The 50,527-nt window shown below is 40.0% G+C and carries 74 protein-coding genes and 4 tRNA genes (2 of these 78 cut by a window edge); 37 read left to right on the top strand and 41 right to left on the bottom strand.

Annotated elements, in window-relative coordinates; translation table 11 throughout:
• A protein-coding gene (locus tag PNEUHYL_RS09915) for an NAD(P)/FAD-dependent oxidoreductase (protein ID WP_059367789.1) crosses the window boundary here: on the top strand, positions 1-705 show its 3' portion. 630 nt of this gene lie to the left of the window's left edge; the window shows 705 of its 1,335 coding nt (coding positions 631-1,335); the start codon falls outside the window, past its left edge; its stop codon occupies positions 703-705.
• A 48-nt stretch (positions 706-753) separates the two neighbouring features.
• Here PNEUHYL_RS09915 and folD read toward each other — a convergent pair whose 3' ends face one another.
• Positions 754-1,602: a bifunctional methylenetetrahydrofolate dehydrogenase/methenyltetrahydrofolate cyclohydrolase FolD gene (gene folD, locus PNEUHYL_RS09910; protein WP_059367785.1), complete on the bottom strand. Its 849-nt coding sequence runs from the start codon at positions 1,600-1,602 to the stop codon at positions 754-756.
• Positions 1,603-1,776: 174 nt separating this feature from the next.
• Between folD and PNEUHYL_RS09905 the strand changes: the two genes are divergently transcribed.
• A tRNA-Pro gene (locus PNEUHYL_RS09905) sits at positions 1,777-1,853 on the top strand.
• A 52-nt stretch (positions 1,854-1,905) separates the two neighbouring features.
• Positions 1,906-1,982: transfer RNA gene (locus tag PNEUHYL_RS09900), tRNA-Arg, on the top strand.
• 31 nt (positions 1,983-2,013) lie between these two features.
• Here the strand turns inward: PNEUHYL_RS09900 and PNEUHYL_RS09895 are convergent.
• From PNEUHYL_RS09895 to PNEUHYL_RS09785, 23 genes are all read right to left on the bottom strand, one after another.
• Positions 2,014-3,069, bottom strand: coding sequence for a tyrosine-type recombinase/integrase (locus PNEUHYL_RS09895; RefSeq protein WP_059367781.1), 1,056 nt, complete (start codon positions 3,067-3,069; stop codon positions 2,014-2,016).
• Complete coding sequence (locus PNEUHYL_RS09890; protein WP_059367778.1) at positions 2,973-3,272, bottom strand: helix-turn-helix domain-containing protein; 300 nt, start codon at positions 3,270-3,272, stop codon at positions 2,973-2,975. The genes PNEUHYL_RS09895 and PNEUHYL_RS09890 overlap by 97 nt, the downstream gene beginning before the upstream one ends.
• A gap of 290 nt (positions 3,273-3,562) precedes the next feature.
• Positions 3,563-4,960 (bottom strand): DNA cytosine methyltransferase, encoded by a 1,398-nt coding sequence (locus PNEUHYL_RS09880; protein WP_059367772.1) that lies wholly within the window; start codon positions 4,958-4,960, stop codon positions 3,563-3,565.
• A gap of 119 nt (positions 4,961-5,079) precedes the next feature.
• Entirely contained in the window at positions 5,080-5,754 is a 675-nt protein-coding gene (locus PNEUHYL_RS09875) for a hypothetical protein (protein ID WP_059367768.1), read from the bottom strand.
• 92 nt (positions 5,755-5,846) lie between these two features.
• Positions 5,847-5,999, bottom strand: coding sequence for a hypothetical protein (locus PNEUHYL_RS13470; RefSeq protein ID WP_158513615.1), 153 nt, complete (start codon positions 5,997-5,999; stop codon positions 5,847-5,849).
• 69 nt (positions 6,000-6,068) lie between these two features.
• Positions 6,069-6,332: a hypothetical protein gene (locus tag PNEUHYL_RS09870; protein ID WP_059367767.1), complete on the bottom strand. Its 264-nt coding sequence runs from the start codon at positions 6,330-6,332 to the stop codon at positions 6,069-6,071.
• 70 nt (positions 6,333-6,402) lie between these two features.
• On the bottom strand, positions 6,403-7,308 hold the full coding sequence (gene rdgC, locus PNEUHYL_RS09865) for a recombination-associated protein RdgC (protein ID WP_059367764.1): 906 nt from the start codon (positions 7,306-7,308) through the stop codon (positions 6,403-6,405).
• A gap of 29 nt (positions 7,309-7,337) precedes the next feature.
• On the bottom strand, positions 7,338-7,655 hold the full coding sequence (locus tag PNEUHYL_RS09860) for a DUF6378 domain-containing protein (protein ID WP_059367760.1): 318 nt from the start codon (positions 7,653-7,655) through the stop codon (positions 7,338-7,340).
• An 11-nt stretch (positions 7,656-7,666) separates the two neighbouring features.
• On the bottom strand, positions 7,667-8,323 hold the full coding sequence (locus PNEUHYL_RS09855; protein WP_059367758.1) for an LbetaH domain-containing protein: 657 nt from the start codon (positions 8,321-8,323) through the stop codon (positions 7,667-7,669).
• Between the two features lie 57 nt (positions 8,324-8,380).
• Complete coding sequence (locus PNEUHYL_RS09850) at positions 8,381-9,025, bottom strand: translocation protein TolB precursor (RefSeq protein ID WP_174435484.1); 645 nt, start codon at positions 9,023-9,025, stop codon at positions 8,381-8,383.
• Between the two features lie 205 nt (positions 9,026-9,230).
• Positions 9,231-9,923, bottom strand: a complete 693-nt coding sequence (locus PNEUHYL_RS13465; RefSeq protein ID WP_059367751.1) for a P22AR C-terminal domain-containing protein — start codon at positions 9,921-9,923, stop codon at positions 9,231-9,233.
• A gap of 248 nt (positions 9,924-10,171) precedes the next feature.
• A complete protein-coding gene (locus tag PNEUHYL_RS09840; protein WP_059367748.1) occupies positions 10,172-10,969 on the bottom strand; it encodes a hypothetical protein in 798 nt (265 codons plus the stop codon).
• 107 nt (positions 10,970-11,076) lie between these two features.
• Complete coding sequence (locus PNEUHYL_RS09835; protein WP_059366185.1) at positions 11,077-11,487, bottom strand: hypothetical protein; 411 nt, start codon at positions 11,485-11,487, stop codon at positions 11,077-11,079.
• A complete protein-coding gene (locus PNEUHYL_RS09830) occupies positions 11,487-12,044 on the bottom strand; it encodes a Panacea domain-containing protein (protein WP_059367746.1) in 558 nt (185 codons plus the stop codon). The genes PNEUHYL_RS09835 and PNEUHYL_RS09830 overlap by 1 nt, the downstream gene beginning before the upstream one ends.
• A gap of 75 nt (positions 12,045-12,119) precedes the next feature.
• A complete protein-coding gene (locus PNEUHYL_RS09825; RefSeq protein WP_059367744.1) occupies positions 12,120-13,058 on the bottom strand; it encodes a recombinase RecT in 939 nt (312 codons plus the stop codon).
• Positions 13,059-13,070: 12 nt separating this feature from the next.
• A complete protein-coding gene (locus PNEUHYL_RS09820) occupies positions 13,071-13,364 on the bottom strand; it encodes a hypothetical protein (RefSeq protein WP_059367742.1) in 294 nt (97 codons plus the stop codon).
• Complete coding sequence (locus PNEUHYL_RS09815; protein ID WP_059367740.1) at positions 13,361-13,846, bottom strand: hypothetical protein; 486 nt, start codon at positions 13,844-13,846, stop codon at positions 13,361-13,363. The genes PNEUHYL_RS09820 and PNEUHYL_RS09815 overlap by 4 nt, the downstream gene beginning before the upstream one ends.
• Complete coding sequence (locus PNEUHYL_RS13785; protein WP_255204593.1) at positions 13,843-14,250, bottom strand: hypothetical protein; 408 nt, start codon at positions 14,248-14,250, stop codon at positions 13,843-13,845. The genes PNEUHYL_RS09815 and PNEUHYL_RS13785 overlap by 4 nt, the downstream gene beginning before the upstream one ends.
• Before the next feature lie 9 nt (positions 14,251-14,259).
• Positions 14,260-14,514: a hypothetical protein gene (locus PNEUHYL_RS09805; protein WP_059367738.1), complete on the bottom strand. Its 255-nt coding sequence runs from the start codon at positions 14,512-14,514 to the stop codon at positions 14,260-14,262.
• A gap of 344 nt (positions 14,515-14,858) precedes the next feature.
• Positions 14,859-15,326, bottom strand: a complete 468-nt coding sequence (locus PNEUHYL_RS09800) for a hypothetical protein (RefSeq protein WP_059367736.1) — start codon at positions 15,324-15,326, stop codon at positions 14,859-14,861.
• A gap of 15 nt (positions 15,327-15,341) precedes the next feature.
• The gene (locus PNEUHYL_RS09795; RefSeq protein WP_059366195.1) at positions 15,342-15,590 is read right to left on the bottom strand and encodes a hypothetical protein; all 249 of its coding nucleotides are present in this window, start codon (positions 15,588-15,590) and stop codon (positions 15,342-15,344) included.
• Positions 15,591-15,964: 374 nt separating this feature from the next.
• On the bottom strand, positions 15,965-16,165 hold the full coding sequence (locus PNEUHYL_RS09790) for a hypothetical protein (protein WP_059367733.1): 201 nt from the start codon (positions 16,163-16,165) through the stop codon (positions 15,965-15,967).
• 224 nt (positions 16,166-16,389) lie between these two features.
• On the bottom strand, positions 16,390-16,998 hold the full coding sequence (locus PNEUHYL_RS09785) for a KilA-N domain-containing protein (RefSeq protein WP_059367732.1): 609 nt from the start codon (positions 16,996-16,998) through the stop codon (positions 16,390-16,392).
• Between the two features lie 401 nt (positions 16,999-17,399).
• On the opposite strand from PNEUHYL_RS09785, the gene PNEUHYL_RS09780 reads away from it, so the two are divergent.
• Positions 17,400-17,864 carry a hypothetical protein gene (locus tag PNEUHYL_RS09780; protein WP_059367730.1) on the top strand — a complete coding sequence of 155 codons (465 nt, stop codon included), beginning with the start codon at positions 17,400-17,402 and terminating at the stop codon, positions 17,862-17,864.
• A gap of 45 nt (positions 17,865-17,909) precedes the next feature.
• Here PNEUHYL_RS09780 and PNEUHYL_RS09775 read toward each other — a convergent pair whose 3' ends face one another.
• Genes PNEUHYL_RS09775 through PNEUHYL_RS13460 form a run of 9 tightly spaced genes read right to left on the bottom strand, consistent with a single transcriptional unit; the run spans position 17,910 to position 21,879 of the window.
• Positions 17,910-18,275, bottom strand: a complete 366-nt coding sequence (locus tag PNEUHYL_RS09775) for an antiterminator Q family protein (RefSeq protein WP_059367728.1) — start codon at positions 18,273-18,275, stop codon at positions 17,910-17,912.
• Positions 18,266-18,826 carry a recombination protein NinG gene (locus tag PNEUHYL_RS09770; protein ID WP_059367726.1) on the bottom strand — a complete coding sequence of 187 codons (561 nt, stop codon included), beginning with the start codon at positions 18,824-18,826 and terminating at the stop codon, positions 18,266-18,268. Before PNEUHYL_RS09770 ends, PNEUHYL_RS09775 begins: the two co-directional genes overlap by 10 nt.
• Entirely contained in the window at positions 18,823-19,251 is a 429-nt protein-coding gene (locus PNEUHYL_RS09765; protein WP_059367724.1) for a recombination protein NinB, read from the bottom strand. The genes PNEUHYL_RS09770 and PNEUHYL_RS09765 overlap by 4 nt, the downstream gene beginning before the upstream one ends.
• Positions 19,241-19,834, bottom strand: a complete 594-nt coding sequence (locus PNEUHYL_RS09760; RefSeq protein WP_059367721.1) for a DNA N-6-adenine-methyltransferase — start codon at positions 19,832-19,834, stop codon at positions 19,241-19,243. Before PNEUHYL_RS09760 ends, PNEUHYL_RS09765 begins: the two co-directional genes overlap by 11 nt.
• Entirely contained in the window at positions 19,831-20,466 is a 636-nt protein-coding gene (locus PNEUHYL_RS09755; protein WP_059367719.1) for a replication protein P, read from the bottom strand. Before PNEUHYL_RS09755 ends, PNEUHYL_RS09760 begins: the two co-directional genes overlap by 4 nt.
• Positions 20,454-21,212: a helix-turn-helix domain-containing protein gene (locus PNEUHYL_RS09750; protein WP_059367717.1), complete on the bottom strand. Its 759-nt coding sequence runs from the start codon at positions 21,210-21,212 to the stop codon at positions 20,454-20,456. Before PNEUHYL_RS09750 ends, PNEUHYL_RS09755 begins: the two co-directional genes overlap by 13 nt.
• Complete coding sequence (locus PNEUHYL_RS09745) at positions 21,209-21,424, bottom strand: hypothetical protein (protein WP_059367713.1); 216 nt, start codon at positions 21,422-21,424, stop codon at positions 21,209-21,211. Before PNEUHYL_RS09745 ends, PNEUHYL_RS09750 begins: the two co-directional genes overlap by 4 nt.
• Complete coding sequence (locus PNEUHYL_RS09740) at positions 21,421-21,657, bottom strand: helix-turn-helix domain-containing protein (protein ID WP_059367710.1); 237 nt, start codon at positions 21,655-21,657, stop codon at positions 21,421-21,423. The genes PNEUHYL_RS09745 and PNEUHYL_RS09740 overlap by 4 nt, the downstream gene beginning before the upstream one ends.
• Before the next feature lie 51 nt (positions 21,658-21,708).
• Positions 21,709-21,879, bottom strand: coding sequence for a hypothetical protein (locus tag PNEUHYL_RS13460; protein ID WP_164703643.1), 171 nt, complete (start codon positions 21,877-21,879; stop codon positions 21,709-21,711).
• Between PNEUHYL_RS13460 and PNEUHYL_RS09735 the strand changes: the two genes are divergently transcribed.
• Positions 21,855-22,064, top strand: a complete 210-nt coding sequence (locus PNEUHYL_RS09735; RefSeq protein ID WP_059367708.1) for a KTSC domain-containing protein — start codon at positions 21,855-21,857, stop codon at positions 22,062-22,064. The two genes, PNEUHYL_RS13460 and PNEUHYL_RS09735, sit on opposite strands and share 25 nt — an antisense overlap.
• Before the next feature lie 10 nt (positions 22,065-22,074).
• Here PNEUHYL_RS09735 and PNEUHYL_RS09730 read toward each other — a convergent pair whose 3' ends face one another.
• From PNEUHYL_RS09730 to PNEUHYL_RS09715, 4 genes are read right to left on the bottom strand one after another with little or no spacing between them, the layout of a single operon-like run.
• Positions 22,075-22,590 (bottom strand): HNH endonuclease signature motif containing protein, encoded by a 516-nt coding sequence (locus tag PNEUHYL_RS09730; RefSeq protein ID WP_059367705.1) that lies wholly within the window; start codon positions 22,588-22,590, stop codon positions 22,075-22,077.
• A gap of 2 nt (positions 22,591-22,592) precedes the next feature.
• Positions 22,593-22,820, bottom strand: coding sequence for a hypothetical protein (locus tag PNEUHYL_RS09725; protein ID WP_059367699.1), 228 nt, complete (start codon positions 22,818-22,820; stop codon positions 22,593-22,595).
• A 14-nt stretch (positions 22,821-22,834) separates the two neighbouring features.
• Positions 22,835-23,299, bottom strand: a complete 465-nt coding sequence (locus tag PNEUHYL_RS09720; protein WP_059367697.1) for a phage regulatory CII family protein — start codon at positions 23,297-23,299, stop codon at positions 22,835-22,837.
• Positions 23,300-23,350: 51 nt separating this feature from the next.
• The gene (locus PNEUHYL_RS09715; RefSeq protein ID WP_059367694.1) at positions 23,351-23,548 is read right to left on the bottom strand and encodes a YdaS family helix-turn-helix protein; all 198 of its coding nucleotides are present in this window, start codon (positions 23,546-23,548) and stop codon (positions 23,351-23,353) included.
• A gap of 134 nt (positions 23,549-23,682) precedes the next feature.
• On the opposite strand from PNEUHYL_RS09715, the gene PNEUHYL_RS09710 reads away from it, so the two are divergent.
• The gene (locus PNEUHYL_RS09710) at positions 23,683-24,435 is read left to right on the top strand and encodes a LexA family transcriptional regulator (protein ID WP_059367693.1); all 753 of its coding nucleotides are present in this window, start codon (positions 23,683-23,685) and stop codon (positions 24,433-24,435) included.
• A gap of 142 nt (positions 24,436-24,577) precedes the next feature.
• Positions 24,578-24,653, top strand: a tRNA-Arg gene (locus tag PNEUHYL_RS09705).
• 229 nt (positions 24,654-24,882) lie between these two features.
• Here PNEUHYL_RS09705 and PNEUHYL_RS09700 read toward each other — a convergent pair.
• Positions 24,883-25,425, bottom strand: coding sequence for a hypothetical protein (locus PNEUHYL_RS09700; RefSeq protein ID WP_059367687.1), 543 nt, complete (start codon positions 25,423-25,425; stop codon positions 24,883-24,885).
• 104 nt (positions 25,426-25,529) lie between these two features.
• Between PNEUHYL_RS09700 and PNEUHYL_RS09695 the strand changes: the two genes are divergently transcribed.
• From PNEUHYL_RS09695 to PNEUHYL_RS09600, 20 genes are all read left to right on the top strand, one after another.
• Positions 25,530-25,757 (top strand): HP1 family phage holin, encoded by a 228-nt coding sequence (locus tag PNEUHYL_RS09695; RefSeq protein WP_238327203.1) that lies wholly within the window; start codon positions 25,530-25,532, stop codon positions 25,755-25,757.
• Positions 25,754-26,287, top strand: coding sequence for a lysozyme (locus PNEUHYL_RS09690; RefSeq protein ID WP_059367686.1), 534 nt, complete (start codon positions 25,754-25,756; stop codon positions 26,285-26,287). The genes PNEUHYL_RS09695 and PNEUHYL_RS09690 overlap by 4 nt, the downstream gene beginning before the upstream one ends.
• The gene (locus PNEUHYL_RS09685; protein ID WP_059367683.1) at positions 26,260-26,598 is read left to right on the top strand and encodes a DUF2570 family protein; all 339 of its coding nucleotides are present in this window, start codon (positions 26,260-26,262) and stop codon (positions 26,596-26,598) included. The genes PNEUHYL_RS09690 and PNEUHYL_RS09685 overlap by 28 nt, the downstream gene beginning before the upstream one ends.
• The gene (gene lysC / locus PNEUHYL_RS09680; protein WP_255204592.1) at positions 26,543-26,785 is read left to right on the top strand and encodes an Rz1-like lysis system protein LysC; all 243 of its coding nucleotides are present in this window, start codon (positions 26,543-26,545) and stop codon (positions 26,783-26,785) included. Before PNEUHYL_RS09685 ends, lysC begins: the two co-directional genes overlap by 56 nt.
• Positions 26,786-26,802: 17 nt before the next feature.
• Complete coding sequence (locus PNEUHYL_RS09675; protein WP_059367679.1) at positions 26,803-27,429, top strand: ParB/Srx family N-terminal domain-containing protein; 627 nt, start codon at positions 26,803-26,805, stop codon at positions 27,427-27,429.
• Positions 27,416-28,129: a Mom family adenine methylcarbamoylation protein gene (locus PNEUHYL_RS09670; protein ID WP_059367675.1), complete on the top strand. Its 714-nt coding sequence runs from the start codon at positions 27,416-27,418 to the stop codon at positions 28,127-28,129. The genes PNEUHYL_RS09675 and PNEUHYL_RS09670 overlap by 14 nt, the downstream gene beginning before the upstream one ends.
• A gap of 90 nt (positions 28,130-28,219) precedes the next feature.
• A complete protein-coding gene (locus PNEUHYL_RS09665) occupies positions 28,220-28,612 on the top strand; it encodes a helix-turn-helix transcriptional regulator (protein ID WP_059367672.1) in 393 nt (130 codons plus the stop codon).
• Positions 28,602-30,056, top strand: a complete 1,455-nt coding sequence (locus PNEUHYL_RS09660) for a phage terminase large subunit family protein (protein WP_059367671.1) — start codon at positions 28,602-28,604, stop codon at positions 30,054-30,056. Before PNEUHYL_RS09665 ends, PNEUHYL_RS09660 begins: the two co-directional genes overlap by 11 nt.
• Before the next feature lie 3 nt (positions 30,057-30,059).
• Positions 30,060-31,403 carry a DUF1073 domain-containing protein gene (locus tag PNEUHYL_RS09655; RefSeq protein ID WP_059367669.1) on the top strand — a complete coding sequence of 448 codons (1,344 nt, stop codon included), beginning with the start codon at positions 30,060-30,062 and terminating at the stop codon, positions 31,401-31,403.
• Positions 31,381-32,322 carry a phage minor head protein gene (locus PNEUHYL_RS09650; RefSeq protein ID WP_255204591.1) on the top strand — a complete coding sequence of 314 codons (942 nt, stop codon included), beginning with the start codon at positions 31,381-31,383 and terminating at the stop codon, positions 32,320-32,322. The genes PNEUHYL_RS09655 and PNEUHYL_RS09650 overlap by 23 nt, the downstream gene beginning before the upstream one ends.
• Positions 32,319-33,686 (top strand): hypothetical protein, encoded by a 1,368-nt coding sequence (locus PNEUHYL_RS09645; protein WP_059367666.1) that lies wholly within the window; start codon positions 32,319-32,321, stop codon positions 33,684-33,686. The genes PNEUHYL_RS09650 and PNEUHYL_RS09645 overlap by 4 nt, the downstream gene beginning before the upstream one ends.
• On the top strand, positions 33,686-34,123 hold the full coding sequence (locus PNEUHYL_RS09640) for a hypothetical protein (protein ID WP_059367664.1): 438 nt from the start codon (positions 33,686-33,688) through the stop codon (positions 34,121-34,123). The genes PNEUHYL_RS09645 and PNEUHYL_RS09640 overlap by 1 nt, the downstream gene beginning before the upstream one ends.
• A gap of 9 nt (positions 34,124-34,132) precedes the next feature.
• Complete coding sequence (locus PNEUHYL_RS09635; protein WP_059367663.1) at positions 34,133-35,188, top strand: major capsid protein; 1,056 nt, start codon at positions 34,133-34,135, stop codon at positions 35,186-35,188.
• A gap of 42 nt (positions 35,189-35,230) precedes the next feature.
• Complete coding sequence (locus PNEUHYL_RS09630) at positions 35,231-35,437, top strand: hypothetical protein (RefSeq protein ID WP_059367661.1); 207 nt, start codon at positions 35,231-35,233, stop codon at positions 35,435-35,437.
• Between the two features lies 1 nt (position 35,438).
• Positions 35,439-35,822, top strand: coding sequence for a DUF7370 family protein (locus tag PNEUHYL_RS09625; protein WP_059367659.1), 384 nt, complete (start codon positions 35,439-35,441; stop codon positions 35,820-35,822).
• A complete protein-coding gene (locus PNEUHYL_RS09620; RefSeq protein ID WP_059367657.1) occupies positions 35,815-36,162 on the top strand; it encodes a hypothetical protein in 348 nt (115 codons plus the stop codon). The genes PNEUHYL_RS09625 and PNEUHYL_RS09620 overlap by 8 nt, the downstream gene beginning before the upstream one ends.
• Before the next feature lies 1 nt (position 36,163).
• Complete coding sequence (locus PNEUHYL_RS09615) at positions 36,164-36,532, top strand: hypothetical protein (protein ID WP_059367655.1); 369 nt, start codon at positions 36,164-36,166, stop codon at positions 36,530-36,532.
• Positions 36,529-36,906, top strand: a complete 378-nt coding sequence (locus PNEUHYL_RS09610) for a phage tail termination protein (RefSeq protein WP_059367653.1) — start codon at positions 36,529-36,531, stop codon at positions 36,904-36,906. Before PNEUHYL_RS09615 ends, PNEUHYL_RS09610 begins: the two co-directional genes overlap by 4 nt.
• Positions 36,907-36,917: 11 nt before the next feature.
• Positions 36,918-37,406, top strand: a complete 489-nt coding sequence (locus tag PNEUHYL_RS09605) for a phage tail tube protein (RefSeq protein WP_077665748.1) — start codon at positions 36,918-36,920, stop codon at positions 37,404-37,406.
• A gap of 2 nt (positions 37,407-37,408) precedes the next feature.
• Positions 37,409-38,068 (top strand): DUF6246 family protein, encoded by a 660-nt coding sequence (locus tag PNEUHYL_RS09600; protein ID WP_059367651.1) that lies wholly within the window; start codon positions 37,409-37,411, stop codon positions 38,066-38,068.
• On the opposite strand, the gene PNEUHYL_RS09595 is transcribed toward PNEUHYL_RS09600, so the two are convergent.
• Both PNEUHYL_RS09595 and PNEUHYL_RS09590 read right to left on the bottom strand, forming a co-directional pair.
• Positions 38,054-38,473, bottom strand: a complete 420-nt coding sequence (locus PNEUHYL_RS09595) for a type II toxin-antitoxin system HicB family antitoxin (RefSeq protein WP_077664595.1) — start codon at positions 38,471-38,473, stop codon at positions 38,054-38,056. The genes PNEUHYL_RS09600 and PNEUHYL_RS09595 overlap by 15 nt on opposite strands.
• Before the next feature lie 43 nt (positions 38,474-38,516).
• Positions 38,517-38,693, bottom strand: a complete 177-nt coding sequence (locus tag PNEUHYL_RS09590; RefSeq protein WP_059367647.1) for a type II toxin-antitoxin system HicA family toxin — start codon at positions 38,691-38,693, stop codon at positions 38,517-38,519.
• Between the two features lie 99 nt (positions 38,694-38,792).
• On the opposite strand from PNEUHYL_RS09590, the gene PNEUHYL_RS09585 reads away from it, so the two are divergent.
• The 9 genes from PNEUHYL_RS09585 to PNEUHYL_RS09545 all read left to right on the top strand — a co-directional run bounded on the left by PNEUHYL_RS09585 (position 38,793) and on the right by PNEUHYL_RS09545 (position 49,338).
• The gene (locus PNEUHYL_RS09585; protein ID WP_059367645.1) at positions 38,793-41,291 is read left to right on the top strand and encodes a hypothetical protein; all 2,499 of its coding nucleotides are present in this window, start codon (positions 38,793-38,795) and stop codon (positions 41,289-41,291) included.
• Positions 41,245-41,607 carry a phage tail protein gene (locus PNEUHYL_RS09580; RefSeq protein WP_077665747.1) on the top strand — a complete coding sequence of 121 codons (363 nt, stop codon included), beginning with the start codon at positions 41,245-41,247 and terminating at the stop codon, positions 41,605-41,607. The genes PNEUHYL_RS09585 and PNEUHYL_RS09580 overlap by 47 nt, the downstream gene beginning before the upstream one ends.
• Positions 41,607-42,311: a phage minor tail protein L gene (locus PNEUHYL_RS09575; RefSeq protein WP_059367642.1), complete on the top strand. Its 705-nt coding sequence runs from the start codon at positions 41,607-41,609 to the stop codon at positions 42,309-42,311. The genes PNEUHYL_RS09580 and PNEUHYL_RS09575 overlap by 1 nt, the downstream gene beginning before the upstream one ends.
• 2 nt (positions 42,312-42,313) lie before the next feature.
• A complete protein-coding gene (locus PNEUHYL_RS09570) occupies positions 42,314-43,060 on the top strand; it encodes a C40 family peptidase (RefSeq protein WP_059367638.1) in 747 nt (248 codons plus the stop codon).
• A complete protein-coding gene (locus tag PNEUHYL_RS09565; protein ID WP_110890462.1) occupies positions 43,003-43,638 on the top strand; it encodes a tail assembly protein in 636 nt (211 codons plus the stop codon). Before PNEUHYL_RS09570 ends, PNEUHYL_RS09565 begins: the two co-directional genes overlap by 58 nt.
• A gap of 1 nt (position 43,639) precedes the next feature.
• Positions 43,640-47,809, top strand: a complete 4,170-nt coding sequence (locus PNEUHYL_RS09560) for a TipJ family phage tail tip protein (protein WP_059367636.1) — start codon at positions 43,640-43,642, stop codon at positions 47,807-47,809.
• A gap of 105 nt (positions 47,810-47,914) precedes the next feature.
• Positions 47,915-48,208 carry a hypothetical protein gene (locus PNEUHYL_RS09555; protein ID WP_059367632.1) on the top strand — a complete coding sequence of 98 codons (294 nt, stop codon included), beginning with the start codon at positions 47,915-47,917 and terminating at the stop codon, positions 48,206-48,208.
• 39 nt (positions 48,209-48,247) lie between these two features.
• Positions 48,248-48,595: a hypothetical protein gene (locus tag PNEUHYL_RS09550; RefSeq protein WP_059367628.1), complete on the top strand. Its 348-nt coding sequence runs from the start codon at positions 48,248-48,250 to the stop codon at positions 48,593-48,595.
• A 125-nt stretch (positions 48,596-48,720) separates the two neighbouring features.
• A complete protein-coding gene (locus tag PNEUHYL_RS09545) occupies positions 48,721-49,338 on the top strand; it encodes a hypothetical protein (protein WP_059367626.1) in 618 nt (205 codons plus the stop codon).
• A 514-nt stretch (positions 49,339-49,852) separates the two neighbouring features.
• Here PNEUHYL_RS09545 and PNEUHYL_RS09540 read toward each other — a convergent pair.
• Positions 49,853-49,942: transfer RNA gene (locus tag PNEUHYL_RS09540), tRNA-Ser, on the bottom strand.
• Between the two features lie 125 nt (positions 49,943-50,067).
• Here PNEUHYL_RS09540 and dauA point away from each other — a divergent pair.
• Positions 50,068-50,527, top strand: the 5' end (the start) of a protein-coding gene (gene dauA, locus PNEUHYL_RS09535; RefSeq protein WP_059368858.1) for a C4-dicarboxylic acid transporter DauA. Its footprint extends 1,283 nt past the window's final position; 460 of the gene's 1,743 nt are visible here — the first part of the coding sequence; it begins with the start codon at positions 50,068-50,070; its stop codon lies off the right edge, out of view.

The following is a 50,527-nucleotide window of genomic DNA, read 5'->3' as shown; positions in this document are numbered from 1 at the left end:
TATGGCAAAATTGATAATTCTTGTTTGCAGGTAACCTTAGTTGAAGCCGGCCCTCGTTTATTACCGGCATTACCGGAAGATTTGTCTGTGGCCGTTTTAGACGAATTAAAGGATATGGGGGCGAATGTCAAACTCGGCACGATGATCACTGAAGCGCGACCTAATACTTTAATTACAAAAGACGGCGAGGAAATCAAAGCCGATTTAATTGTTTGGGCGGCAGGGGTGCGTACTTCAAAAGTAACCCACAATTTTGACGGTTTAGAGATTAACCGCACTAATCAATTAGTGGTGAAAGATACGCTACAAACCACAGTGGACGAGAGTATTTTTGCTATTGGAGACTGTGCGGCATTGACTCAGAGCAACGGCACGTTAGTTCCCCCACGTGCTCAAGCCGCCCACCAAATGGCAAAGGCTTGTGCAAAAAATATTTTTGCCATCTTTGATAATAAACCGATGAAAGCGTTTAAATACAATGATAAAGGCACTTTAGTATCGCTTTCCAGTTTTACGGCGTTGGGGAGTTTAACCAATAAATTTGGTAAGAATCCATTAACCGTGCACGGTAAATTTGCCCAATTTGCTTATGTATCACTTTATCGTATGCACCAACACGCATTACATGGCTGTACTAAAATTGGATTGATTATTTTGGTGGATAAAATTAATCGCTATTTAAAACCGAGATTGAAATTACATTGATCCCAAAGCAAAAGTGCGGTCAAAAATAACCGCACTTTTTTATTACACTCAATTATTATGCTCGTAAGCGTATAGTGTGTTATACATCAACATTGCGACTGTCATTGGACCTACGCCCCCGGGAACCGGTGTAATGTAGCTTGCCTTTTGGGCTGCGGCTTCAAATCCAATATCACCCACTAATTTTCCTTCAATTCGGTTAATACCGACATCAATGACAACAGCCCCTTCTTTTACCCATTCACCCGGTACAAGGTTAGGTTTACCAACCGCGACAACCAAAATATCGGCTTGGCGTACATGGCTTTCCAGATCTTTTGTAAAACGGTGAGTAACCGTAACCGTTGCACCGGCAAGTAATAATTCCAAAGACATTGGGCGACCCACAATATTTGAGGCACCAACGATAACCGCATGTTTACCGTGTAAATCAACGCCGGTTGTTTCTAACAATTTCATTACGCCATAGGGTGTACAAGCACGTAGGGTTGGGATTCGCTGGCATAAACGCCCGACATTATAAGGATGAAAACCATCCACATCTTTTCTCGGATCAATACGTTCAATAATGGCTTCTGGATTGATTTGTTTTGGAAGGGGAAGCTGTACCAAAATACCATCAATGGTTTCATCGGTATTTAATTGGTCGATTAAATCAAGCAAATCCTGTTCGGTTGTGGTTTCCGGCAAATCATAAGATTTAGAATTAATCCCGACTTCCTCACAACTGCGACGTTTACTTTCCACATAAACTTGAGAGGCGGGATCTGAGCCAACGAGAATAACGGCAAGTCCGGGAACGCGTTTATCTTCATTGCGATAGTGGGTAATTTTTTTTGAAATTTCAGATTTTATCTGCTTAGAAAGCTGAGTTCCCGAGATAATTTGTGCTGTCATTAAAAGTCCTTAATAATGGAAACGTAAACGTTTGCTATTTTATCTAACAATGGGAAATTTACAAAATCAAATATGCTGCATGGGGAAATTGAAATAATTTTGAGCAGTCAAATACAAAAATAATAAAAATTGATTGACTGAATAAGAAACCTCACTATAATTAGGCACACTTATCGGCGAGTAGCGCAGCTTGGTAGCGCAACTGGTTTGGGACCAGTGGGTCGTAGGTTCAAATCCTATCTCGCCGACCATTTCTTTTATATTTCTCTTGGAACTTCATAAAAAAGATACCATCCTTAACATGCGCCCTTAGCTCAGCTGGATAGAGCAACGCCCTTCTAAGGCGTGGGTCAAAGGTTCGAATCCTTTAGGGCGTGCCATTAAAAGTCTTATTTTTCAAAAAGTTATATGTTACGCAACAAGTTTTAAATGTGTCTTAGGCTTTGGGTGTGTCGTAAATGTGCCGTGAAATTCTACTTTGTTTGCGTGTTCCAACAAATGATCCGCATTCAAATGAGCATATTTCTTGACCATTTCGAGAGTTTCCCAACCGCCTAATTCTTTGAGCGTGAATAGCGGTGTACCTGCTTGAACGTGCCAGCTTGCCCAAGTATGCCGCAAATCGTGGAAATGGAAATCAACTAGAAAGCATTTTTTCGTTGCTAGCGTGAAAGACTTTCGGTTGATATCCGTTAGCGGATTACTGTTTCTACCGACAAACACATATTTGGAATGCCTGTTACGAATGGATTTAAGTAAGGTGATGGCTTCATCATTGAGTAATAATGAGCGAGCTTTTCCAGACTTAGCGACATCGTTAGTAACCAATGCTACTTTACGCACGAAGTCGATTTTATCCCATGTTAAAGTGAGGATTTCGGTACGCCTTGCTCCTGTCATTAAAGCAAATGAGCATATTGCTCGCATCCAATCTTGGCTAAGTTTGCCAATTAATTCTCGTGCTTGTTCTTTAGTGATCCAACGCACTCGGATTGGCGGCTCTTTTTTCTTAGGGATATAGGGCACTTTGTCTAGTATCCCCGCTTTATGTGCAAGATTCAAGATCAAAGAAATAGATTTGATATATTTGTTTTGGGTAGCATTAGCAAGAGGTTTTTTAGTGTTCATATTCTTGGTGGGAATATGTTGTAAAATTTCCTGTGTTGTTAAAGAGCTTAATACTCGTCCTGAGAATTTGCTACGCCAGTAGATGGCGTGCCGTTTTTTAGTTGCAGTATCTTTTTGACCTTCAGCAGAGCGCACATAATGCAGTAATGCTTCTTCAAAAATATACTCTGGCGGAGCATCAAGTTTATCAATTTTCCACATTTCAGCTTTAAGCCTATCGTGATATTGTTGCGCTTCCTTTTTTATAGTCGTGCCAGTTGAGCGTCTAATTCTTTTACCGCTTGGGGTTGCGAGATCAACCCACCACGGACCATTTTCGTTTCTTTTGTAGATCGACATAGTTGTACCTCTTCGACCGACAAAGCTAATCTATCAGCATTATCAGATCGTTTTTTGAGTAGATCAAGATCGGACTTATGAATACGCCAAACGCGAGAACCTGTCATTTTGAAAAATCCCCAATCATAAATATGGTTTCGAACGGTTCTTTCTTTAAGGTTTAAGTATTTTGCAACCTGTTTGATTGTTAGGGTTTCTTCCATACTCTCTCCCTAAAAATACTTTGATTTCATCAGCCGTAATAATACTTTTTCAAACTTTCGAGCGTGTTGTGCTTCAAATCTCAACCACTTAAGGCGGATATGTTTAGGCTTCCAACGATTTGTTAGCCACTGATTTTGATTTGCCATTTCAGCGAAAGCTCGTTTATAAATCTTCTTCATTTGCCGGAAATTCCACGATTTTTTATGACCCTTGAAACATAAAATTTCAGTTTCGTGAAATTTGATATTGTTCGCTTTGAGGTTTATCATTTTCTGCTCCAATAAAAAACCTAGCTTTCGCTAGGCTTGTTTAAGTAATTAATCATCTTTTCTCCAATCCACCGCATTACCGGCACGGCCATTGAGTTTCCAATCGCTTTATAGCGTGGACTATCAGGACAGTCTTCCGCAGGTTTATTGCGATACGGGATTTTCGTCCAGTTATCCGGAAAGCCTTGTAGCCGTTCACATTCAATTGGAGTAAGTTTTCTAATAACTGTAGCTGTAGTCACGGCATGAACATCGGTGCTTGTTAAGGTATAGCTTACCCCGCTTTCATCAAAACCATTGCCGTTACCGCCGTTTTCAGGTTTTTGCCCAATCGTATTGCCTGCAAGAGCAACACAAGGAACATTATTACCGCCTGTTCCCATTCTTGCTGTCAGTGTGGGGGTTGTGTCGCATTCCTGTAATCTCACAACATCGGAACGATGTGCAATATCAAACACGATATTTTCCTGCCCGCCATTTCGTCCCAAACAATGTGCGGTCGTATTGCTAATAATCGGGTCTTGCGTACCGTGAACAATAAAAGTTTCACTCCCGCCACCACAATCTCCACCACTAGAACGCAATTTTCCACTGATGGTTTCCTGAGAAAATGAAGAAAAACCATTTTTAACGATAAAGAAGTCGCCACTAAAGGCCTCTTGATTTCCAAGCCATTTAGTACCGCAGTTTGCGAGTAGTGTGCCTGTTACTGATTCACCGCTTGCAAGAGAGCCTTTTCTAAAATCAATGGTAGCGTTTTGTTGCGTAATTTTGCTCGGTTCAATATCCCCTGACACGCTTTTTTGCTCAATGAGTATTTCTGCGATACTTCGTCTTCGAGCACTTGCCACAACAAACACTCTTTTACGTCGTTGGGCAAGTCCGAAGTATTGAGCATCGAAGGTTCGCCACGCGACAGTTCTTCTTGAATGCACATAACCAGAGTTTGTCCATCGTTTCCCTGTTGGTTGTAATGGCTGACTTTCTTGAACCAGCCCAGCCAAAAAGTATCCGAATGCGTTGTCCGAAGTGGATAAGACACCCGGTACGTTTTCCCACACGAGGATGCAAGGTGGTTGTCCGTCTTGGTTTCTGACATAATCAATAGCCTCTAAAATATGAATTAAAGCAAGGGTTAAATTCCCTCTGTCATCGTTTAAACTTTCCCGTTTGCCTGCAACTGAAAAGGCTTGGCAAGGAGTGCCACCAACTAGAACATCCGGTGCCGGCACTTCACGATTAAGGATTTTTTCAGGTAAGGCGGTCATATCGCCAAGATTTGGAATATCAGGAAAGTGGTGAGCAAGTACAGCGCAAGGGAACGGTTCAATTTCAGAAAACCATAATGGCTTTCCCAATCCTTTCCACGCTACACTTGCCGCCTCAATGCCCGAACAGATTGAGCCGTAGGTAAACATTTTCTCTCCATAAAATAAAACCGCTCACATTTCTGTAAGCGGTCGGTTAGTCTCTCATTGTTGATAAACAAACTCCGTTGTTAATCAAAAACAACGGAATTTGATTGGCAAATCAGGGATTAATCAACGATGGCGACTTTGAGTTTGCCACTCAAAGCATCGCACCAAAGTTGAGCGTGTTGTTCTGTTGCAAATAACTGCTTATTTTGTAAACGTAATTTAACATCTAAATCATTAAAATTTTTTGAAGAATAATAAGCTGGGAAAAGACAGCTAGGCATAGATCCAACAAACCAAGCCTTTTCTAAATCCCCGAACTCCGTAATTGGTTTCGGCAATTCTTTATATTGAGCCTGTGATTTTTCAGGCTCTTTCCACATTACATAATTTTTTTGTAAATCATTTAAAGTAATACTTACACATTCACCTTCTGAAATTTCTAAATAATACTCATCTGTAATATATGATTTGCCAACAATATGAGAAGGATAGTCCGTATCACCTTCTTTGTATTGAATACCTTGTCCTGTTAATGCTCGTTCTAAGTTGAAAGGTTCTGGTTTATCTTGCCATAAACCTACAATATCATGTACAAATTCTGAATCTAAACAATAGGTAAAATTTTTTGTATAACAGATTGTATTTTCATAATCACCATTCTTGTTATATGTTGCAAATACTAAAGGATATTTTGTATTCCCCATTAATTTACCAATATACTTAACTTTAGTACCATTTTTAGTAACACCATAAGCACCATTTAATAATTTTTGTTTAATTTCTTCTGTTAGCATAATTTATACCTCTTTCAGTTAAATCTATTGTATGTATTACAGCCTCTATTACATTTGGGTGAAATACAGCTTTCATTTTTTCTTTATCAAATTTAGATATTCGCCGCATAGATAATCGTGCAAGACAGTGCAATAGTGTTCGGATCGGCGAAGTGAAAAACTTTGGTGTGTTCGGTGTTTTCTATTACTGTCAGTTTGTGCCGTTTAATACTTTCAAGAAAGCATTCATCAAAGTTACCTTTCATTTTCTCCCTCTCTTTTTACTTTTCCGCATTTACTCCCTGAAAAAAGACCGCCCATTGAAAGTAGGCGGTCTAATATTCATTATTTCCTGAAATACTTTCATTCAGATTTTTAATAAGAGCCTCAAATCTTTTTGGGGTTTTGTTTCGACATAGAAGTAAAAACTGAATAGTTTCATCATCAAATAATTCTTCTAGCAACTCGTATTTCTCAATAACATTATTCTCTATTATGCGAACAACTTTAAAGCCATCTTGTTTATTTATGTGTAAATTCGTCAAATACCGCACACTTTTATTATCTTCAAAATGAAATTCTGCAATCATCTTTCTCATAATTCACCTCTTAAAAACAAAACCGCCCCTAAGAGCGGTTTAGTTAAACTCAAAATATTTTAGCAAGTTGCTATTCTTCGTCTGATTGTTTAAGCCCACAAAACTCGGTCGTCAAATTATCGAAAAGCTGTCCTAGCTCTGATGTCATCAAGAAGAAATCCGCGTCAAAGCGTTGAGCTACATCTTCTTTGAGAATGTCGTCATTTTTCTCCCGAATAACATCAGCGAACTTAATTTTAGAAAGCGAGCCGGTTTCACTTAGTGCAAAACTGATGTGATCTTCCCAATCTAGTGCTAATTTCGTGACAACATTTTTAGCTCGCAGCAATCCATAAACCTCTTCGCTTTCTAAGTCCTGATGTTTAAATATCACTTGCCCGTCAGCATAGATCGACCTTAATTTGCATTCTTCCTGCAACATCAACCAGTCCGGCATTCGACCACCGATCCAGCTTGTCATTGTTTCTGCCGGGTTACACACAAAGCTAACCGGAACAGCAGGTAATGAACCGAGAGATTTACGCAACAAAGCCAACACATCTTCGGCGCGCTTCGCTGAGGCTGTATCAACATAAATAAGTTGACGTGCAACATCAATTAGAAGTGCCATATGCTGATATTTACTGAATGCACGGGGAAGTAATGTTGCAACGACATCATCTTTGATTATCTGCTTCTCTGTTTTCTTGAGTTTCCGCTGTTCTTTTTCCTCTAAGGCGGAAATGCGAGAATCAGTTTCTTTTTGAATAACGCTTGTCGGCAAGATTTTCTCTTCTTTTTGAGCAACAAGTAAAATATATCCGTTGCCGTTAAAAAACAGCTGTTCGCTTGTTGCAAGCGGATTTGTCCAACCAAATTTACTCGCCTCATTTGCGCTACATTCAACGAATTTACATTCTTGTAATGCGTGTTCAAGATTTGAAAAATCTAATGCTTTTGTTAAGCGATAGATAATGGCATTTTTAAACCAAAACATAATTTATTCCTCATAAAAAATGCTCTTAATTAAGAGCGAGTTTGACTAACTACCGGCAACTCAACAAACGCATTGAGCGGTTGCGGTGATAACGATTCTTCCGGTATATCTAATCGTCCGCCTAGCGTTGCATAACCTGCAATATCACGCCAGTGATCGACTTCGTGCGGATTGCCGTTTAATATTCGGGCCAGTTTTGTCGCAATCATCGTGATGGCATATTTGTGCGTGCTATCAAGATTTTTGGATTTTTCGATATGCTTTAAAATATCGCTGAAGATAAGTGCACCGGTATGGAAATTCCCGTGCGTTTCTTCACGCTCTTGTAGCGTTTCATTTATGTTCATTTTTCTTATCCTTATCCTTGTCCTAAAATTCTGCTCTTCGCCACTTCGATCAATAGTTGATACTCGCGTTTGGTTTTCTCGTCATGTACTTTCGCCGATTTTGCTAAAAACTCATCGACTGTGCCGGTAAAACAACCTCTTGTAACGATTAAGTCATCCTTGCCATTAAACACTGTGAGTGTACCGTTCTCGGTACCGACATTACTCGCCCAGAAAATCATTTTTCGCTCGGAAACAATGGCGCAAGAACTAACCCGAGCGTTGCCATATACCCGAGCGTTGCCATATACCCGAGCGTTGCCATATACCCGAGCGTTGCCAAATACCCGAGCGTTGCCACATACCCAAGCGTTGCCATATACCCAAGCGTTGCCATATACCTCAGCGTTGCCATATACCTCAGCGTTGCCATATACCTCAGCGTTGCCAAATACCCGAGCGTTGCCATATACCCGAGCGTTGCCATATACCTCAGCGTTGCCAAATACCCGAGCGTTGCCACATACCCAAGCGTTGCCAGATTGATCTAAATTTTTCTCTGCTTCGATATAGCCGCCAAGTTCGCCGGCAACTACTGCACCAAAAGAGATTAGGGCTTTAATGCGATATAGCGTTCTGCCCAAATATTCTTTGGTGTCATCTTTCAACAGTTCGTATTTCTTTTGCATTTTGTTTGTCCTATAAAAAAGCCCACGGTTAAGTGGGCGGTGTGGTTCAGAATGGGATTAGCTCATTTCCTGAATGAGCTGTTGATAATATTCTTGGGCAGCACTAACACGTTCTTTGATTTTGTCGATGATGGCGTTATCACGTTTGACGGTCACGGTAGTGATCCGTTTGTCTTGCGGAATTTGTTCGACTAAATCAATGTAGCGTTCGGGGCTATCATAACTACTGAGCATTTCGTAAGGAGTAGGGAAGAGGACAAAATCAATTTGTGCTTCTTCACAATCCCATAGCCACATATAGCCTTGCATTTGAATGTCATAACCGGCTTTTTTCGCTTTATCTTCGGCTTCGTCTGTAAAGAACGGGTGAGTGCCAATATCCCACGAGCATTTTGTATCAATAATGAGCTTGCGAGAGGGAACGTAAATATCACACTCTCCCGTGATCCATTCATTCTCTCGGCGTTCAGTGTTTTTCTTGAGGGGCAAGCCTCGTTTTCTGCCACTTAATTTAATGGCTTGTTCTTCCAGAAGATTCCCTTTTTCGGTGTATTTGTTGCCTTCAAAATCTTGATAACCGAACAGATCGAATTTAGCGATCTTTCTGACCGCACTTTTGGCGGTGTCGGAAAGTCCTTCTCCGCCTCTCTTCTGTGGCATTAAGTCAGCAAGACCTGAACATCTGGCTTTGAATTGGTACATCGTTATTCCTTATTGTTGAATGTGAGAAATTTTCCCATCGTAGTCGTGGGTGAGATCCAGTTGATATGCGCTGATAATCACAAACACGGCAAGCACAATTTTTAAACCTTTCTTGAACATTTTTTCTTCCTTTTGCTGAAATTTGGGTGCAAGAAACCGCCACACGATTTTCACGGGGAAAAGTGCGGTCGGTTTTGATTAAGTTTTAGATTACTTGGTAGTTATTAGATTTCGGGTTGTAATTCTCGAGGTGTTTTAGCACTCGCCAGTTACTCTCATAGTCGTATTTGAAATCGGCTGTAAGGCGTTTCAGTAGCTTATGAACTTCCCGAATAGTGTGCTTATATTCGTAGGCTTGTCCGTAGATTGCACCGGAATATTTTGAACCGATAGTTTCCATTGCCGGATAAATCATTCGGCAAGTTTCTGTGCCTCGTAAGGCGATAAACCATATCCACGGCAGTAGTTGAAGTTCGTACTCGGTAAATTCAAACTTGAATTTCTTTTCCGGCTCGGGCAAGGCGAGTTGTTTTGGCTGATTTTTCTCAATTAGAATTTTTTCAATTTGTTCATCACACCAAATAGCAAATTCAACATTTAACCAACGAGCAAATGGAACAGCAAGACGACGGTGTAGCCAAGTGCCTTGTTGAGATAAATCTTTACCACCTTTGATTGTTTTTACGAAGTGGGATTTCCCTACTTTGGCAGCGTTACCAGATTTTCTGGTTTCGGTCTTTTTGCAAAGGGTTTCAATATATTCTTGAGTTGTCGGTAACGTTAGCCAGTCATTAGGACGTTTATTAAAATGTTTTGCAATAGCCGTTGCATTAAGATATGCGTCATCTTGGAAGAAAACTTGAGTGCCGTTGTAATCGGCGGTGATGATATTTGTCATTTTGACTCTCCACTTGATATTTTCGATAATTCACCATTTTTCGACAAATGGTGCCGAGAGGTTCGAAAGCCTTCAAGTGGTTAGGCTGGACGTATTTCCCTTGCGGGTATTGTATTAGTCGCCCTCTCGACTTAACGAGATTTCGGCATAAAAAAGACCGCACTTTGGCGATCCGTTTACTACCGCCACTTGAAAAAGGTTTCGACACCTTGGGGCGGATAGTAGTATAAAGTGTTGGGGTTGTCAAATTAGACTTCATTTTTATCTAAAATATCAATTAAATTTTTGATGTGGTAAAGCACGATTTTGTCGTCTACCGTGTGAACCATTACATCAACAATAAAGAGTTTGTGGTAGGGGTGTTCTCGCATTACCATCGTCTGTTTAAGCTCGTTTGTTTCAAAACTCACTTTAATCGCTTTTTTAGTAAAGGCTTCGATAATAGCTTTGTCGATCTGTTTATCTGCAGCTGTAACGGCTAATTGCATTACACAACCTTTTTGCAATCCGACAATCGGTTCTTTCATTTCATCCATTTTCTTGCCGATTAGATGCTGTAATGCATTCGCTTTCATATTGTCGGCTTCAAAGTGAATATGAATACCACCATCAACTTTGATTGAGCCGATAGAAATGCTTGCTTTTGGGTCATTTGCAACAGGTTCTAAGGCGTGGCTTAGATGGCGCAATTCGCTTACATTTATATTGTCGGGCTGTGGTCGCTTTCCTTGTAGCCAGCCGTATGTTTGAGCAAGACGTTCTCCAAACTCAAAAATAGCATTGCTATGTTCAATAAGTGTGTAAGTTGCGGCAACATAAGTTCCTAACTCGACAATAATGCTACCTTTGGTAATTTGTGTAACGTAGATGTTACTATCACAAGGTTGTAAATTTTGTTCTGGTGTAGAGTTTTGAATAAAGCGTGAATATTCTTTTGAAATGCCATCTAAACTTTGACATAAGGTGGATAACTCCACTGGTTTATCATTATGTAAGTAAATTTGTAATTTCATATTCTCATCGATTACTGTAAATGGTTCTGTCATAACACGCCTCAAAATTCAGATACAAAAAAAGCCACTTAATTGTGGCTTGCCGACTTTCTGTTGAAAGTAGGCATAGTCTAGAATAAAGGGCGGTGGGTGTCAAATGTTTAGATTAGTGATTGTCGAATAATTAGCTCTTGGTGTGCTGAAATATCGTCTGATTGCAATGCACATTGTTGAATATATTTTAGATGTTCATTAACTAATATTCCACAATGAAATAATTCAGAATTACCTATTCGATTGCCCAATTCATTTTTATCAAGTTCATAAAATTCATCAAAACAAATCCAAGTATTTTTACTCAGTATAGGGTTACTATTTTGTGGCAAAAAGAATGCTTGATGCGTATTTAACTGACAACCATATTCAAGGGTATATCTCCACCCCTTTGAAGTGGTTTTAGCTACAATCAATTTTTGTGATGTCATACCCAAAATAATTAGGTATTTATCACGCTCTCCGCCATCATTAAACTTGAATTTAGGATGAAATAAGATTGAACCCAACTGAAGCATTACTTTAACACCTCAAGCAGTGCTAGACGTTCAATACTGTCCTTGTGCATTGACTCCCTATTTTGGCTTGGTAATGCTAACTCATAAGGAATTATTTCTTTCTTTTTGCCTTCAACTTCATAGATTTGATGCCACGGTAAACGTTCAAGGTGGGTTGCTTCGATCATATCATCAGCAAATGCATTTTTATATTGCTGTGCTAATGTATTAAGTATTTTTAATTCTCGTTTAGAAAAATGGGTTTGATCAAATTCAGACAAGGCATTAAATTTCAGCATTTCTTGTCTTCCTTTACGGATGGGAATTTGTTCAATTTTGATTTTAGCTAGAAAATCGGCTTCTGGCTGTTTAATTTCTTCATGTAAATCGACAGGTACAGGTCCCATTTTCCAAGCAGAATAATCAAGCCCTGTTACGGAACGCCCTACTTGTTTGTAATGCTCAAAATCAAGGAAATAAAGCAACTTAAAGAGCTTTATTTTCCCTAACTTTTCAACATTTTGAGAAAAAAAAGTAATTACTTGTAACAATTTTTCTCTATTGTGAGTGATGAGCATTGATTTTCCTCTTTTGACTAGTGTGGTTATAGTACTTAATTTTTAATTTTAAATAAAGAATAAGAATTTCTGACGTTATAGTTTCTCCAACTTCTCCAATTCGTCATACTGTTCTTTGCTGAACTCATACATCCCACTATCACACAATTCTTGTAGTGTGGTTTCACCGTTGATGATGTTTTGTTTGCATTGTTCAAAGGTTTCCTCATCAACAACTGTAATGATGTTATCCTCTTCTTTTTTGCCGCCCTCTTGCTTGTCCATTTCATCAATGCGGTATTTGTCGTTTCCATTTTCAATTTCAACCGCTCTTGCGATTTGTTCCTGACGTTCTTCCATTGGCATTTTACTGAGAACATATTTAATGGCTTTCCCAATGTACATTTCCAAATTCCACAAGGTGTAAGGCGAATAGCTGCCATTTTTCTTGCTTGGGCTGACTCCGGCAATTTGTAGGATTTTGCCAAAACTCACAAAGCGGTGAGAAATTTCATTGTTTTCTTTTGTGGAAACCAAAACGCCACGGAGATGACCTTCAACCCAAGCCGGTTCATAATCTTTTTGGTTATCAACATCAGGGATATGTTTGACGACAGTGTCAAATCCATCGCTTACCATTTCAAATTGATCGCAGTCAAAAATAGGTGTCGCACGTAAATTAATGCCGGCACGTTTGGCTAATAATTGCCATCCTTTGTAGCCAATCTGAAATTCGGCATCTTTTTTGTACTTAACGATATAAGCAAGCCCCATATTTTTATTGAGTGGCAAGTCTAATTCTGCCGCTTGTAAACCGGACTTCACAATGCTTTCAGGGGTACAATAGACAAGCGAATCATCAAGCGCCACATTGAGTAATGTGGCTGCAAATTTCTCTTTCTTGTTTGGATCTGAGAGCAAACTTTTAATTCGGCTTTGGATACCTGCACTACCAATATAATGTTTGATATCGACTTTTCGTTGTTCTATCGGCGTTAGTTTTTTTTCTTTGCTTTCTGTTTTGTTATCTGTCATTTTTCACCTCACTTAATCAGGGGCATACTCATTCATTCGTTTATCTAGACGTTGCTTTGCTACATAAGCAATAGCTCGCTCTCGCACTTCGGTGAGCTTATAAAAAGCACCGGAACCGATAGCTAAATCGTGCAATGCTAACTCTTCATCGTTGTAGGCAATGTATTCATTAATCGCATAAATAACGTTTTCATCTTCATTTTCAGCATCGGCTTTGATGGCTTCTATTTCTTGTTCGAGGGCAATTTCATAGCCGGCGAGGTTGTCTAGGTGTTCTTGATGGGCTGTGGCGAGAAAAGGTTTCATTTTGCTTGCTCCTGTGTGGCTTTTACCATTTCTGCCAACATTGCGAACATTGCCGGTTCAAGTACAATGGTGCGTGCGCTTGCACGGCGGTCTAAATGTAGGCGGATGTTGCCGTGTTTATCCACTAAATAACCGGTTAATCCATAAGGCGTGAAAGGCTTGCGATGTGGTTTTCGTGCCGGTTTTTGCAGCGTGGCTGGCTTCGGTGTTGTTCCTGTTAATTCAATTTTGGGTGATTCGGGTTTAACAGGTTTTGGTTCAATTTTTTTCATATTCGTCTTTCCTTTTTCATAATGCGGAATTTTTGTACTATTTAATAAATTGAATGAATCAATTCGTTTGTTTAAGGCGTTAATCGCAACCATTTCGTTCATAAGAGGATAAGTGCGAATTTCCCGTTTATTATTTACCCAGAGTTCACCGTGATATTTTTTCGAATCAGCATTAAAAAGAACGTGCATTTTGTAACTTTCAACTTTCATTTTTTAGCCCTCAAAGTGCGGTCAATTTCCGCTTGTTTTTGAGCGGTATAAATTCGCAGTTCTTGTTCTGCTTGTGGGGTTAAATTAGGCGGTAAGCAAAGCCCGTTTTCATACACACCGCCTTTCAGTTCGCAACGGGTTTCAAGGCTGATTTGTTCGCTGACTTCGTTATTGTGCCAGTCGGTTGGGTTGCCCCACGCTTGTGAGACACTAAAAACGACAATCAATACGGCTGCGGTAGTGAGTAGAATAAGGAGACATTTGCCAAGAAAGGCGAGAAATTCAAGAATGGATTTGTGCATAGTGGTGTCCTTTTTTGGTGGTTCGTTGAGAAATATGGTGCGGGAACGCATAGCAGGTTGTTCCGGTTTCTTTTTTCCGGTTCGTTTTTGTCGTTTGTTCATGTTGTTTCCTTACTCATATTTATTGCCACAAAATGGACAATAGTCGTTGATAACTTTTGTTTTACGTTTTACTTCACGAACGTTTCCGTTTCTTGCAGTTTTTTTCTCAAAATATTGAACTTCTACTACAGTTCTTTCTCCAATAACTTTCCAATTTCTAGTCGGAAATACGGTGTTAAGAGATACACCTCCAACCAATTCAATGCCTTGTTTTCTCAAATGTTCGGCTAGTTTTAATTTGTAATCATTAATACATTCGCACATAGTTTTTCCTTTACTGAATTTTGGGTATAAAAAAGCCCACCTGTTACAGTGGGCAAATAACCTAAGGAACGATGGTTAAACCATCAAAAACCGCTCTCGGTTTAGAGGTTTCAAGAAGATTGGGCGAATTGCTTCGCACAGGGTTTTGAGAGCGGTTTTTGATGATTGCCTTTTTTACAGAAAGGCTAACTGGGTTTATATGCTTTTCCTTGCGAGGATCGGCTTAAAGCACGCAGTATCTCCGATTAAAGTAGTGCAAGTACCTGAATCTGCTTTAGTTTATAGCTTACCTTAGCTCTTTATCTATAAACCATAGAGTTAGGCTTGTAAGGCTCAAGCAAAAGTTAGTTATATGCGGTTAATATTAATTCAGGGAACACGACAATTTCATTTATTAATTTGCTAATCGTTGTTAGCTTTTTAATACCTGTTTCACTATCAGTTACAGTCATTTTAAGACTTAAATCAACTGGGCCATACCACCCTTCCCTTAAGACTTCCTCTCGTTCTTTTTCATCAAAGAGCTCAATAAGAATTTCTTCAACAGTGCGACCGGCAAAGATTTCGCTTTCTTCTCCAATCCAGAAGGCTTTTTGCATTTCTTGAATATCTTCAATTGCTTTATCAATGCATTCAATCCCTTTTCCATACCGTAATGTGTCAATAATTCCATTTTCGTGTACAGTAACTGAATATTCTCCGGTATCTATATCTTGAGCAAGTGTAGGGCGGTAATGTTCAATGAATTTCATTCGCTTAGATTGTCGGATTAGCTCGTCATATTCCGACTTTGAAATTGTGATTGTTTCCATTTGTAGTTTCCTCTTTTAAACTCTCACTAACTCCCGACAACCCATTTGTCGGCGTTCTTTGGCTCTGACTTGACCGGATTTGATTTTGCCTTTTACATAGTTATAGTTGGCAATATCAATTAGCTTTTTGTCTCTGCCGGCAAGATTTATCGCTTTTTCAACCTTGTTGCCGATTGGTTTAGCAATTAAAGCTTTTTGCTTTTGAGCGATACGTTTAGCCCGCTTAAAGTTTTTTGCCGGATTAACCGATTTTGTGATGTTCATACTCTTTCTCCTCTCTTATTTCAAACCGCACTTACAATGTGATAAATCCGATACTCTGTCATTTCAGTGTAACCTTGTTACCGTCAAATTCATTTCTCGTTATTTAAGAGAGTAATCGCGGTTTGAAATAAGCCTTGTTTTACTGCCGTTCAGCGTGGGGGTCATTAAACAAGTTAACCCGATTCCACTTAACTAAATTGTGTCGCAACCGTAGATAACAGATTAAGTACAACAATCTCTTAACCTCTTACGGTATATAGATTTTTAAAGAACATTCAAACCACCGTCTCTGCTTATCTCTCAACTTTCGCCTGCTCGGGTGGTAAAGGCAGAACCTTTATTCAAGCCCTCCTCAAAGAGCTTGGTAAAAATTCTTAAGCGAGGGCTTGAGCGGTGATTTCAGCACAGGCTTTGATATTTTTCGTTAGCTCGTCCATAAATCCACTCTCTTGTTTTTGATATAGACTATATAACTCTTGAGGGCTTTTGCCGCTTTTCTGCGCCATTAGCTTGATGCTTTCTACTAATGCCATTAAAAAGAAATCTTTGTTTTCGAGGAGTTGTTTAGCTGTCATGTTATTTCCTTAGTGGGTGTTTTGTTTTTATGGGAGTATTGTATAGTTTTTTCTATAATATGTAAATAGAAAAAACTATATAAAATAGATTTTTTGTTTGGTTGGTTGATTTTTAATCATGGATTGGGTGCAGAAAGCCCTTGTTGATAGATTTGACTTTTGTGGGAAAAGAAATTGATTTAAGTCAAATTTAAAAAGAAAACCCGCACTATGGCGGGTTGGGATTATTGGTTTTTTACTAATCGCATTAATAGCTCGCCTGCTTGCTGTACATCTCTTTCAACATTTGGGCTAAAGATAAAAAGATAGCCATCATTATCTCCACAATGCGAGCATAATGTCGCAATTTCTTGTTTTAATACATCATTTGAGGTTTCACCACAGTTGCCTATCGCTTGCTGAAATTCTTTCCAACGATTAGCATATTGATAGATTTTTAATAATGTTTTTAATTCATTCGGATCAATTTGAGGCTTAAGCAAAGCAAGTTGTTGCGTTTTTTGCAACTGCTCATTTTTGTGCATATTTAGAAAAGCACGTAATACGACTAAGTGGAATTTCGGGCTGATCCAAGTTGCATAGGCTAAAACAAGTTCTTCGCAGGCATAGGTTCCTGAATTTGGTCCTCCGTGAATCACTTTTACCGAGTTACAGATCTGCAACTCGGTATTTACTTCAATTTCAGCAATAAGATCCTTAGTTTGATCTAGACGTAAGAAAAACGTTGGTTTATGTTTATTTTCACCGCCACTTGCTTTATGTAAGTCTGTTAAAGAAAATAAATTTTCAAAAGTACGGATAGAATTGTTAAGAATTGATAATTGAGTAGTCATGGGACTGTCCTTACTGTTTTATTTGAGATTAGCCACTTTTGAGAGTGGCGCCGAGAGGCTCAAAAACCGCAGTAAGTCGGCTGGAGTTATTCCCCTTTCGGGTATTGTATTCCTCGCCCTCTCGGCATAGATAAATTTTAGGTATGCACAATCAAAATTCGTAGGAAGAGAGAAAAGAGATCACTAATTTTAGGCATAAAAAAACCGCTATGCTATCGGGCGCGGATTTCCGCTTACTGTATTAGGTTTTGAGACCTTAACAGAGATACTAAAATAAAAATCCCACCTTGTAAAGGTGGAATTAAAAAAGTTATTGTATAAATGTGATTTAGATCACTATCAAAAAAAATTTAATTTTGTAAAATGATGTTACCTAAGTAATAAGTAAACAGGAGATTTCTATGAAAAAACTATTCCTTATCAGTGCTGTATCTTTGCTATTAGCTGGTTGTATCCAATCGCCTTATAACTCGCAAGTTTTTCAAGATATACAAAAAGCATCAACGAACGTTCAAACAAATGAGTTTGGAAATGACTTTAACGAAAACCTAGTGCCAAAAATCATCAAAGGTAAAACTACTGAGCAACAGTTAATCGCTATGTTCGGTGAACCAAATATGAAACTTGTGTTAAATGAAAAAGATACAAAATGGAATTACTTCCATACTAAAATGCAGTTTGAATCTCCTACCTATATGACTGGCTCTCTCTCTGATTTTCAGAATAATATTAAACAAAGCTCAATGACTAAAACTTTAGATATTCTTGTCAGAAATGGAAAAGTATTAAACTATGCTTTACAAAAAGCTGATCCGACAATTAAAACTAATACGAAAACCAAAATAGATCCACAAAAACTAAACTAATATGGCTCAAATAGCCTATCTAGCTTTGTCTGATAGGCTTATTTGTTAAGCAAGAAAAATACATTTATTTTCAGTGAGCAGTAACTTTAAAGATTGCAATGCAGCATAAATATAGCATTTATATGTTTTTGAACCGATTTTCATTTCTTTGCACACTTGAGCAGGCTCTAGCCCTGAGACATATCGATGCATAAAGACATTATAGAGGTCTGGAGTAACGGCACGCATTTTTAATGTGCAATCGTGAACAATCATTGCTGCATCATCACTAAGAGGCTCCCCCTGATGGCGGTTAGAATAACCAACTTCACGCATAAATGGTTGAATAGATGGATATTCGGTACCGGTTCGGGTGTTCGCCCATATTCCATATCGTTTTGCTATCGTTTTAATATCACCCGCTATACGCATTGTTCCAACTCCTTAACCTTTTCTTTGTAATACTTGATAATTTCTTTACAGTCTTCGATGGTGTATTTTTTCGGGTCGTGATCTTGGCGTTCTAGCCACTCGACTTTCTCTACACCGATTTTTTTCACGAGATGAATCCGATACTCAATGGCATTGCCGCTTTTGTGGTTATTACAGGGTTGGCATTGCTTATGGACGTTCAACTCACAAAATCTTAATTCAGGTGCTGCGCCAACACTTCGATAATGCCCTGCGTGCCATTGCCCTTGATGGTATCGACCGCAACTGATACAAGGTTCGTCTTTATCTCGTAGGCGGATAAATTTATTAAATACCGATTGCGCCTCTTTCAACCATTCTGAGCGGCTTTTTAATTTCGCCTTACGTTCCTTTAGTTTTTGTTTTTCGGCTTTATGTCGTGCTTTCTGTGCGTTATTTCTGACTAACTCAATAGCACATTTAGGTGAACAAGCCTTTTGTAGTGAGTTAAACGGGGTAAACGATTTGCCACAGGATTTACACTTCTTTGGTTTGAGTGATTTAGTTCTCATCTTCCCCAAAATCCCCATCTGTCGTTAAATTTCACACCGTTTTGAACGCCCCAAGCGGTCGTATATTCAATAAGGCTTGCCATACGCTTCACCCCCATTTTAGATGTTTGCTCTCGTACATTGACCAACTCCCCCTCAATACCAACAACCAATTTATAAGGAAGTTTAGTCGCTATCGTATGCCCGCTTACTAAAAGGTTTTTCCAGCCGTATAAATCGTACTTATCACCCTGCCATAACGCCTGTTTTGATATATCACCCAACATGGCATGAAACTTATCGTTTTGTTCCATTGAACGGGTTTTAACTTTAATTTCCACTACAAGCGGATCTGAGTCGTTAATCGGTAACTGGCGGATAGTCTCAATCACTCTATTTCTTACCGATTCATTGACTAAATACATTGGAGGATAATTATGCTCCATACCCACCGACCTTTTTCACAAAATCCAAACTCACTGAACGAGTCACAAAATCTTCCATACTTGGATCGAACACGATTACCATTTGACCTTTGCTGTTTCCCTTCGCTTCTTTGCCTGTAACTGGATGCAAGAAATTAATTCGTCCACCGGCAATATCAATCACTTCGTTTGCCACACCATGAATATGGTTTTGATACCATTTGGTAGATTTATCATTGTTGAGTAACATCACCACCATATAGCCGGCATCTCTTAATTCTTTTGCACGTTGAAGATAAGGCGTAACATTTGAGTAAGGCGGATTAACATAAATTCGCAATGGGAAATAACAACGCTCGGCTACTTCATCAAGTAGCTTGTCAAATAAATCATCCGCCAAAAAATCAGGGGCAATCGAAATATTGTCCGGAAACGGAATATCATCGTTGCCATATCCTTCCGGTGCAGGCTCACCGATGTAGCGATAGCACAATGCGTTTTGGTAATCCGCACAACCATCAAGATCGAACGAGCCAAATTTATTTTGTAACCAGTTAAAAAAATACTTCGGCGTGCGATAGTGGTCTTTGTTAAATTCGGTCATTGCATTGCTCCTCGTACTTCAGCCATTAAACGGTCTCTTGCTTGATTTGCTCGGTCCTTGTCGTAAAAACTTGGTTGCTCCGGAATCCCTTTTGGAATCTCCTCAAAAGGGAAATTTGACCGCACTTTTTCCGCCGCTTCCGTGAGTAATTTCGGAATGGCTTTCAACGTGTCCTCTTCCGATTTTTTCTTGCACTTTTCGTAGAGATTTTTCAGCAACCAATACTCCACTTTTGAGCGATATTGAAATTCGTCCAGATTGAATCTGGCATAGCCTAAGAAAGTTTGGTAGCGTTGGTATAATTCCGTTTCGTTTGGTAAGCCTAGCGCGTGATAGTCAAGTGCTTTGCACCAAGAAACGAACAACCCTACGCTTGGCAAAAATTTATCCTTGGATTTCTCTGCGGCATTTAGCCCATCCTGCAACTGGGATTTTGTGATTTTTTCTTGCACCAACACACGCAACCAAGTTTGTTTTGCCGAAAGATAATCCGCTTCGGTCTCAAATGCAGTACGCCAGCCGGGGAAAATACCTTTCAACTCCTGAAAGAGCCAATTAATCATCGCTTCGGCACGTTGCGCACGCTCCGGCGAAATTTGATTTAATTGAGATTGTGTCGCTAAAGTTCCCATTGTTGCCCATCCACGGTGATTTTCATTCCGGCAGACCAACCCGTCTGCGTATCGTCAAATTTTGGCTTGTTTGATGGTATAACCTCTCGCAGTTTTTCATCTCGCCAATCCCACGAAGCGTTAAAGCCTTGCCAGTTTCGATCAATCATAATTTCAACCACTTCGCAAATTGAAATGCCCGCCTTGTCCGCTTGTTTCTGCAAGCGATTCATCTGCGTTTCGCTAATCACGCCCTTTTTGGCTTTACGGTGCGCAATAAAATCTTTAGCAAGCTGACCAGTTACGCCAAACTTCTCAAGCAAAATTTCAGCCTCGCTTTTTTGCGTAGTTTTTTTATTAGGGTTAATTGATGGTTCAATTGACGGTTCTGGGTTAAGCTCGTTTACTAGGGGTGGTAAAGCAGATTTACTAGGGGGGTTAAGCTCGTTTACTAGGGGTGGTAAAGCAGATTTACTAGTTAAAGACGGTAATTCCTCCCATTTTTCAGGGTGTAAAATATATAAATTTGAGCTATTTCCCTTTGGCGTTTTTCGTTCCTGAATCGTTAAATATCCCATCTCAACCAATTTTTTAGCGTGGCTGATTGCTGTTGGACGAGACATTTCACATTGCTGTGCAATTTTTTTGTAGCTTGGATAACAAATTCCCTCATCATTGGCATTGTCTGCCAACTTGATAAGCAATAATTTTGTGAGAGGATTGCCCACTTTGGCATTAAATGCCCGATCCATTAGTTTTATGCTCATAACAAACCTCTTGCCTTTAATGCGGAAATCGTTCTGTGATAGCGGTCTTGCAACCCATTTTTAAAAATCACCTCTCTTGGCGGTTCTATGCCAAGTTCTGCGTAACGAAAATAAAGCAATAGACTTTTAAATTCTGAACCACTCAATTCCGCCATCATTTCATCAATAATGGCGTTGGGTACTTGAAAAGAGTTGGGAATAAATTGACTCATACACCCGCCTCAATAAAATACTGTTTAACCCGCTTACCGCTTGGCATGGTGATAAATTCATCAGTGGTGGTATAACCCAGATCACGTAAATCTTTAATGCGTGCCGATAATCGCATGCACTGAAAATCATCAAAGGCTGAAAGTGCGGTAACTTTTCCGCCTGATTGCAAATGCTTTAAAATCCTCGCATTCTGCGATTGACTTGATTTTTCGTTTGGATTAATATTTTCCATGTTTACAAAATCTCCTTTGAGTACTGCCCACGCGCCAACGTGGGCTTTTTACTAAGCTTTTTTCGCTACGATTTCGACTAATCGCACAAAATCATCACACTGCTCTAATTTATGCTGTTCTTGATCGACAAACTGATAACGGGCAAAATGTGCCATAATCTCATTTACCGACATCTCATTAAATTTAGGGGGCGAATATGCACCACATACCTGTTCACTCATCAAATGTTCTCTCCATTGCTTATGATGAAAATTTTCAAATTCTTGAAGTTAAATTTCGTAGTGGCGGAACTTATCAATATCTCAATGTTCCGCTATCCCGTTATACCGGGCTTATGTCGGCAGGCTCAAAAGGCGGTTACATTGCCGATTACATCAAGCCCTACTACCGTTACCGTCGTGTTTAATTAATCCTAATTAGCCACGGTTGCCGCCGTGTTTTTTTCTAGTTCTTGTTAAGTGGATTAACTTTGCAGCCAATTCGCAGCTTACTTTTAATTCACCAGGACAATCTCGATAATTAAATCCTTTTAATATTCCGATTTCAGCGGAAGAAACCGGAACTAAGTTTTCCAGTTTGTCATCGTATTTATCTCCGTTTCGATGAATAACATAGACCCCATCAGGCAATTTCCCATGGTGTTGTTCATAAACATATCTAGCATGTGAAATACATTTGCCATTTAATCGAATAAAATTACCGTCTCTCGCTCGTCTAATGTCTCCCTCTTCTGCAACGCCATATTGATTTACTGTTTTTCCCAAATGCCAGCCTTTTTTACAACACAACATTACTAAAGAACGTCTTGTAACTTGGCGCTCAAACGCTTCATTAAATAACTTAGCCAATTTATCTCTTGGCAGCTCTTTTCTGGCGTAGATAAAATCAAGTTGCTCTTGTGTAAAGTGAGTGTGACCAATTCGCAGTGTCATATTTAATCTCCAAAATATTCGGGCAACTTAGCTTTTCCTGTATGCTCTGCTTCAAAATCAGATGCCTTTAAACTTAATCGAGCATTTTCAATAACTTGCTTACCTAAATTAGATAATGCTTCAGAACGAGCAATTTCCTCTTGTAATTTTTCGCCGGTTATTTCATCATCAAGAATCTTTTCTATTTGAAAAAATAGATATTCATTTAAATTTTTAGATTTCACTTTCATTGTTACCTCTCTCTTTATTGCCCTAAAACCTGTTTTAAACACACCAGCTGAGAAAGAAGGTGTTCAACAGATTCCATTAATTTATCCCTCTCTTTTGCAGAAACCTCATAGCCCAAATCAGAATCCGCTGAAACGGCTTCTGCGGTATCGCCACACAGTTTTCCAACCGTGGCAGAAAGTCTTGCTACATCACGCAATAAATCGGTGGAATTGCTACCGCACTTTGGTTTTGGCATAAGTGTGCAATCCACGCTTTGTGCAATCATTTCCACAATATTCACTGACCCCGTTAGAGAAATAAGATGAATAGCGTCAATGAATCCTAATTTATTGCGTGGGTAATCAGGATTAAGTTCTTGTGCTAATTGAGATTCAGCTTTGCCAAGTGTCGGTGCAAAATTAGAAATATTGCGAGAACTAGCCAATTGAACGTGCAGAGCCTGTTGAACATAAGCGAATGGCGATTCATTTTCTTTCATAAAAAAATCCTGTCTTTTTATGGTTATTTTTTTCTTACCTTGCGTTATCTTTTATTCAGAAAGTGAACGAAGAATGTCAGTTTCTGTCACTTTTCCATTGGAGGCTTTGGCGATTAAGTGGATATATTTGCCATTGATCCCGCCCCCTTTTAACCAACGATGCACTGTCGGTTGTTTAACTTTGCAAAAATTAGCTAATTTTTTTTGTCCTCCGCATTCATCAAGAACACGTTTAATAATTTCATTCATATACATACCATTTTGAATAGTTTTATGCATATTTTATAGTTGATTCTATGTTTAGTAAATAGTTTATTCTATTTTGAACAATATAAAAAAAAGTATAAAATTGAAAAATTTGGTGAGAAAAAAGGAAGAGATAAATGGGTACGCTTGCCACAAGATTAAATAAACTGTTAAAAGAAAAGGATATAAATCAAACGGAGTTTGCAGAAATGGTAGGAATTAAGCAGCCGTCAATGCAAAGAATTCTTTCGGGAGAAACAAAAAACCCCAGAAAAATAATAAAAATGGCTTCAGTTCTTGGAGTTGATCCAAACTGGCTACTTTATGGCGATAGAGGGGCTATAAACATTGGTGGAAATGCTGAAAACTCCCCTATTACAACCACTACTAATAATTTTTTTAGCTCTGATAAATTGGCAAAAGATGAGTTAAGATCACAGAGGGAAAAACAGAAAACAGGTCTAGAACATTCTACTGTTAATAATTTACCGATTCATCAAGGTGTGATTAATGACGATTTCCACAATTTATTTGAAAGCCTTGTGTTTTCCGATGACGGATTAATTGAGATCGCTAAATTACGTAACACTAACGGAATCTCGATGATTACGATGTTTAATGACTCTATGCAACCTGCTATCAATAAAGGCGATATTGTTTTAGTTAATACGACCTTAGACAAATATTCCGGCGAGGGTGTTTATCTTTTTATTATGAATAATGAGGTTTATGTCAGACGGTTATTCCAGTCTCCTGACGGCATATTGAGAGCCAAAGCAATGAATGAAGATGCCGGATCAAGTTTTGATATTGCTGAAAATAACTTAGTTCGGGTAACTTTTTTAGGTAAGTGCATTCGGGTTATTGAGATGAAAAGCCATGATTTGTAAATTTTTAATAAAAAATACTTGAAAAGGGTACCCTTTAGGTTTATTATTTCCCGTACAGTGAGGTTTTTTGCAAGTAAGCAACGCACAAGTGAATTTTGGTAGCCCTGATTTAGAAATAGTCGGGGCTTTTTATTATATATTTACTCTGTTAGCTCAACAGGATAGAGCAATGACCTCCTAAGTCATCGATACTGGTTCGATTCCGGTACAGAGTGCCATAAATCTGATATAGCCCTGAGCTGGAATGCTTGGGGCTTTTTTGTTGGTGGTAAAAAATGGAAGACAATAAACTTGTTCAGCCTTTCGCATTTTTAGGTGTTGAAGTTTGGTTAGATGAAAAAGATCGCTTAATGCTCTCTATTCCTAATTCTTCCCGAAAACAAGAAATTGAGCAATTTTCACTACCTATTCGCAATCAAACCGGAAAGCTAATTGGGAGCCTTATTTTTAAGAAACAGATTTCTGTAAAGACTCAAACGCTATTTTCAGCAGAGGAATGGCTTGATCCGCATTCTCAAAGCCGAGATCAACCAATTTCGTTATTACCTGCTCTAGGGCTTTTCCGCTTAGATTCTTCAATGCAGAAAGTAAAGTAGATTTTTCTGACTCTGGAATATTTGCTGATTGAATTTTGCTTGTAAGTAATGCTTTTAATGTGTCTTCGTGAAATTTTACGGTGATTGTTCCTAATATTGACGATAGTCCGCCATCATCAAGCAAAAAGTCAGCACCTTTATTAGTTAATCTTGCACTATAAAAATTCTCTACGGAACCTCCCCCCAATGCATATTTTATTGAAAAACCATCAACAAGTTGATGTTCTTGTAGGTAAAATAGATTAGCAACAATATGATCGTAGGGGTAGTTGTTAAAACCAGTGTATCCGATTCCCTTATTAGCATAGTAAACCAATTCTTCACCATTAGGATGGGGATAGGTTTCAGCAAGTTTTAGTAAGATTTCTTTTTGCAATGTACGATTTAATTTCATTTTAAACCTCTGTTATTTTATTGTGTGGGAACTTTATCTTAACAGAACTATGGCTCGCTTTAATAGGCGAGCTTTTTTATTGCCTCAAAGAAAGGGGGCGGAGCATGAACAGAATGAAAGAAACATTAAAAGACATTCCGATTGAATCTCAAGTCTATGGTTGGCTCACTTCATTTTTTGGTGTGTTGACCTTAAGCGAATGGGCAATATTAATCGGTATTGTTGTGACTATTTGCGGCTATATTCGCGAATCACGTCATAAAAAGCGAATGATAGAGTTAGAAGAAATTCGAATTGGCATTCGTGATAAGAAAGGGAAGTTAATTGAATGAAACATAAAAAGAAAATCATTGCAGCTTGTTCAATCTCAGTAATTATCGGGCTACTTCAATTGAATCACCCTGACTTACGTACCAGTCAAGTCGGAATGGAAATTATCGGTAATGCGGAAGGTTGCCGCCGTGACCCTTATCAATGCCCGTCTGATGTATTAACGGTGGGTATTGGTTCGACAGAAGTAAGCGGAGGTGCTATCAATCCCAATAAACGTTACACGGATAAAGAAATTGCTGACCGTTGGGCGAATGACTTACGTATAGCAGAACGCTGCGTTAATCAATACGGCAACGGTAAGAATCTATCTCAAGGCACATTTGATGCAATGACTTCAATTGTATTTAACGTTGGCTGTGGTGCAATGCGTAAATCAACAATGTTCCGCAAAGCTAACGCAGGTGATTATATCGGAGCGTGTAATGAATTACCGAAGTGGGTTTATGCCGGCGGTAAGAAATTACGTGGGCTTGAGATACGGCGAGAAAAGGAAAAAGCATTATGTTTAAGAGAGTTGAAAGTGAGATAAAACTTACCGCACTTTTTCTTATTTTGGGCTTGTGCTTTTGGTTAAGGGTTCAGCACAACACAATCTCTAGCTTAAGAGCCAAGAATCAAACGCAAGCCCAAACTATTACACAACAAAGTGCGGTCATTTCTAAGCTTGAATTACAAGCCAAGGAAAATGAACGATTGACACTAGAACTCAGTAAGCAAGAAACCGAATCAAGGAATAAAGCCAATGACGTTATTAAATCAATTTCTCAGCAAGAGAAAAGCAGTGATGCCTATAACAGCAATGCTCCTCGCTCTGTTATCGACTTCTTGCGCCAAGAATGAACCGGTAATTACCGCTTGTCCTACGCTCCCTGCAGCTTTCATCTCTCATTTAGACAAAACCCCATTCAGTGGTAGCACCTACGGCGATGTGACACAGTATGCTGTCATTCTCAAGCGTGAGCGTGATATGTGTCTGAATCGGGTTGATAAGATTCGAGAGTGGCGAGTAGAACAAGCACAGAAATAAAAAAGGTGAACCAGCCAATGACTACTAAACAAGATCTTGAAATTGAGTATTTAAATATTCGGGATTTGATCCCCTATGTAAATAACAGCCGCACACATTCTGACAATCAAGTAAATCAAATTGTAGCAAGCATTAAAGAATTTGGTTTTTGTAATCCTATTCTAATTGATGAAGATAATGGGATTATTGCCGGACACGGACGATTATTAGCCGCCCAAAAGCTAAATTTAGAATCTGTGCCGGCAGTACGTTTAGTTGGTTTAACGAAAGCACAACGAAAAGCCTATATTATTGCGGATAACCAACTTGCTTTAAATGCCGGCTGGGATCTTGATATGCTTCGGGTTGAAGTTGAGCAATTATCGGAACTTGACTTTAATTTATCTCTGATTGGTTTTGAAAATGATGTGCTAGATAAGCTATTGGATATTGGAGCCGAAATGCCTGTTCTACCTGATGGAGGGAAAGATCCTTTTCAGCGCAAGACATTTACATTACATGATGAGCAGGCTCAAGTTGTTGATGATGCTATTTTAAAAGCAAAAACATCCCCGTTAATTGATACGGGATTAAATGAAAATTCAAATGGTAATGCTATCGCCTATATTTGCGAACAATGGTTAAAACAAAATGGAAACAGTTAGTGCCAAAAATATTATTGTAAAACCGATAAAATCATCGGCTGCGAATGCTCTTGTTCGTAAAGTTCATTACAGCGGGAAAGTGGTCAATAATAGCGTTTTACATTTTGGTGTTTTCTTAAATGGTAAGTTAGAAGGTGTAATGTCCTTCGGGTCACCAATGGATAAGCGCAAAGTTTTACCTTTAGTCAAAGATACCGCTTGGAATGGCATGTTAGAACTAAATAGAATGGCATTTAGCGATGTACTACCCCGCAATAGCGAAAGCCGAGCATTATCCATAGCCTTTAAATTAATCAAAAAACATTATCCGCATATCGAATGGATTCTGAGCTTTAGCGATGGTTCACAATGTGGAGATGGCACAATTTATCGTGCCAGCGGATTTGTTTTAACCCAAATCAATCCTAATAAAACCTTGATTGAGTTCCCCGATGGAACAAGAATTGCCAATATGACATTAACGGCAAACTGGAATATTGATACAGTCGCTCAATTATGCAAACGACTAGGTGTTGAAGTAAAGCCAAGAAACATCTCTGAATGGCGAGCGCTAGGCGGTAAAGAATTAGATGGTTATCAGTTACGTTATATTTATTTTTTAAATCCGGAAGCCAAAGGACGCTTAACTTGTCCAATACTACCATTTAGTGAAATCCAAAAACGAGGAGCCGGAATGTATAAAGGAGAAAAAAGAACGTAATTTATTGCGTATGAAGTAGGCGATGACGTAGTCCATACGAACAGCGACGGTGCAACACCGATCCATACGCTCCAACTTTTAGGTGGAAATATGAAAAAACAAACAAAACCTAAAATAGAAATCGATTTAAAGCAAGTTGAGGCTTTGGCTGCTAATGGATTAACACAGCAGCAAATAGCAGATAGTTTGGGAATTAGCGAAAGAACCCTGCGAAATAGAAAAGGAGATTTTGCCGATTTTGCCGATGCTATAAAAAGAGGAAAAGCGAAAGGTATTGCCATCGTTACAAATAAATTAATGGAGAAAATCAAAAGTGGTAACACTACCGCAATGATTTTCTTTTTGAAGTCACAAGCGGGTTGGAAAGAAACGCAAATTACCGAACACGCTGGGATAAATGGTGCGCCGATTGAAATTAAACAAATGAATAAAGAGGATTATGCTGAAGTAAGGCGGCAAATGCTGAAAGAAGATGATTGCTGATAATATTTCACAAGCCCGTAAACTTGAATGCGAATTAGACGGACTTTATTTTGCCCGTTATTTTTTTAAACATCGAACGGGTGGAAAGATGATTATTAATGCTCATCATAGGGTTATTATTCAAACATTGCAGAAAGTAATCGATGGTGAAATTAATCGTTTAATTATCAATGTGCCACCGGGCTACACCAAAACAGAATTAGCCTCTATCAATTTTATTGCGAGAGGGCTTGCGTTAAACCCCCGTGCACGTTTTTTACATTTATCTTATTCGCATAATTTAGCGCTACTTAACTCTGCTACGGCTCGTTCAATGATTAAATCTGCCGCATTTCAGTCTATGTGGCCAATGTCTCTTCGTGATGATAGCGATAGTAAATCAATGTGGTGGACAGAACAAAACGGCGGTGTTTATGCTTCATCTGCCGGGGGGCAGGTGACGGGGTTTCGCGCCGGGCATATGGAGAGTGGTTGGCAAGGAGCATTGATCATTGATGATCCTGTTAAGCCTGATGAGGCTTATTCTGATGTGGTTCGTAACGACGTAAATAATCGCTTTAATGAAACGATTAAATCTCGCCTAGCGTTAGAAACCACGCCAATTATTGTGATTATGCAACGTATCCATTATCACGATTTAAGTGGTTATCTATTGCGGGGCGGAAGTGGTGAAAAATGGCATCACTTAAATCTTCCGGTTTTAATTGATAATTCACTTCCATATCCGGAAGAAAATACTCATGGCATTCAGATTGAACACGGCTTACCCGATGGCTGGTTATGGGAAAAGAAACATAATGAAACTCATCGAATCTCTTTGTTTTCGCATCGCAGAACCGCTGAAGCACAGTATATGCAAGCGCCAAGACGATTTAATGCGGAAGGTGCATTATGGACCGAATCAATGATTGTAGCTGCGCGAGAGCTTGTCATAGCATTCGAATTAACTCGCACTGTTGTTGCTATCGATCCGCAAGCAACAAATTCTGATGAAAGCGATGAAACCGGAATTGTTGTGGCAAGCGGCTATGGTTACGGACGTGATCAATTTTATTCTGTTGATGCAGATTATTCAGGCAAATACTCGCCAAGTGATTGGGCAACTAAAGCAATACTCGCCTATCAAGAACACAATGCCGATTGTATTGTGATTGAAACAAATCAAGGGGGCGATATGGCAGAAGAAACTTTAAAGAATGCTGGTTTCAGAGGTCGAATTATTCGAATTCATGCTAATAAAAGTAAATTTGCCCGGGCAGAGCCAATCTCAGCTTTATATACACAGGGCAAGGTTCGGCACGCCGGCTCACTATACAAACTAGAAAATCAGCTTATGGAATATGTACCGGTAACAGCAAAAAAATCTCCTGACCGATTAGATGCGATGGTTTATGCGTTGACGGAACTTTATCAGCCGGTAGCTGTTGGGATTCTATTGGGGTAATTTATGGATTTTGAACAACAACGACAAGCCTTTTTAAGTGCGCTTTTTGGGACAGGGAATGCCAAACGGCGGACATTGTGGGCTGAATTTGGTTATCCAAGTAAACTTGATTTTCGTAACTTCTATCGTGCTTATAAACGCAATGCAGTTGCATTTGCGGCAGTAACTCGTCTTTTAGATGGCTCTTGGGCTGATTTACCTATCATTGTAGAGGGCGGAACAGAAAATGAGTCAAAAGAAACCAGTGAGTGGGAAGCGCTTATTGAATCTCTAATGAAAAAACATTGGCGATCAGTAAAGGAGGCGGATCTACGTAATTTAGTCGGGCGTTATTCCGGTTTACTATTGCAAGTGAGAGATGGAAAAGACTGGAAAGAGGAAATTGAACCTCAATCTCTTTCATCTCTTGGTATGCTTGGGCTAGTTAAACTTATTCCTGTATGGGAAGAACAATTAAAAGTCGCCAGTACGCAAGATGACCCGCTTTCCGAAGATTACGGTGAGCCATTAACTTATCAATTTAATGAATCTTCTTTCACTAAGGGTAAAAAAGGACGATCTTTAATTATTCATCGTAGCCGTGTCATTTTGTTTAATGAGGGTGGAGAAACGAATAATCCTGAAAGTGGTATATCACTATTAGAACCCGGCTATAACAAACTGCTGGATCTAGAAAAAACATCAGGAGGAAGTGCGGAAGGATTCTTGAAAAATGCCAGTCGTCAATTGGGCATTAAGGTTTCTAAAGAAGTAAATCTCTCGGAATTAGAAAATGCCTCAAAACGACTTGGATTTAAGAATTTCAATGAGGCGTTAAATAGCCAAATTCAAAAACTCAACAGCGGTACAGATTCCGCACTGGTAACACAAGAAGGTGATGCGCAGGTATTATCCGTATCACCGGCAGATCCAAAACCAACTTGGGAGGTTTCGGCGAATGAATTTGCGGCTTCCGTTCAAATCCCTTTTACAATTCTATTCGGTCAGCAAACGGGGCGACTTGCCTCTGATGAAGATAAAATGGATTGGGCTAAACGTTGTAATACTCGCCGTAATGGTTTTTTAAGTGATGTAATTGCTCAACTTGTTACGAGGTTCTGGCAAATTGGCATTATTCCGCCGCCAGCAACAGATGAGATCACGGTTTCTTGGTCAGATTTACTTGCGCCGGGTGAAAAAGAAAAAATCGCAAACGCTCAAGCTCTTGCAAATGTTGCAACAACTACTCAATCTGCCTTCGGAACACCAGCTATCAGTGCAAATGAAGTGCGAGAATCTTTAGGATTTGTGCCATTACCAGAAAATATGCTACCGCCGGAGCTTGATGATGAAGATACGGAAGATTAAACCGTTACGGTTTCCTGTTAATCAAGCCGATCCGCTCAATATGGGAAAATCCGTTGCGTTAGCTTGGCGACATATTGATGGGCTTTATCACATTATTTCAAAAGAGTTGTTGGCATATCTTAATCAACGATTGCAACGAAAGATGATAAATCGTGCGGATTTTATTGAGACTGATTTAACGGCTTTCGAGTTAGGTGAGGTCTTAGAGGAAATTCAACGAATTATTGACCGTACTTTGTTGTCTGCCAGCAACCAAGGTGTGCAATTATGGTTTGACAGTTACCTTGATGAGGCAATGCTTAAGGGAACACAATCGGCAGTAACGGATCTATCGTTGCAATCCGAGCGTTATCGTAATGAGCGCAATCTGCAATCTGTTATTTTCTCTTCGTCTTATTTCAATAGAGCTGCAATAGCTCGTACAGCAGCTTATAGCGACTGGAAAGGGTTATCTGACGGGTTGCGTAAAGAATTGGCGAACGTGATCACGGAGGCAGTTTTAAATGGTGATAACGTAAAAACAACAGCTCGCACAATTAAGAAACGTTTGGATATATCCGCAAAGCGAGCCAAATTAATTGCTCAAACAGAACAATTATCTGCTTATCGTCGGGCGGAATGGGACGAAGCAATTGAGGCGAAAGAAGTATTAGGGCTTAACACTAAACTTTTGCACTTTTCTGCTTTAAAGCCCACTACCCGTTTGACCCATGCTGCACGCCACGGCAAATGTTTCGATGTGGACGAAGTGAAGGCATGGTATCAGCAAGACGGGAATCGCTTTAATTGTTACTGCAAGCAGTCTGTAATCGTCTTAAATGATGATGGTACAAGCGATGTAGAGCCATTGGTTAAAACATTAAATGAGGAGCGGACAAAATGGGTACAAGCAATCAAAAAGAGGAAAACAGCTAAATGAAAAGTAATATTCACGTTTTATCTGCGGTGAATAGTAAAAATATCACACGTGAAACGATTGATAATGAACTGCATTTGATTATTAAAGGCGTAGTGCCGATAGTCGATGATGTCGTGATGAATGGTGGTCTCTACCCTGCTGATGAAATTGATAAAGGCTATAAAACCCTTGAGGGGAATTTTATGCCCTTGGGTCATCCTGAAATTGAAGGTAGCTATATTTCTGCGCAAGATGTTCGGGCGGTAAATAAACACCATGTCGGGGCTTGGGCGAGTAACGCACGAAAAGAAAACGGACGGGTGCTTGTAGATATGTGTATCAATATCCGTTTTGCGGAAGGTTCTGAAAACGGTAAGCGGCTATTGTCTCGGCTTGACGAGATGGAATCATCAGATGATGCCGAACCTATCCATGTTTCAACAGGATTAATCCTAAATAAAGTTGATTGCAGTGGTAAATCATCAAATGGTAAAAAGTACCAATGGATCGCAACAAATATGTTTTTCGATCACATTGCGATCTTGCTTGATGAACCGGGGGCGGCCACACCAAATGATGGTGTAGGGATTTTTGTCAATCAAGATGGCGCAAAGCTAGATGTTGAACGAGTTAGCCTCAACAATGCGGCAGACTGTAGAAAAGAAAAGCTATTTGATAGAGTGCGGTGGTTTTTTACGGCAAATTCTGCCTTTTCGTTTGATGAGATTTATCGTGCGCTATCAGAGCAACTCAACCCTAAAAATAAGGAATATTATCGTTATATTGAGTCCGTTTATCCTGATTATTTCATTTATGAAGATCAAGGTAAGCGATTTAAACAAAGCTACTTAATTAATGATGACGGCTTGGCTAATCTTGTTGGCGCTCCGGTCGAAGTCGTTAAAAAAGTGGAATATCACACAATCACAGCAAATGAGGAAAATCAGCAAATGCGAGGAAAAATTATTAATGCGTTAAACGCTGCTGGCGTAAAAACTGAAGGCTTAGACGACGATCAATTATTGGCGGCGTATAACAAACTTCAGGAAGACAAGGCGAAACCGACTGACGGTGAAAAAGAAAAACCAACCGATAAAACTGAAAAAGACGAATCGGAAGATGAAGAAGATCTTGATAAGAAAATCGAGAAAGCCGTAAACAAGGAATTTGAGGCTCGAATGGAAGCAAATCAAGAAGCTGAATTAGCAACTAAACGCTCAGCAGTAAAAGCGCACTTTGGTTTAGATGAAACTGCAGTAAATTCACTTTCAAATGAAGCGTTAAACGGGCTTTATGCTAAAACCGTGAAAAGTACAGCGGTAAATGCTGCCTTTAATGGCAATACCGTTAATGATGATTTATTAAATATGGAGGCTCCAGAATAATGGCAAAACTACGATATCATACAATTATTGCCGGCCCAGCTCGCAATAACAGTCCACAAACCTTAGACGCACCGACAGCAGAAAGTATTCAGCCCGGTGCGTTGGTGTTTTTAGAGGACGATAAACTTAAAACACACAACCAAGCCGGAAAATCTACTCAAGCGCTTGTATTACAACCTAACTACTTAGGTGGCGGCGATATTCGTCATGTCGTGCCAGCCGGTACAACGGGGGTGGCGGTAATCTGTGACAGTTTGACGGATTATTATGTGTTAGTTAATACATCTGAAACCTTAATTGAGGGCGATAAGCTAACCTCAAATGGTGATGGTACGCTAAAAAAAGCGGGCGATTCAGATCAAGCAATTTTCATTGCACGTGAAACCTACACCGTGTCATCTGATGGTGCGGAATTGGTAAAAGTGCGATTAATTTAAGGGGTAATAATGGAACGTATCATTTTTAACAAGAACCTAATCACAAATTCAATTCAGGCAAAACAAGCGTGGGATCAGTTGTTATTACAACGCCAAGTATTCAATACTAATCAATCTCGCTTAGCTGCTGAATATGGGCAATCGCTTTCAGTAAACCAAGCCGCATTGCTTGATAAAGACTATTGGCGTGAAGTCGATATGGTCACTACCCGCGTTTTCCGTGATGACCAAGGTAATCCAATCTTAGATGATTTACTCTCTCTTGGTACATCGATTTCTATCGGTAAAACCGTGGCAATGTATCGTGTATCAAGCGATGCTGGCGTTGTAACTCGTTCTATGAGTGGTCAAGTACCGGAATCAATGGATAAAGTTATCTATGATCAATACGGTGATCCAATTCCGATTTTCAGTACCGGCTATGGTCGCGAATGGCGTGAATGGCAAGGGTTACAGTCTGAAAATATCGATGCTATGTCAGATGACCAAGAGGCAGCAGTAGCTGCGCTACGTGAGAATATGGCGAAATATGTGTTACTTGGTGATGACAAGCTCATCGTTAATAACTTTGCTGCACGTGGTATCACTAACCACGAAAACACTAATCAGATTGATTTAGGCGGAAGCGGGTTAAATATCAACTTAACCACAGCGGATGCAGACGATGTGATTAAATTCTTTACCGGTAATTTTGCCAAAGTGCTTGATGATAATCTTGTCGGCGAGAAAGTGAAAGTATGGGTATCGCCTGAGATCAACCGTAATCTTGATCGTCCTTATTCCAATGCTAACGGATATAAAGAGGGGACGATCAAAGACTATATTCTCAAATATGGTCGTGTTGACTCTATTGAGCCAACATTTGCATTGAAAGATAACCATTTCATTGCTTATGTGCGCAATGCACAGTATTTAAAAACTCGTATTGCGGCGCCGATTGGTACGTTTATGATTCCGCGTCAAAACCCATTTGATAACTATCAATCAATGGTGTGGTCTGCGTTTGGTTTACAAGTTAAGCGTGATTTTAACGGTAAATCAAAAGTCTTTAATGCTAAAGGTTAAAACCAATGAGGGGCGAAAGCCCCTTTATTTTTGGAGTATCAAATGAAACGAATCAAAATCACCCATCGTGGCTGCTATGGTGTATTAAACGGGCAATTTCAAGCATTACCTATCGGATCAGAAATGACGGTTGCCGAAATGCCGGCAGCTTTTGTTGGGCGCGCCGTTGTTTTGAATGAAACTGATGGTGAATTAGAAATTCCAAAAGAAAACTCTAGGACTAAACCAAAACCTCAAAAGGATAAATAAAATGGCGGCGGCAATCTTGAGTTCTGATGCTAAATCGTTTCTTGAAGAGATGGGATATTCACCGCCAAAATCGCTGCTTGAGCGGTTTATTGAACAAGTGGATACCCTTGATGTGGCATTTGATAAAAGCGACTACCCTGATGTCACACAAGAATTGATTAAGCTCTATCTTGTTGCGGTTTTATCCGTAAGTTCGGGCGCACGCCGGATTAAATCGGAAGGTGCGCCAAGTGGAGCAAGCCGTTCTTTTGATTTTGGCGAAGACGTGATCGGAAATCTTAAAGCGGCGGTACGAGGGCTTGATCCGTTGGGAATTACAGCAGATCTATTACCCAAAGAGAAAAATGTCGGTTTCTTTAGCGTGGTAGGTGGTTGCGATGTCTGATATTTCAAATTGGTCTTATACGGCAAAGGCTACTTTATGGCGCAATCTAGGCAAAGATGATGACGGAATTATTCAGTTTTCCTCCCCTATCCTCATTGATTGCGATTATGGAGCTGATTCGCGCAAAGTAAATATTGATGTAGGGCGAGAAAAAACCGTAAAAAATGTGATCTGGAGTGAATACTCAGAAGCTAAATTAGGCGATTTTGTACTAATTGGTGAAAGCGATTCTATTAATCCTTTGACCGTCGATGCGGAAGAAATTATTCAGATCCAGCGGTTTGCTGATACGTTTTCTCGCAAAGCGGATGATTTTGCTTGGATCACGGGGGGGCAATAACATGGCGTTAAGAGTTCGTGGAATTGAGAAGGCAAAACGAATGACGGCGGAATTAATCGGAGAAATTCGAGCGGAAAAAGTGAATCGTGCAATGTATCGCTCTTTGAAAGTCGTTGCTCTGCAATCCGCACATTATACGCCGGTTGATACCTCAACATTGCTTAATAGTCAATACACCGAAATTTTAGTGCGTGGGAAGCGTTTAATTGGGCGCGTGGGCTATTCTGCGAATTATGCTCTCTTTGTTCACGATCCAAGTGTAAAACAAACCTTTAAAAAACCTTCTGCACGGAAGGAGTTCTTAAAGTTAGGTTTTGAGGAATCAAAAGAAGAGATCGATCGCATTATTAAAGAGGAAATGCGCTTATGATTGCTTTTGTAAAATCCTTAAAAACATGGCTTGAATCTACCGCACTTTCTGACGGTTTTATTGTGCAGCTATATCAATGGGAAGATCGAGGCGGTTCAACACCCTATTTGGTTATTCAACCAGACGGAGGAAGTGTTCAAATTCCCGATCACAGCAATGAGCATTATTTCTTATTAAGTCTTATCGCTGATAAAAGTACAGGCTATGCCATTGAATCAAAAGCACGCGAAATTATGGAGGCAATATTAGCTAATCCCATCACCGAGTTTGGTTATCTGGAATGTACCGGTGGTTTGCCGATGCCTATTTTTACCACGGATAATCGAATGGTTTTACGGTTATCTTTACGATTAATTAACACTCAAATCGAGTAAGGAAATACATTATGGCTGAAACAGCTCAATCTACACCTACTGTTGATACTGGTTTAATGGTGGGGCGTACCGTTGTTCTTGAGTACGGTACGGGTGATACAAAACCGGCAAATGCTGATTGGAAAGCGGCAGGGGCAATGACAACCAAATCTTGGGACTTTAGCCCTAATACGGTGACATCCGAAGCGGATGATGCCGGAGGCTTCCCTGAATCCTTAGTAACCAATTCAGACTTCACAATTTCAGGTGAGGGAGAATGGCGTAAGCGTGATAAATCAGATTCGATCGGGATTAATGCACTTGTAGCGATCTATGTCAATGCAATTAAAAACCGCACGCAACCTTATGTATGGGTGCGCCTAAAATACGGCACATTAACTTTCATTGGTAAAATGATTATCTCGGCTTTAAGCTCTGAGTCAGCAACAAACGATCTTGTTACTTTCTCTGTTGAGTTTAAAGTTGGCGATGCGTCAACCCTTGAAATTATCACGGCATAATGATGAAACCAATCACCAATATAGGCGAATGCCTGATTAGTACGGCAGAACGGGATTACTTTTTCAAACCGTCATTGAAAGCAATGGCGGTTCTCGGTTCTCCCGTTGAGATTGTGCAAATCTATGCCGAACTTCACGGTTCAGAAGTTAGGGCGTTGCTTGATAAAGTAGGGGCAAAATCAACTGCACTTCAAGAATATGCGCTTGATGTTATCCACTCTCCTGTTTTTGGACGAAAAATTTTACAACATGCGATGAATGTGTTGTGCGCCTGTTGTGAAGATGATGTTTCGAGGTTAATTGGAGAATGGAAATCAGGCACACATGGCTTGGTTTATGTTCGCGGAACATTACCTTATCCTGACATTATTACAATCGCACGTTTTTTAATGATGCACGGAGTGATTGGTTGTTGCCCGTTGGATGTACCGGCAAATAAAAGCGCGGGGAGTTATTCAAGTGAATTTCAAGCGGTTGAATATATTAGTATTGCTAGAACCGCATTTGGATTAAGCCGACAAGATGCGGAAAATCTAACAATGACAGAGTTTCAGCAGTTAATTAAAAGCCAGCAACCACAGAAAAAATCCCGCCATTTCACCGATGACGAATACGATCGGATAATGGCAGAATATGAACAATCTCGGTTAAGCGAGGGATAATTTTAGCTGTTTGCCTAACGCTTCAAAAGCACGATCAATCGTATTAATTTTCGTGTTATGGCGTAAGTTCATTATACGTTGAACTTCTGCCGGACTTGCATCAAGTAATCTTGCTAGACTTGCCTTATTGATATTGCGCTTTACCAATTCATTATGTAGTAGCACTTTTGCCACCATTAATGTCGGTAATGCGATCGCATATTGTCCTTTTTGGACTTTATCCGGCATTGGGATTTCTTTATCCATATCAAAGTAATCCTCAAGATAAGAAATCAACAAATCCTCGCACATTTCTTTGGTTTCCTCAATGGTTTCACCTTGAGTAAAGCCACCGAATTGTGGGAAGTGGGCAACATAGCCGCTTTTTTCGTCGGGTTCAAAGATAGCGGGATAAAATAACATCATTTACTCCTTATCAAGAAAAGCCCCCTTTAGCAGGGGCTTTGGATTATTTTAAGCCTAGTTGCTTTTTTACACCTTCTACTAAACCTGTTTTCAGCTCTTCGCTTGGGTGTCTAGGCAGTCTGCTGATTTTGCCGTTGTAATAAAGTTTTAGGTGTTTTTTGCCGTTTTCTGCTATTACGCCTTGCTCTTTCAGCCATCTTAAAAACTCACTTTGTTTCATTATTCCTCCGTGTTTTTTAAGATAGTTTTATTATATACAAAAATGTATATTTGTAAAGTGTAGGTATATACAAATTTGTAAGTTTTTTGAGGTGATTAGATGTCAAATAATATTGGCGAAATTTCATATACGGTAAGCATGGAGCTTGAATCTTTGCTTACTGGCGGTGACAAGGTCAATGCCGTTTTAGATGGCATGGAAAAAGCAACTGGAAAAGCGGCGAAAGAGTTTAAGAAACTAGATACCGAAATGACAAAGACAGCTCAAGCCGTGCGACTTAGTGGTGGACATTTAAATCAAATTAAAAACGGACTTTCAGATCTTGCCCGTTCCGCCGCTACCGGTAATGTTACCGTTGCAAGCTTTGTTAAATCAATCAGTTCTCTCGGTTTTGTTTTAGGTCCTGTCGCTGGTATGTTAATTTCCGTGGGAGGATTGTTACTCGCCGATTTCCTATCAGGTCTATCTGAGTCAAAAAATGAGGCAAATAATCTCAAAAATGCGATGAGCGAATTGGATAAAGTAATAAAAATTTCTGAAACAGGATTAGTCGGTTTATCTAATGAATACGCCAGATTAGTTAAAGCCAATGGTGAATTAGCTCAACATTTGAAAAATGCTGCGATTAATAAGTTTGAATATGATGTTAAAAATGCCAAAAATGCGATTAAGGAGCTAGTTGAAGAACAAAAGTCATGGAAAAAAGACGCATTTAGCGAAGGTGTTCGATCTGTTAAAGAAATGGGCGTGGCGCTATCCAATCTTGGCGTTGAGGCTAACTCTTATTCAGAAGCTATGATGGAGGCAACAACAGGAAATGCAAGATTTTCATCAGCAGCCTCGACTATCAAGCAAACAACAGAAATGCTTGCTGAGAATTTTGGACTTTCAACAGATGAAGCCTTTAAGTTCGGGAAAATGCTTGCTGAGGTGGGGGAAAACCCAACCCCTGAACGTATTAATGATCTTGTTGGTTATTTAAACTCTTTGGAAAGCAATACAGATTCAGGTAAGGAAGCCTTACATAAATTTACACAAAAACTCATTGATGCTGGGGTCAATGTCAGTCTTGTAACGGAATATTTACGAGAACTTAAAGGTGAAATGGGCGGACTTGCAACTGCCGCCCAAAATGCCAATTTTGAATCACTTAAAAAAGGGTTAGAGCAACAAAAAATTGCGCTAACAAAAGGGGCACAAGCTGCAAAGGAATATGCTATTGAGCATGCAAATCTCAATCAGGAGCAAAAAAATACGTTAATTGCAATGAGCCGTGAAAATGCGGAGTTAGAAGAGCAAAACAAAAAACGTAAAGAAGCAGAAGCCGCGGCTAAAAAAGCTAGCCGAGAGGCAGAATCAGCAGCCAAAAAAGATTTGCAAACGAAACAGCAAGTCATTGATAAGTTAAATCAGCTCAATGAGCAATATAAAATCGTTACCATTCGACAAAATGAAGGTGAGCTTTCGGCGGCAAAATATACCGCCAGATTGCAACTTGGCGCAGCCGCTACTGAAGAACAGAAAAAGCAAGCAGAACAATTAGCCGAAAAAATTTATAACGTCACAACGGCAATGAGTAACTTTGATAGTGCGATGAGTAAGGTAAAACCGACTTATCAGCTTGATATTGATTTTGCCCGTGATACTCAATCTATTGATGAAGGCATTGCGATTTATAAAGCTAAAATTGCGGAAGCGGAGCAAGAAATTGCCGCAATCAAAGCTGCAAGTGGTAACAATCCCCTATCGGTTAATTCAGAACAACAACTTGCCGAGCTTACCGCCGCTAAAGCAACCTATTTAGCCAACATCACGGAAGCGGAAGAAGCTAGAAAACTGATTGAAGATGAGTATCGAGAGCAGCGTATTGCGGCAGAATGGGAGGCTTGGAAACGGTCGTCTGATGGCGCAGCGATATTCGGTAATGCGTTAGATGCGATGGCTTCCAATGGGGGGAATGCGATAGCCGGATTGCTTTCCGGTACAACGTCATTAAGAGATGCGTTTCGATCTATCGCTAATACGGTTTTAAATAGCGTGATTAGCAGTCTTGTTGAAATGGGTATGGCTCAAGTACGGCAAATGGTGATCGGGCAGGCAATGGCGAAAGCGACAATGGCTGCGCAAATTGCTCAAGCTGCGACGATAACAAGTGCTTATGCTCCGGCTGCGGCAATGGTAAGTTTGGCATCTTATGGTGCAAATGCCGCTCCGGCTCAAGCCGGTATGACGGCGACAATGGCTACAGCCCAAGCTCTCGCTATTACAGGTCGAAAAAATGGCGGCGTAATGTCTGCCAATCAAATGTATCGTGTCGGTGAAAATAACCAGCCTGAAATTTACCAAGCGAGAAACGGAATGCAATATATGATTCCGGGTAATGCTGGGCGAATGTTTAGCAATAAAGAAGTCAGTAAACGGAACGCTGGCGGTGGTTCATCACAAACGATTACTATCAATATGACAAACCACTTTGAGTCAAAAGATCAATCTAGCGATCATTCTGAATGGACTAGCGACTTGGTCGATAAAATTCGTGGCATGATTCAATATGAGTTACGGGAGGCAAGACGTGACGGGAACGCTGGAGCGTTTTAATTGGGCGGTGCAAGGCGGCTACTCCATCTCGCACGAACCCAATATTATCAATAATGAGTTTGGGGACGGCTATTCTCAACGTGCGCCGAAAGGATTAAACCACGACTTGGTGAATATTTCCGGCGTACGCTGTATTTGTAATTCAGCTAATGCCAAATCCTTACGTACATTTCTTTCTAAACGTGGCGGATATCAGGCGTTTCTGTGGTATTGCAGTCAAGAAGAACGAGATATAAAAGTCTATTGCCCGTCTTGGAGCAGTACACAAAATGGTGGCATTACTACGTTTACAATGACATTTAAAGAGGTGCTGTAATGAGTGAGCCAAAACTAAAGGCGGAACTGGCAAAACTTGAACAGTCCGCCTTAATTGATCTATGGGAAATTGATTTAAGAAAACATTTTGATAAAGAAGGTAATGCCGGCGAGCTTTATCGCTTTTATGCCGGTGCCGGATTAAACGACAAGCCTATCATCTGGCAAGGTAAAGAATATGTTCCCTACGGTGTGGCAACAAGCGGTTTTAAATTGTCTTCACAGGGTGCAAGCAATCGCCCTACGCTTTCTTTAGGCAATATTAATGGATTTGTGACCCGTATTATTTACGCTTACCAACAATGCCTTGGCGCAATCGTAAGACGTAGGCGTGTCTGTGTTCGGTTCTTAGATGCAGTCAATTTTGAAGATGGCAATCCATACGCAGATCCAAGTATTGAAACGGTTTCAATTTTTGTAATTGAACAACTATCTTCACACAAACGGGATTTAGTCAGCTTTGTTCTCGCTACGCCGGTAGAAATGGACGGTGCGCAGATTCCTTGCCGAACTATTCTGACGATGTGTCCTTGGCCATATCGAGGAGTTGAATGCGGTTATGACGGTCCGCCTGTGGCTGATGAAAAAGATCAACCGACAACCGATCCGAAAAAAGATAAATGCAGCCGATGTAAAACAGGTTGTGCTCTTAGACGAAATCTCGCTAATTTTGGTGGATTCCCAAGCGTTGATAAATTGGGGTAAACATGAATATTCCTGATGAATTAAAAAAGACCTTGCTGACACTGGCAAAAGAATGTGAGCCGCTCGAAATGTGCGGCTTTGTTGTATCTATTGAAGGAAAACTTGAACTTATTCATTGTGAAAATATCGCAGCCGATCCGCAAAATTATTTTGAGGTTTCACCAGGCGATTTTATTAAGGCGGAAGAAAAAGGGGAAATTTTAGCCTTAGTCCATTCCCACCCTAACGGAGATCCCAAATTGAGTTTAGCAGATAGGCAAATGCAACTTCTATCGGCTCTTGATTGGTGGCTTATTTGTGATGATGAGGTTTATCAATTTCCCCAAATTGCGCCGTTAATTAGCCGCACTTTTGAACACGGCAAAATGGATTGTTACACGCTTTTTCGTGATTTCTATTATTTGTGCGGTTTTGATTTTCCTGATTATCCCCGTGCTGATGAGTGGTGGTGGCAAGGCGAAAATCTTTATCTTGAGCATTTAGAAGAGAACGGATTTTATCAAGTCTCGCTTGAAAACATTCAGGTGGGTGATGTGGTATTAGTGCGTATTGAATCTCCAGTGCCGAATCATGCGGCAATTTATGTCGGGGATCAGCGAGTATTGCACCACGCCCCGAAAAGGCTCTCAAAACGTGATCTTTATGATGGTTATTGGCTCAAATATACACATTCAATATGGAGGCATAGAGAATGGTCAATGTCAAATTCTACGGCAGTCTTAAACAATTTGGCAGCCAATTTAGGCTAAATGTAAAAACCGTAGCAGAAATTGTTGAAGCATTAACACAACAACGTAGAGGCTTGAAAAATCATTTATTAAAAGGTTTTTTTAAGGTTCGTATTGGGCGAAATACTTATTTAGATTCTCGTTATGCGGAACATGAAATTCATCAAGAGCTTAGTGAGAATTGCACCGTACATTTTACTCCGGTATTAGCCGGAGCGAAAAAAGGAGGGCTTTTTCAGACTATTGCTGGAGCTGTGCTTGTTGTAGTTGGGGTTCTCACGTCGTGGGCCGGCGGCGGGGCGTTAATAGCCGCTGGGGTCGGCTTGATGGCAAGCGGTGTCGCACAAATGCTAACGAAAACACCAAACTCAAATAACGGTAATGACAGGCAAGATAAGCAAAGTTCAACAAGTTTTTCTAATATTTCTAACATGGTGGCACAAGGTCGAGCTATGGCATTGTGTTATGGGCGCTTCCGATGCGGATCTCTCGTTTTATCTCAAGGCATTCGTACATACGATGCCGAAAGCGAAGCAGAGAAAAAACCGGCTGAGCGTCGAGACGGGGCTTTAGTAAGAAAAATTATAGGAAGGTATTAAAATGGGTAAAGGTGGCGGTGGCGGCGGACATACTCCGTATGAAGCTCCTGAAACAGGACGCTCAAAACAAAGCGTGCGAGTTGTTGAAAGTATTTCAGAGGGTGTTGTAAAAGGGTTGGTTGATGGAATGAAATCCATCTATTTAGACGATACGCCCATTCAGAATGCCGATAACAGTTTTAATTTTTCAAACGTGACATGGCAAGGACGAAAAGGTCTTGCAGTGCAAGATCAGCTTTCTGATTTTGATACTTCGGAAAGAGAGGTTAATGTCGGGCAAGAAGTAAAAAAATCATCTCCACTTACTCGCACGATCACAGATAAGAATGTATCTAGATTGCGCTTACATTTGGGCGTAAGTAGCCTTTTCAGTCAAAACGATCAAGGTGATACACTCGGATCTAGTGTCAATTTCATTGTTACAGTCGGAGATCAAACTTACCCTCTTAACATTACCGGTAAATATAGCTCTCAATATTTGCGTCAGCTTGATATTGAAAATTTACCGTCAGTACCATTTTTACTTAAAGTTGAACGTGTAGAGCCTGATTCCAAGTCTCAACGTTTGCAAAATAAAACCATTTGGGCGAGCTACACGGAGATCATTGAAGGTGAATACACCTACCCTCACACGGCATTAATGGGGATTGAATTCGATTCAGAATATTTTAGTGCAATTCCAACCCGCAGCTACGAGATCTACGGTATAGAGTGTCTTGTTCCGTCTAACTATAACCCGATAACCCGTACTTACACCGGCGATTATTGGGACGGTGCATTTAAAACCGAATGGACGGACAATCCATTATGGGTGCTTTACGATTTAATGACCAACAAACGTTACGGGCTCGGTCATCGTATTGACGGGTTTTCTATCAATAAATGGGCTTTCTATACTGCAGCGCAGTATTGTGATCAACTTGTGCCGGACGGCTTTGGTGGACAAGAACCCCGCTTTACTTGTAATGTTTGGATTAGTGAATCACGCAAAGCCTATGACTTGATCAATGATATTTGCTCATGCTTCCGTGGCTTGCCTGTGTGGAATGGTTCTGAATTTTCTATCGTATTAGATCGACCAAGTGATCCGGTATGGGTTTATACCAATGCAAATGTGATAGATGGAGAATTTGAATATTCCTCTTCTGCTAATAAAGATCGTCATAATTCGATCCAAATTACCTATTTTGACAAACTCAATAGCTATAAAAGTGCGATTGAGCTTGTTCAAGACGATCAAGATGTGGCAAAAAACGGCTTAAAACAGTTAAAAAAAGCGGCTTTTGGTTGTACCTCACGGGGGCAGGCACACCGCATGGCAAAATGGATTTTAGAAACCGAACGCCTTGAAACTGAAATGGTAACATTTACTGTTGGGCGAGAGGGATTAGCCAATATTCCGGGCGATATTATCCGCATTGCTGATAGTTATTTTGCTGGTACAGAGATCGGTGGAAGAATTATATCCGCAGCCGGAAAAATAATAACAGTGGATCGTGACGTTACTCTTTCTGGAACAAAGCAAGTTTTTTCTTACGTTGATAACAAAGGCAAAGAGCGCCACGCAAAAATCGCTGCGGTAAAAAATAATCAAATTACTTTGGTTGATCCGCCGATAAGTATTGCCGTTCAGTACCCGTGGACGATTTCAAATGAAAATCTTGTCACAAAGCTATATCGTTGCATTACAGTTCAAGAAAAAGATGGCAAAGATCAATTTACTATTTCTGCCATTCAACACGAACCGCAAAAAGAGGCGATTGTTGATAATGGTGCGAATTTTGAACCTCGTGAAACTACTTTGCTCAACACTCCGAAAGTCGGTGATATCCAAATCAACATTGGACCAGACGGTAAAGTTCATGCGTCAGCAGACACAACCGGCGGGGTTGGATTAGTTACCTATGACATCTTTATTTATAAAGATGGAAAATTATATTCATCTAAATTAGGGAGAAAAACAGCCGAACTTGATTTAGACGATCTCGAAAATGGTGAATATACCGTTGTAATTCGTGCGAAAAACCAAAACGGACAACTACTCAATGAAAAGGCAAAACCCTTTACCATCGACCGCCCTCCTGCCCCAACAGGCGTGCGTGCTACAGGTGGTTTAGGCAATATTACCCTTGAGTGGGATTGGATCAACGATGCCACAGCCACCGAAATTTTCGCAGCAGAAACGGACGATATTCAAACTGCAAAACGTATTGCAAAAGTCACCGCTCGAATGTACACCCACGAAGTGGGCGCAAAACAAGTGCGTTACTATTGGTTGCGTCATACCCGTGGCATTAATGTCGGCCCGTTTTATCAACAATCAGGCTTAAGGGCGGAAAGTGCGGTCGATATTGACGAAGAATTAGCGCTACTTAATGAAAAGTTGTCACAAAATATCGTCAATGAAGTGATTGATACCGCATTGCCGGCACGCAATCTTGAGCTAATCAAAACGGTGACGGGATTAAACGTTAATGAGTTTGCAGGCTATAACCAAGTCCATAACACCACTGACGGCAAGTTGTACACGTGGAATGGAACCAAGTATGTTGACAACAGCATTGATGTTGGGAAATTACAAATCCCGACAAAACAGCTCACCGGCACCCTCACTGCACAACAAATCGGTGCAAATGTTATCGGCACTCAACACTTAGGTGCCAATATTGTGACGGCGGACAAAATGGCGGCGGATTCCGTCAGCACGGCAGCATTACAAGCCGGTGCGGTTCGTGCAAGTCACGTTGCCGCAGGTGAATTAACAGCGGATAAGTTAGCGATTGGGTTGGGTGGGAATTTGTTGTATAACCCGATTTTTGCAAATCCTACAAAAGGTGTTCCTGATGGATGGACTGCTACTGAGAAAGGTGTTCCTGAAGATAAGAAAGGAGAAAGATATTGTAGGCAAGATACTGAATTTAAATTAGGTGGATATTTAAAAAATGAAAATGTTTTAAGGTGGCATAATAAAATAACTAATCGTAACGATTCAAGATGTGGAATACATCAAAATGTGGCTATTAATGCAGGTCATTGGTATATGATTTCAGCGTATATGGGTAATCATAGTTGTAAAAGAGTAGAAATATATATTGATGTAAGAGGGGCTAATGGAGAATATTTATTAAATAAAAAAGAAGGTTTTAGTAACAGGTATAGCTTTCAAGGTATTAATAATGCCAAAAGAGTATTTATTAAGTTTCAAGCCCCTCCTAAGGCGGTTAGTCTTGATGTATTCTTTTTCTTTTATGATGGTGATAAGTCTAATCCTAATGGGGCTTGGATGTTCGTGGCTCGCCCTATGCTTGAGGAATGCACAGCACATACTAAAGAGCCGTCTGCTTGGCAAAATGCCGGTGTAACGGCGATTCACGGTGGCTCGATTGTCACAAACACCATCACCGCGCAACAAATTGCTTCCAATACGATTACAAGCAATCAGATCGCAGCCGGTACTATCGTCGCTCGAAATATGGCAGCAGGCAGTATCAATGCCTCGCATGTTGTCTCTAAGACATTGACTGCGGATAAACTCAATATATCGAGTTTATCAGCGATTAGTGCGAATTTAGGACGAGTGACAGCTGGAACAATCACAGGGACGACTATTGAAGGGAATAACATTCGTGGCGGAGTGGTATCGGGTACAACAATTAATGGTTCAACAATTAATGGAGGATTGATAAAAGGGGCAAGGATTGAGGGGATAACAGGTGAATTCACTGGTTCGCTAAGAATAAGTCAATTAGTGGGTGGTAATATCTATGAAACATTGTTAGTTGATAAATGGAAGGCTCTTGATAGAAGAGTACGTTTTGATACTAAAGATAGTACAGGGGTAATAAAACGTGAGTATTACTATGCGTATGAAGCAAAAATCAATATTTTGCCTTCTGGTGCAAAACGATGGGTACAAGTTCCGTTTAATATTACCACATCGGATTACAGCCACATGGGAGAAAATGAGAATTTAACTTTGTACAAAAGAGGAAATTTATCTCATCTTGCAAATGGAAGTTTCTCGAAAGTGACCAATACGACATTCATTCTAAATGAAAATCAGCAATTAAATATAAAGCTATTAGCGTGGGCTAGTAACGAGAACAGTCTAGATAAACCGCTTATTACAACTATTCTCTATTCCAATTCAAGGCTTTTGGTTAAAGTTTAAACACAGACCACACAAAAGTGCGGTTAAATTTAGGCGATTTTTTCAATATAGCCTCGATAGTACAAACTGTCGGGGTTTTCTTTTATCTAAAACAAGGAGTCTTTTATGACAACATTTAACAAAATCTTAAACCCAATGTACTCAGCGATTGCTAGTTACAGTACGCAAGAAGACGGTTCAATCAATGCAAAATACGTTATCGGCACCGGCACAGATAATGACGGCGTCGTCACAGATTTCACACCGATTATCAGTGAATATAAATGGATTGATGCCGAAGCGGCAAAAGCGATTAATGACGCACCTTTTACTAAAGAGGACATCGGCAAAACGCCAACACAAATTATGCTTGCGCGAATCTACAATCATTTGAAAGAAACGCAGCAAATTTACGTTTAGTCACAGCCCTCAAACTAGGGCTTTTTTATTGGAGCGAAAATGGAACAAATCGACTTAGAGATGGTTCGGGGCGACGATGAAGGTTTTACATTTGAGGTTGTGGAAGATGACGACCAAGAAAGTGCGGTCAATTTTGACGGCTGCCGACTTGATTTACACATCAAACCCAAACGGGGCGATGTTATCAAACTATCAACTCAAACAGGAGAAATTGCCGTAGAAAATCACCTTATCCACATCTCAATCTCACATGATAAAACGCAGGGCGTGAAGTGGGAATCTGCCAAATGGGATTTGCAATGTATCGACCAATATCACAAAGTGCGCACGATTGCCGGTGGAGAATTGACATTAATCCAAGATGTTACGGTGGTGAACGATGATTAATGTTCTTTCAAAGAAAAAACCGTACAAAGTGCGGTTAATTAAAACCCAATATATCGTCTTAAACCACAAGGAATATGACGAATCTCTCAACAAAATTTACCAACAAACAAAACAGGAGCTTAGAAATGGCGAGAATAAATAAAAACCAACCCGTCGATGCAATGTTTGCCTACAACGTGGCAAAAGATATAGTTAATCTTGAAAACGAGATTGAAGTATTAAAAAATCAGCCTGTCCCACGGGTAATGGAAGTAGAAAACAGATTGGTTGCAACAGACAATGCTGTGTACAGACAGGTAAAGAACTTGGCTAATATCAAGCTCGTTCAGACAGGGTATAGAGACGGTATTTTTTGGTATGGTGACAGACCAAATGATGGCTATTGGTTAGACCCTTTTACCCAGCGGGTCTATTTAAGACGTGACAATCAAGACAGCGAAGTGGAATTGCCAAGTCCGGAGCTTGTGCGCAGATTGAATATCAGTTACCGCTTTGACCAATTTGGTGAACTAATGGGGTATCCACTCTCAGATGACAATCACGTGCTGAACATGGATTTTGAGGAATTTAAAAAAATCTCGATTGAAGTGGGAATATTTACTTTTGAAAATCTCAATAATAAACAGAAAACAACAGGGTTGTTTGGTTTTGCCTTTGCAGGTGAGTCTTTTAAACTCTATTACCTCGGCGTAGAGGTTTATTCCAGCATCATAGAAGATGGCGGGAATGAGTCTGAGCGTTAAAATAAATTTTTGATAAAAGCGCGGTAGGTTTACCGCACTTTTTCTTTGACGCGTCAATCTTGATTGTCCTATTCTTGTGAAGAATATGAGTAAGGTAATTTGATATGAAGCAATGGAGAGTGTGTCGTAGATGTGACGTAAAAGGAGTGAAATGAGGTAAATAGATGTAGAACACTATCAAAATGCAAAATGATTAGCTTTGCAAGTCATTGTTTTTAATGTGAAATTTTATCTTTATGAAAAATATATAGAGAACTTCTAAGGCGTGGGTCAAAGGTTCGAATCCTTTAGGGCGTGCCATTTGCTTTTTTTATTCATTCATTATTCTTAGCTGGTTGTTGTCTTTATTCCAAGAAATTTCTTATTTTGTATAAGCAAAGGTTTCTTTTCCCCAATTAATATACTTAACAAAGCCTAAAGACATTGATATGACTTTACAGTAATCAGAGATTGTTGGTACGGGATACTTCCCCATTTTTGGAGAAAGATTTTTGTGTATAAACAGAATGAATAATGGCGGTGAGAGGGGGATTCGAACCCCCGATGCAGTTTCCCACATACACGCTTTCCAGGCGTGCTCCTTCAACCACTCGGACATCTCACCGTGTCGAGGTGCGCAAACTATAAAGACTTGCATAAATTTAGTCAAGTTTTTTGAGCTAGAATATAAAAATCTTCTTAAATTTTCGCTAAAATAGCGATATTTTATTCATGTCTTGTTGTTTTTTTATGCATCTCAAATCATTGTTTTCTAAAAATGTGTTTTTATCCGTAAAACCTTTCAGTGCTTTGAAAGATTCTTTTCGGGCCGGTTACACAAAAAAATCATTTCTTCGGGATATTATTGCAGGCTTAACCGTAGGCGTGATCGCTATTCCACTTTCTATGGCGCTGGCAATCGCCAGTGGCGTACCGCCTCAGCATGGGCTTTATACAGCAATTATCGCTGGGGCAGTGATTGCAATTACGGGTGGCTCTCGCTTTAATATTTCAGGCCCCACTGCCGCTTTTGTAGTGATTTTGTATCCGGTAACCCAACAATTTGGGTTAAGCGGTTTATTAATGGCAACGGTGCTTTCCGGAGTGATCCTCATTCTAATGGCGTTATTTCGTCTTGGTCGATTGATTGAATATATTCCGCTGCCGGTAACCTTAGGTTTTACCTGTGGGATTGGGATTACCATCGGCA

Source organism: Rodentibacter caecimuris (assembly GCF_001019715.1).
GTDB lineage: Bacteria > Pseudomonadota > Gammaproteobacteria > Enterobacterales > Pasteurellaceae > Rodentibacter > Rodentibacter caecimuris.
This window is presented reverse-complemented; position numbering and strand designations above follow the sequence as displayed.

Excerpts from the sequence above, each read along its gene's own strand:
- PNEUHYL_RS09615 (WP_059367655.1), top strand. The coding sequence starts at position 36,164 with ATGGCGTTAAGAGTTCGTGGAATTGAGAAGGCAAAACGAATGACGGCG.
- PNEUHYL_RS09670 (WP_059367675.1), top strand. The coding sequence starts at position 27,416 with ATGGAAACAGTTAGTGCCAAAAATATTATTGTAAAACCGATAAAATCA.
- PNEUHYL_RS09755 (WP_059367719.1), bottom strand. The coding sequence starts at position 20,466 with ATGGGAACTTTAGCGACACAATCTCAATTAAATCAAATTTCGCCGGAG.
- PNEUHYL_RS09565 (WP_110890462.1), top strand. The coding sequence starts at position 43,003 with ATGGTCAATGTCAAATTCTACGGCAGTCTTAAACAATTTGGCAGCCAA.
- PNEUHYL_RS13470 (WP_158513615.1), bottom strand. The coding sequence starts at position 5,999 with ATGAAAGGTAACTTTGATGAATGCTTTCTTGAAAGTATTAAACGGCAC.
- PNEUHYL_RS09770 (WP_059367726.1), bottom strand. The coding sequence starts at position 18,826 with ATGAGAACTAAATCACTCAAACCAAAGAAGTGTAAATCCTGTGGCAAA.
- PNEUHYL_RS09695 (WP_238327203.1), top strand. The coding sequence starts at position 25,530 with ATGAACAGAATGAAAGAAACATTAAAAGACATTCCGATTGAATCTCAA.
- PNEUHYL_RS09835 (WP_059366185.1), bottom strand. The coding sequence starts at position 11,487 with ATGCTTCAGTTGGGTTCAATCTTATTTCATCCTAAATTCAAGTTTAAT.
- PNEUHYL_RS09585 (WP_059367645.1), top strand. The coding sequence starts at position 38,793 with ATGTCAAATAATATTGGCGAAATTTCATATACGGTAAGCATGGAGCTT.
- folD (WP_059367785.1), bottom strand. The coding sequence starts at position 1,602 with ATGACAGCACAAATTATCTCGGGAACTCAGCTTTCTAAGCAGATAAAA.
- PNEUHYL_RS09740 (WP_059367710.1), bottom strand. The coding sequence starts at position 21,657 with ATGGAAAATATTAATCCAAACGAAAAATCAAGTCAATCGCAGAATGCG.
- PNEUHYL_RS09550 (WP_059367628.1), top strand. The coding sequence starts at position 48,248 with ATGGAACAAATCGACTTAGAGATGGTTCGGGGCGACGATGAAGGTTTT.
- PNEUHYL_RS09605 (WP_077665748.1), top strand. The coding sequence starts at position 36,918 with ATGGCTGAAACAGCTCAATCTACACCTACTGTTGATACTGGTTTAATG.
- PNEUHYL_RS09765 (WP_059367724.1), bottom strand. The coding sequence starts at position 19,251 with ATGGAGCATAATTATCCTCCAATGTATTTAGTCAATGAATCGGTAAGA.
- PNEUHYL_RS09875 (WP_059367768.1), bottom strand. The coding sequence starts at position 5,754 with ATGCTAACAGAAGAAATTAAACAAAAATTATTAAATGGTGCTTATGGT.
- lysC (WP_255204592.1), top strand. The coding sequence starts at position 26,543 with ATGCCTATAACAGCAATGCTCCTCGCTCTGTTATCGACTTCTTGCGCC.
- PNEUHYL_RS13785 (WP_255204593.1), bottom strand. The coding sequence starts at position 14,250 with ATGAACAAACGACAAAAACGAACCGGAAAAAAGAAACCGGAACAACCT.
- PNEUHYL_RS09795 (WP_059366195.1), bottom strand. The coding sequence starts at position 15,590 with ATGAACATCACAAAATCGGTTAATCCGGCAAAAAACTTTAAGCGGGCT.
- PNEUHYL_RS09575 (WP_059367642.1), top strand. The coding sequence starts at position 41,607 with ATGAGTGAGCCAAAACTAAAGGCGGAACTGGCAAAACTTGAACAGTCC.
- PNEUHYL_RS09800 (WP_059367736.1), bottom strand. The coding sequence starts at position 15,326 with ATGGAAACAATCACAATTTCAAAGTCGGAATATGACGAGCTAATCCGA.
- PNEUHYL_RS09590 (WP_059367647.1), bottom strand. The coding sequence starts at position 38,693 with ATGAAACAAAGTGAGTTTTTAAGATGGCTGAAAGAGCAAGGCGTAATA.
- PNEUHYL_RS09625 (WP_059367659.1), top strand. The coding sequence starts at position 35,439 with ATGGCGGCGGCAATCTTGAGTTCTGATGCTAAATCGTTTCTTGAAGAG.
- PNEUHYL_RS09720 (WP_059367697.1), bottom strand. The coding sequence starts at position 23,299 with ATGAAAGAAAATGAATCGCCATTCGCTTATGTTCAACAGGCTCTGCAC.
- PNEUHYL_RS09655 (WP_059367669.1), top strand. The coding sequence starts at position 30,060 with ATGGATTTTGAACAACAACGACAAGCCTTTTTAAGTGCGCTTTTTGGG.
- PNEUHYL_RS09710 (WP_059367693.1), top strand. The coding sequence starts at position 23,683 with ATGGGTACGCTTGCCACAAGATTAAATAAACTGTTAAAAGAAAAGGAT.
- PNEUHYL_RS09830 (WP_059367746.1), bottom strand. The coding sequence starts at position 12,044 with ATGCTCATCACTCACAATAGAGAAAAATTGTTACAAGTAATTACTTTT.
- PNEUHYL_RS09730 (WP_059367705.1), bottom strand. The coding sequence starts at position 22,590 with ATGACACTGCGAATTGGTCACACTCACTTTACACAAGAGCAACTTGAT.
- PNEUHYL_RS09635 (WP_059367663.1), top strand. The coding sequence starts at position 34,133 with ATGGAACGTATCATTTTTAACAAGAACCTAATCACAAATTCAATTCAG.
- PNEUHYL_RS09785 (WP_059367732.1), bottom strand. The coding sequence starts at position 16,998 with ATGACTACTCAATTATCAATTCTTAACAATTCTATCCGTACTTTTGAA.
- PNEUHYL_RS09640 (WP_059367664.1), top strand. The coding sequence starts at position 33,686 with ATGGCAAAACTACGATATCATACAATTATTGCCGGCCCAGCTCGCAAT.
- PNEUHYL_RS09715 (WP_059367694.1), bottom strand. The coding sequence starts at position 23,548 with ATGAATGAAATTATTAAACGTGTTCTTGATGAATGCGGAGGACAAAAA.
- PNEUHYL_RS09700 (WP_059367687.1), bottom strand. The coding sequence starts at position 25,425 with ATGAAATTAAATCGTACATTGCAAAAAGAAATCTTACTAAAACTTGCT.
- PNEUHYL_RS09665 (WP_059367672.1), top strand. The coding sequence starts at position 28,220 with ATGAAAAAACAAACAAAACCTAAAATAGAAATCGATTTAAAGCAAGTT.
- PNEUHYL_RS09570 (WP_059367638.1), top strand. The coding sequence starts at position 42,314 with ATGAATATTCCTGATGAATTAAAAAAGACCTTGCTGACACTGGCAAAA.
- PNEUHYL_RS09725 (WP_059367699.1), bottom strand. The coding sequence starts at position 22,820 with ATGAAAGTGAAATCTAAAAATTTAAATGAATATCTATTTTTTCAAATA.
- PNEUHYL_RS09595 (WP_077664595.1), bottom strand. The coding sequence starts at position 38,473 with ATGATGTTATTTTATCCCGCTATCTTTGAACCCGACGAAAAAAGCGGC.
- PNEUHYL_RS09790 (WP_059367733.1), bottom strand. The coding sequence starts at position 16,165 with ATGACAGCTAAACAACTCCTCGAAAACAAAGATTTCTTTTTAATGGCA.
- PNEUHYL_RS09555 (WP_059367632.1), top strand. The coding sequence starts at position 47,915 with ATGACAACATTTAACAAAATCTTAAACCCAATGTACTCAGCGATTGCT.
- rdgC (WP_059367764.1), bottom strand. The coding sequence starts at position 7,308 with ATGTTTTGGTTTAAAAATGCCATTATCTATCGCTTAACAAAAGCATTA.
- PNEUHYL_RS09760 (WP_059367721.1), bottom strand. The coding sequence starts at position 19,834 with ATGACCGAATTTAACAAAGACCACTATCGCACGCCGAAGTATTTTTTT.
- PNEUHYL_RS09610 (WP_059367653.1), top strand. The coding sequence starts at position 36,529 with ATGATTGCTTTTGTAAAATCCTTAAAAACATGGCTTGAATCTACCGCA.
- PNEUHYL_RS09825 (WP_059367744.1), bottom strand. The coding sequence starts at position 13,058 with ATGACAGATAACAAAACAGAAAGCAAAGAAAAAAAACTAACGCCGATA.
- PNEUHYL_RS09850 (WP_174435484.1), bottom strand. The coding sequence starts at position 9,025 with ATGTACCAATTCAAAGCCAGATGTTCAGGTCTTGCTGACTTAATGCCA.
- PNEUHYL_RS09870 (WP_059367767.1), bottom strand. The coding sequence starts at position 6,332 with ATGAGAAAGATGATTGCAGAATTTCATTTTGAAGATAATAAAAGTGTG.
- PNEUHYL_RS13465 (WP_059367751.1), bottom strand. The coding sequence starts at position 9,923 with ATGACAAATATCATCACCGCCGATTACAACGGCACTCAAGTTTTCTTC.
- PNEUHYL_RS09855 (WP_059367758.1), bottom strand. The coding sequence starts at position 8,323 with ATGCAAAAGAAATACGAACTGTTGAAAGATGACACCAAAGAATATTTG.
- PNEUHYL_RS09580 (WP_077665747.1), top strand. The coding sequence starts at position 41,245 with ATGAGTTACGGGAGGCAAGACGTGACGGGAACGCTGGAGCGTTTTAAT.
- PNEUHYL_RS09690 (WP_059367686.1), top strand. The coding sequence starts at position 25,754 with ATGAAACATAAAAAGAAAATCATTGCAGCTTGTTCAATCTCAGTAATT.
- PNEUHYL_RS09675 (WP_059367679.1), top strand. The coding sequence starts at position 26,803 with ATGACTACTAAACAAGATCTTGAAATTGAGTATTTAAATATTCGGGAT.
- PNEUHYL_RS09545 (WP_059367626.1), top strand. The coding sequence starts at position 48,721 with ATGGCGAGAATAAATAAAAACCAACCCGTCGATGCAATGTTTGCCTAC.
- PNEUHYL_RS09600 (WP_059367651.1), top strand. The coding sequence starts at position 37,409 with ATGAAACCAATCACCAATATAGGCGAATGCCTGATTAGTACGGCAGAA.
- PNEUHYL_RS09880 (WP_059367772.1), bottom strand. The coding sequence starts at position 4,960 with ATGTTTACCTACGGCTCAATCTGTTCGGGCATTGAGGCGGCAAGTGTA.
- PNEUHYL_RS13460 (WP_164703643.1), bottom strand. The coding sequence starts at position 21,879 with ATGAGTGAACAGGTATGTGGTGCATATTCGCCCCCTAAATTTAATGAG.
- PNEUHYL_RS09630 (WP_059367661.1), top strand. The coding sequence starts at position 35,231 with ATGAAACGAATCAAAATCACCCATCGTGGCTGCTATGGTGTATTAAAC.
- PNEUHYL_RS09890 (WP_059367778.1), bottom strand. The coding sequence starts at position 3,272 with ATGGAAGAAACCCTAACAATCAAACAGGTTGCAAAATACTTAAACCTT.
- PNEUHYL_RS09775 (WP_059367728.1), bottom strand. The coding sequence starts at position 18,275 with ATGCGTATAGCGGGTGATATTAAAACGATAGCAAAACGATATGGAATA.
- PNEUHYL_RS09860 (WP_059367760.1), bottom strand. The coding sequence starts at position 7,655 with ATGAACATAAATGAAACGCTACAAGAGCGTGAAGAAACGCACGGGAAT.
- PNEUHYL_RS09650 (WP_255204591.1), top strand. The coding sequence starts at position 31,381 with ATGATGAAGATACGGAAGATTAAACCGTTACGGTTTCCTGTTAATCAA.
- PNEUHYL_RS09735 (WP_059367708.1), top strand. The coding sequence starts at position 21,855 with ATGCACCACATACCTGTTCACTCATCAAATGTTCTCTCCATTGCTTAT.
- PNEUHYL_RS09620 (WP_059367657.1), top strand. The coding sequence starts at position 35,815 with ATGTCTGATATTTCAAATTGGTCTTATACGGCAAAGGCTACTTTATGG.
- PNEUHYL_RS09685 (WP_059367683.1), top strand. The coding sequence starts at position 26,260 with ATGTTTAAGAGAGTTGAAAGTGAGATAAAACTTACCGCACTTTTTCTT.
- PNEUHYL_RS09815 (WP_059367740.1), bottom strand. The coding sequence starts at position 13,846 with ATGAAAGTTGAAAGTTACAAAATGCACGTTCTTTTTAATGCTGATTCG.
- PNEUHYL_RS09560 (WP_059367636.1), top strand. The coding sequence starts at position 43,640 with ATGGGTAAAGGTGGCGGTGGCGGCGGACATACTCCGTATGAAGCTCCT.
- PNEUHYL_RS09780 (WP_059367730.1), top strand. The coding sequence starts at position 17,400 with ATGAAAAAACTATTCCTTATCAGTGCTGTATCTTTGCTATTAGCTGGT.
- PNEUHYL_RS09645 (WP_059367666.1), top strand. The coding sequence starts at position 32,319 with ATGAAAAGTAATATTCACGTTTTATCTGCGGTGAATAGTAAAAATATC.
- PNEUHYL_RS09820 (WP_059367742.1), bottom strand. The coding sequence starts at position 13,364 with ATGAAACCTTTTCTCGCCACAGCCCATCAAGAACACCTAGACAACCTC.
- PNEUHYL_RS09745 (WP_059367713.1), bottom strand. The coding sequence starts at position 21,424 with ATGAGTCAATTTATTCCCAACTCTTTTCAAGTACCCAACGCCATTATT.
- PNEUHYL_RS09805 (WP_059367738.1), bottom strand. The coding sequence starts at position 14,514 with ATGTGCGAATGTATTAATGATTACAAATTAAAACTAGCCGAACATTTG.
- PNEUHYL_RS09840 (WP_059367748.1), bottom strand. The coding sequence starts at position 10,969 with ATGACAGAACCATTTACAGTAATCGATGAGAATATGAAATTACAAATT.
- PNEUHYL_RS09660 (WP_059367671.1), top strand. The coding sequence starts at position 28,602 with ATGATTGCTGATAATATTTCACAAGCCCGTAAACTTGAATGCGAATTA.
- PNEUHYL_RS09895 (WP_059367781.1), bottom strand. The coding sequence starts at position 3,069 with ATGTCGATCTACAAAAGAAACGAAAATGGTCCGTGGTGGGTTGATCTC.
- PNEUHYL_RS09750 (WP_059367717.1), bottom strand. The coding sequence starts at position 21,212 with ATGAGCATAAAACTAATGGATCGGGCATTTAATGCCAAAGTGGGCAAT.